Source organism: Candidatus Accumulibacter necessarius, assembly GCF_036625085.1.
Genome location: NZ_JAZKUM010000009.1, coordinates 115344 through 172168, shown reverse-complemented (window position 1 = coordinate 172168; position 56825 = coordinate 115344). Strand labels below are relative to the sequence as shown.

Annotated in this window: 52 protein-coding genes, 3 tRNA genes and 2 pseudogenes (1 of these 57 only partly in view); 29 read left to right on the top strand and 28 right to left on the bottom strand. The window is 61.9% G+C overall.

Annotation, left to right across the window (positions count from 1 at the left end):
- The 7 genes and pseudogenes from V5B44_RS21885 to V5B44_RS21855 all read left to right on the top strand — a co-directional run.
- A protein-coding gene (locus V5B44_RS21885; protein WP_332361164.1) for a CHC2 zinc finger domain-containing protein crosses the window boundary here: on the top strand, positions 1 to 163 show its 3' portion. It extends 191 nt beyond the left edge of the window; 163 of the gene's 354 nt are visible here — the last part of the coding sequence; its start codon lies off the left edge, out of view; it ends in the stop codon at positions 161 to 163.
- The gene (locus V5B44_RS21880; protein WP_332361163.1) at positions 160 to 2436 is read left to right on the top strand and encodes a YfjI family protein; all 2277 of its coding nucleotides are present in this window, start codon (positions 160 to 162) and stop codon (positions 2434 to 2436) included. The genes V5B44_RS21885 and V5B44_RS21880 overlap by 4 nt, the downstream gene beginning before the upstream one ends.
- Positions 2433 to 3173 (top strand): Panacea domain-containing protein, encoded by a 741-nt coding sequence (locus V5B44_RS21875; protein WP_332361162.1) that lies wholly within the window; start codon positions 2433 to 2435, stop codon positions 3171 to 3173. Before V5B44_RS21880 ends, V5B44_RS21875 begins: the two co-directional genes overlap by 4 nt.
- Positions 3170 to 3628 (top strand): hypothetical protein, encoded by a 459-nt coding sequence (locus V5B44_RS21870; RefSeq protein ID WP_332361161.1) that lies wholly within the window; start codon positions 3170 to 3172, stop codon positions 3626 to 3628. Before V5B44_RS21875 ends, V5B44_RS21870 begins: the two co-directional genes overlap by 4 nt.
- 78 nt (positions 3629 to 3706) lie before the next feature.
- Complete coding sequence (locus V5B44_RS21865) at positions 3707 to 4195, top strand: hypothetical protein (protein WP_332361160.1); 489 nt, start codon at positions 3707 to 3709, stop codon at positions 4193 to 4195.
- A gap of 5 nt (positions 4196 to 4200) precedes the next feature.
- Positions 4201 to 4962: a DUF1828 domain-containing protein gene (locus tag V5B44_RS21860; RefSeq protein ID WP_332361159.1), complete on the top strand. Its 762-nt coding sequence runs from the start codon at positions 4201 to 4203 to the stop codon at positions 4960 to 4962.
- A gap of 148 nt (positions 4963 to 5110) precedes the next feature.
- Positions 5111 to 6064: pseudogene (locus V5B44_RS21855) on the top strand (IS1595 family transposase).
- Here V5B44_RS21855 and V5B44_RS21850 read toward each other — a convergent pair.
- Genes V5B44_RS21850 through V5B44_RS21825 form a run of 6 tightly spaced genes read right to left on the bottom strand, consistent with a single transcriptional unit; the run spans position 6061 to position 12448 of the window.
- Positions 6061 to 6594, bottom strand: coding sequence for a hypothetical protein (locus V5B44_RS21850; RefSeq protein ID WP_332361158.1), 534 nt, complete (start codon positions 6592 to 6594; stop codon positions 6061 to 6063). The pseudogene V5B44_RS21855 and the gene V5B44_RS21850 sit on opposite strands and share 4 nt — an antisense overlap.
- Entirely contained in the window at positions 6591 to 7055 is a 465-nt protein-coding gene (locus V5B44_RS21845; RefSeq protein ID WP_332361157.1) for a helix-turn-helix domain-containing protein, read from the bottom strand. Before V5B44_RS21845 ends, V5B44_RS21850 begins: the two co-directional genes overlap by 4 nt.
- Entirely contained in the window at positions 6994 to 7431 is a 438-nt protein-coding gene (locus V5B44_RS21840) for a hypothetical protein (protein WP_332361156.1), read from the bottom strand. The genes V5B44_RS21845 and V5B44_RS21840 overlap by 62 nt, the downstream gene beginning before the upstream one ends.
- Positions 7428 to 8645 carry a restriction endonuclease subunit S gene (locus tag V5B44_RS21835; RefSeq protein WP_332361155.1) on the bottom strand — a complete coding sequence of 406 codons (1218 nt, stop codon included), beginning with the start codon at positions 8643 to 8645 and terminating at the stop codon, positions 7428 to 7430. Before V5B44_RS21835 ends, V5B44_RS21840 begins: the two co-directional genes overlap by 4 nt.
- Complete coding sequence (locus V5B44_RS21830) at positions 8642 to 10285, bottom strand: HsdM family class I SAM-dependent methyltransferase (protein WP_332361154.1); 1644 nt, start codon at positions 10283 to 10285, stop codon at positions 8642 to 8644. Before V5B44_RS21830 ends, V5B44_RS21835 begins: the two co-directional genes overlap by 4 nt.
- Before the next feature lie 9 nt (positions 10286 to 10294).
- Positions 10295 to 12448, bottom strand: a complete 2154-nt coding sequence (locus V5B44_RS21825) for a DEAD/DEAH box helicase family protein (RefSeq protein ID WP_332361153.1) — start codon at positions 12446 to 12448, stop codon at positions 10295 to 10297.
- Between the two features lie 1038 nt (positions 12449 to 13486).
- Between V5B44_RS21825 and V5B44_RS21820 the strand changes: the two genes are divergently transcribed.
- Together V5B44_RS21820 and V5B44_RS21815 are read left to right on the top strand one after the other, a co-directional pair.
- The gene (locus V5B44_RS21820; RefSeq protein WP_332361152.1) at positions 13487 to 14209 is read left to right on the top strand and encodes a hypothetical protein; all 723 of its coding nucleotides are present in this window, start codon (positions 13487 to 13489) and stop codon (positions 14207 to 14209) included.
- Positions 14210 to 14295: 86 nt separating this feature from the next.
- Positions 14296 to 14970, top strand: a complete 675-nt coding sequence (locus V5B44_RS21815) for a hypothetical protein (protein WP_332361151.1) — start codon at positions 14296 to 14298, stop codon at positions 14968 to 14970.
- 506 nt (positions 14971 to 15476) lie between these two features.
- On the opposite strand, the gene V5B44_RS21810 is transcribed toward V5B44_RS21815, so the two are convergent.
- Entirely contained in the window at positions 15477 to 17297 is a 1821-nt protein-coding gene (locus tag V5B44_RS21810) for an RDD family protein (protein ID WP_332361150.1), read from the bottom strand.
- Positions 17298 to 17389: 92 nt separating this feature from the next.
- Entirely contained in the window at positions 17390 to 18025 is a 636-nt protein-coding gene (locus tag V5B44_RS21805) for a thermonuclease family protein (protein ID WP_332361149.1), read from the bottom strand.
- A gap of 135 nt (positions 18026 to 18160) precedes the next feature.
- Here V5B44_RS21805 and V5B44_RS21800 point away from each other — a divergent pair, with 135 nt between their 5' ends.
- Both V5B44_RS21800 and V5B44_RS21795 read left to right on the top strand, forming a co-directional pair.
- A complete protein-coding gene (locus tag V5B44_RS21800) occupies positions 18161 to 18676 on the top strand; it encodes a hypothetical protein (RefSeq protein ID WP_332361148.1) in 516 nt (171 codons plus the stop codon).
- A complete protein-coding gene (locus tag V5B44_RS21795; protein WP_332361147.1) occupies positions 18673 to 18972 on the top strand; it encodes a hypothetical protein in 300 nt (99 codons plus the stop codon). The genes V5B44_RS21800 and V5B44_RS21795 overlap by 4 nt, the downstream gene beginning before the upstream one ends.
- A 281-nt stretch (positions 18973 to 19253) precedes the next feature.
- Here V5B44_RS21795 and V5B44_RS21790 read toward each other — a convergent pair.
- From V5B44_RS21790 to glnK, 4 genes are all read right to left on the bottom strand, one after another.
- A tRNA-Lys gene (locus tag V5B44_RS21790) sits at positions 19254 to 19329 on the bottom strand.
- Between the two features lie 40 nt (positions 19330 to 19369).
- Positions 19370 to 19445 (bottom strand) — tRNA-Lys (locus V5B44_RS21785).
- Between the two features lie 298 nt (positions 19446 to 19743).
- Positions 19744 to 21225, bottom strand: coding sequence for an ammonium transporter (locus tag V5B44_RS21780; protein ID WP_332361146.1), 1482 nt, complete (start codon positions 21223 to 21225; stop codon positions 19744 to 19746).
- A 10-nt stretch (positions 21226 to 21235) separates the two neighbouring features.
- Positions 21236 to 21574 carry a P-II family nitrogen regulator gene (gene glnK, locus V5B44_RS21775; RefSeq protein WP_332361145.1) on the bottom strand — a complete coding sequence of 113 codons (339 nt, stop codon included), beginning with the start codon at positions 21572 to 21574 and terminating at the stop codon, positions 21236 to 21238.
- Between the two features lie 283 nt (positions 21575 to 21857).
- Between glnK and V5B44_RS21770 the strand changes: the two genes are divergently transcribed.
- Both V5B44_RS21770 and V5B44_RS21765 read left to right on the top strand, forming a co-directional pair.
- The gene (locus V5B44_RS21770) at positions 21858 to 22112 is read left to right on the top strand and encodes an accessory factor UbiK family protein (protein ID WP_332361144.1); all 255 of its coding nucleotides are present in this window, start codon (positions 21858 to 21860) and stop codon (positions 22110 to 22112) included.
- A 75-nt stretch (positions 22113 to 22187) separates the two neighbouring features.
- Positions 22188 to 23687, top strand: coding sequence for a YifB family Mg chelatase-like AAA ATPase (locus V5B44_RS21765; RefSeq protein ID WP_332361143.1), 1500 nt, complete (start codon positions 22188 to 22190; stop codon positions 23685 to 23687).
- 83 nt (positions 23688 to 23770) lie between these two features.
- On the opposite strand, the gene V5B44_RS21760 is transcribed toward V5B44_RS21765, so the two are convergent.
- The gene (locus V5B44_RS21760; protein WP_332361142.1) at positions 23771 to 25060 is read right to left on the bottom strand and encodes an MFS transporter; all 1290 of its coding nucleotides are present in this window, start codon (positions 25058 to 25060) and stop codon (positions 23771 to 23773) included.
- A 177-nt stretch (positions 25061 to 25237) separates the two neighbouring features.
- Here V5B44_RS21760 and bamE point away from each other — a divergent pair, with 177 nt between their 5' ends.
- The 8 genes and pseudogenes from bamE to V5B44_RS21720 all read left to right on the top strand — a co-directional run.
- Positions 25238 to 25726 (top strand): outer membrane protein assembly factor BamE domain-containing protein, encoded by a 489-nt coding sequence (gene bamE / locus V5B44_RS21755; protein ID WP_332361141.1) that lies wholly within the window; start codon positions 25238 to 25240, stop codon positions 25724 to 25726.
- Between the two features lie 198 nt (positions 25727 to 25924).
- Positions 25925 to 26335: an adenosylmethionine decarboxylase gene (gene speD, locus V5B44_RS21750; protein ID WP_332361140.1), complete on the top strand. Its 411-nt coding sequence runs from the start codon at positions 25925 to 25927 to the stop codon at positions 26333 to 26335.
- 59 nt (positions 26336 to 26394) lie between these two features.
- Positions 26395 to 27759: a TrpB-like pyridoxal phosphate-dependent enzyme gene (locus tag V5B44_RS21745; RefSeq protein ID WP_332361139.1), complete on the top strand. Its 1365-nt coding sequence runs from the start codon at positions 26395 to 26397 to the stop codon at positions 27757 to 27759.
- Between the two features lie 8 nt (positions 27760 to 27767).
- Complete coding sequence (locus V5B44_RS21740; RefSeq protein ID WP_332361138.1) at positions 27768 to 28454, top strand: SPOR domain-containing protein; 687 nt, start codon at positions 27768 to 27770, stop codon at positions 28452 to 28454.
- Positions 28451 to 29074, top strand: coding sequence for a dephospho-CoA kinase (gene coaE / locus V5B44_RS21735; RefSeq protein WP_332361137.1), 624 nt, complete (start codon positions 28451 to 28453; stop codon positions 29072 to 29074). Before V5B44_RS21740 ends, coaE begins: the two co-directional genes overlap by 4 nt.
- Positions 29075 to 29134: 60 nt before the next feature.
- The gene (gene zapD, locus V5B44_RS21730; RefSeq protein ID WP_332361136.1) at positions 29135 to 29890 is read left to right on the top strand and encodes a cell division protein ZapD; all 756 of its coding nucleotides are present in this window, start codon (positions 29135 to 29137) and stop codon (positions 29888 to 29890) included.
- A 218-nt stretch (positions 29891 to 30108) separates the two neighbouring features.
- Positions 30109 to 31320: an MFS transporter gene (locus V5B44_RS21725; protein WP_332361135.1), complete on the top strand. Its 1212-nt coding sequence runs from the start codon at positions 30109 to 30111 to the stop codon at positions 31318 to 31320.
- Positions 31317 to 32033 (top strand): annotated as a pseudogene (locus tag V5B44_RS21720) (GNAT family N-acetyltransferase); the annotation flags it as partial. The gene V5B44_RS21725 and the pseudogene V5B44_RS21720, both read left to right, overlap by 4 nt.
- Before the next feature lie 18 nt (positions 32034 to 32051).
- Here the strand turns inward: V5B44_RS21720 and V5B44_RS21715 are convergent.
- Positions 32052 to 32128: transfer RNA gene (locus tag V5B44_RS21715), tRNA-Arg, on the bottom strand.
- 115 nt (positions 32129 to 32243) lie between these two features.
- Between V5B44_RS21715 and V5B44_RS21710 the strand changes: the two genes are divergently transcribed.
- A complete protein-coding gene (locus V5B44_RS21710; protein ID WP_332361134.1) occupies positions 32244 to 32690 on the top strand; it encodes a c-type cytochrome in 447 nt (148 codons plus the stop codon).
- A gap of 91 nt (positions 32691 to 32781) precedes the next feature.
- Here V5B44_RS21710 and V5B44_RS21705 read toward each other — a convergent pair whose 3' ends face one another.
- Positions 32782 to 33126 carry a hypothetical protein gene (locus V5B44_RS21705; RefSeq protein ID WP_332361133.1) on the bottom strand — a complete coding sequence of 115 codons (345 nt, stop codon included), beginning with the start codon at positions 33124 to 33126 and terminating at the stop codon, positions 32782 to 32784.
- 164 nt (positions 33127 to 33290) lie between these two features.
- Positions 33291 to 35285: a UvrD-helicase domain-containing protein gene (locus tag V5B44_RS21700; RefSeq protein WP_332361132.1), complete on the bottom strand. Its 1995-nt coding sequence runs from the start codon at positions 35283 to 35285 to the stop codon at positions 33291 to 33293.
- A gap of 334 nt (positions 35286 to 35619) precedes the next feature.
- On the opposite strand from V5B44_RS21700, the gene V5B44_RS21695 reads away from it, so the two are divergent.
- Genes V5B44_RS21695 through V5B44_RS21675 form a run of 5 tightly spaced genes read left to right on the top strand, consistent with a single transcriptional unit; the run spans position 35620 to position 44386 of the window.
- Entirely contained in the window at positions 35620 to 38232 is a 2613-nt protein-coding gene (locus V5B44_RS21695) for a cytochrome c (protein WP_332361131.1), read from the top strand.
- A 19-nt stretch (positions 38233 to 38251) separates the two neighbouring features.
- Positions 38252 to 39142 carry a hypothetical protein gene (locus tag V5B44_RS21690; RefSeq protein WP_332361130.1) on the top strand — a complete coding sequence of 297 codons (891 nt, stop codon included), beginning with the start codon at positions 38252 to 38254 and terminating at the stop codon, positions 39140 to 39142.
- 37 nt (positions 39143 to 39179) lie between these two features.
- Positions 39180 to 41357 carry a hypothetical protein gene (locus V5B44_RS21685; protein WP_332361129.1) on the top strand — a complete coding sequence of 726 codons (2178 nt, stop codon included), beginning with the start codon at positions 39180 to 39182 and terminating at the stop codon, positions 41355 to 41357.
- Positions 41358 to 41382: 25 nt separating this feature from the next.
- Entirely contained in the window at positions 41383 to 42900 is a 1518-nt protein-coding gene (locus V5B44_RS21680; RefSeq protein ID WP_332361128.1) for a cytochrome c, read from the top strand.
- Between the two features lie 10 nt (positions 42901 to 42910).
- Complete coding sequence (locus V5B44_RS21675) at positions 42911 to 44386, top strand: hypothetical protein (protein WP_332361127.1); 1476 nt, start codon at positions 42911 to 42913, stop codon at positions 44384 to 44386.
- Between the two features lie 45 nt (positions 44387 to 44431).
- On the opposite strand, the gene V5B44_RS21670 is transcribed toward V5B44_RS21675, so the two are convergent.
- Positions 44432 to 45331 (bottom strand): LysR family transcriptional regulator, encoded by a 900-nt coding sequence (locus tag V5B44_RS21670; protein ID WP_332361126.1) that lies wholly within the window; start codon positions 45329 to 45331, stop codon positions 44432 to 44434.
- A gap of 125 nt (positions 45332 to 45456) precedes the next feature.
- Here V5B44_RS21670 and V5B44_RS21665 point away from each other — a divergent pair, with 125 nt between their 5' ends.
- Both V5B44_RS21665 and V5B44_RS21660 read left to right on the top strand, forming a co-directional pair.
- Entirely contained in the window at positions 45457 to 46002 is a 546-nt protein-coding gene (locus V5B44_RS21665) for a carboxymuconolactone decarboxylase family protein (RefSeq protein WP_332361125.1), read from the top strand.
- 51 nt (positions 46003 to 46053) lie between these two features.
- Positions 46054 to 47343, top strand: coding sequence for a pyridoxamine 5'-phosphate oxidase family protein (locus V5B44_RS21660; RefSeq protein ID WP_332361124.1), 1290 nt, complete (start codon positions 46054 to 46056; stop codon positions 47341 to 47343).
- A gap of 209 nt (positions 47344 to 47552) precedes the next feature.
- On the opposite strand, the gene V5B44_RS21655 is transcribed toward V5B44_RS21660, so the two are convergent.
- The 11 genes from V5B44_RS21655 to V5B44_RS21605 all read right to left on the bottom strand — a co-directional run bounded on the left by V5B44_RS21655 (position 47553) and on the right by V5B44_RS21605 (position 56480).
- Positions 47553 to 47831 carry a MoaD/ThiS family protein gene (locus V5B44_RS21655; RefSeq protein WP_332361123.1) on the bottom strand — a complete coding sequence of 93 codons (279 nt, stop codon included), beginning with the start codon at positions 47829 to 47831 and terminating at the stop codon, positions 47553 to 47555.
- Between the two features lie 7 nt (positions 47832 to 47838).
- The gene (locus V5B44_RS21650; RefSeq protein ID WP_332361187.1) at positions 47839 to 49023 is read right to left on the bottom strand and encodes a WD40/YVTN/BNR-like repeat-containing protein; all 1185 of its coding nucleotides are present in this window, start codon (positions 49021 to 49023) and stop codon (positions 47839 to 47841) included.
- Positions 49024 to 49425: 402 nt separating this feature from the next.
- Positions 49426 to 50226: a class I SAM-dependent methyltransferase gene (locus tag V5B44_RS21645; protein WP_332361122.1), complete on the bottom strand. Its 801-nt coding sequence runs from the start codon at positions 50224 to 50226 to the stop codon at positions 49426 to 49428.
- Between the two features lie 65 nt (positions 50227 to 50291).
- Entirely contained in the window at positions 50292 to 50486 is a 195-nt protein-coding gene (locus tag V5B44_RS21640; protein WP_332361121.1) for a hypothetical protein, read from the bottom strand.
- Between the two features lie 43 nt (positions 50487 to 50529).
- On the bottom strand, positions 50530 to 52125 hold the full coding sequence (locus V5B44_RS21635; RefSeq protein ID WP_332361120.1) for a hypothetical protein: 1596 nt from the start codon (positions 52123 to 52125) through the stop codon (positions 50530 to 50532).
- A gap of 741 nt (positions 52126 to 52866) precedes the next feature.
- Positions 52867 to 53508, bottom strand: coding sequence for an FMN-binding negative transcriptional regulator (locus tag V5B44_RS21630; RefSeq protein WP_332361119.1), 642 nt, complete (start codon positions 53506 to 53508; stop codon positions 52867 to 52869).
- Between the two features lie 178 nt (positions 53509 to 53686).
- Positions 53687 to 54061 (bottom strand): DUF6855 family protein, encoded by a 375-nt coding sequence (locus V5B44_RS21625; RefSeq protein WP_332361118.1) that lies wholly within the window; start codon positions 54059 to 54061, stop codon positions 53687 to 53689.
- Positions 54062 to 54157: 96 nt separating this feature from the next.
- Positions 54158 to 54640, bottom strand: coding sequence for a pyridoxamine 5'-phosphate oxidase family protein (locus V5B44_RS21620; protein WP_434735507.1), 483 nt, complete (start codon positions 54638 to 54640; stop codon positions 54158 to 54160).
- A 113-nt stretch (positions 54641 to 54753) separates the two neighbouring features.
- Positions 54754 to 55152 carry a GFA family protein gene (locus V5B44_RS21615; protein WP_332361117.1) on the bottom strand — a complete coding sequence of 133 codons (399 nt, stop codon included), beginning with the start codon at positions 55150 to 55152 and terminating at the stop codon, positions 54754 to 54756.
- A gap of 175 nt (positions 55153 to 55327) precedes the next feature.
- Positions 55328 to 55957, bottom strand: coding sequence for a LysE family translocator (locus tag V5B44_RS21610; RefSeq protein ID WP_332361116.1), 630 nt, complete (start codon positions 55955 to 55957; stop codon positions 55328 to 55330).
- A gap of 82 nt (positions 55958 to 56039) precedes the next feature.
- Positions 56040 to 56480: an SMI1/KNR4 family protein gene (locus V5B44_RS21605; protein WP_332361185.1), complete on the bottom strand. Its 441-nt coding sequence runs from the start codon at positions 56478 to 56480 to the stop codon at positions 56040 to 56042.
- Positions 56481 to 56825: the final 345 nt, after the last annotated feature.

Sequence of the window (56825 nt, the reverse complement as noted above, 5' to 3'; positions counted from 1 at the left end):
GCACCCCAGCCTTTCGGTGAATCTCGACACCGGCGCATTCCGCTGCCGCGTGCCGGCGTGCGGGGCGCATGGGCGCGATGTGCTGGCCTTTCACATGGCGCGCTACGGCCTGCCCTTTGCCGCCGCCGCCAAGGCGCTGGGAGCGTGGAGAACAAAAACATGACCGAACAGATTTTCACGCCAGACCCGGAACCGGGCACTGACACACTGGACGCAGTGCCGCCGACAACTTGCAGAGAAATCGAGGCAATACCGCTTTGCGCCGCTACCACCGTCCCGCCAGCCCCGACTTTTCCGCCGCTCAAGGTCGCCATCCAGAAGTCCGGCATCAAGACCAGCGCCATCGAGCCTGCCGAACTGCCGTGGCCCGCGCTGGTCAGGCGCCTGCGCGACTATGCCGGGCAACCCCGCGCCGACCATCCGGACGGCCTGCCGGCCCTGATCTATGCCGACTTCGGCGACGCCACCACGCGCCACGACAAACACGTCCGCACCATGAGTGCCGCAGTTCTTGACCTCGACAGCGCTGTCGACCTTGACGCCACCCGCGCTGCGCTGACCGGGCTGGAATATGCGTTCTACACCACCAAGCGCAGCACGCCCGACGCGCCGCGCCTGCGCGTGCTGCTGCCACTCACCGCGCCGGTGCCCGCCGCCGACTGGCGCGGCTTCTACGGTCAACTACTCGACATGCTGCAAATCCCTGGCGCCGATGCCTGCGCCGAAAAGCTTTCGCAGCCCTTTTTCGTCCCGCCCGGTGGCGGACTCTTCGAGCACGGCCAAGGCATTTGGCTCGACCCCGCGCCCTTGCTGACTGCCGCCAAGCAAGCGGCCTTCAACGCCCTGCCTGAACCGGAAGCCATCGGCCAGCACCTGCCGCCCGTGCCGCCGCTCGACCCGAAGCTGATTCCCGCGCCATTGCGGGGATGGATTGCCGACGTTGCGCACCGAATGCAATGCCCGCTCGACTATTGCGCCGTCGGTGCGCTGGTGGCGCTGGCCGGCGTCGTTGGTGCGTCCATCGGCATCAAGCCCAAACGCCGCGACGACTGGCTGGTTGTGCCGAACCTGTGGGGCGGCGTCATCGGCCCGCCGTCGAAGAAGAAAACGCCCGCGCTGACCGACATGCTGAAAGCGCTGGGCCGGCTCGAAAGCAGCGCCGCCAGCGGCACCCAGCAAGCCAAGGCAAGCGCTGCCGACCCGGAAACCAAGATCAAGCAGAAGATTCTGAAACAGGAACTGGAAGCCGCCATCAAGGCCGAACGCAGCGCCGCCGCCCTGACCGAAGGCGCGGACGCCTACGCCGAAGCCAAAGGCAAGCGTTCCCGCGACAACTCGGGAAAAACCGCGCCCCGTGCCGCCGCCGTCATCAAGCTGGAACTTGCCGCACTGACCGAGAAACCGACCGGCATCCTGCAAGCCCGCTTCCGCACCAACGACGCCACCATCGAAGCCCTGCACGACCTGCTTTCAGCCAACCCGCGCGGCATTCTGGTCTTTCGCGATGAACTCGTCGGCCTGCTCAAAGGCTGGGAGAAGCAAGGCCACGAACAGGACCGCGCCTTTTACCTTGAGGCGTGGAACGGACACGGCAGCTTTCCGCTGGATCGCATCGGGCGCGGGCACGTCATCTGCGACAACATGTGCGTGTCGATCCTTGGCGGCACGCAGCCGGACAAGGTGCGCGGCTACCTCTATCAGGCCCGGCAAGAAAACGACGGCCTACTGCAACGCTTTCAGTTGCTGGTTTATCCCGACACCGCGCCCTATGCCGGCATGGTCGATGAATACCCGGACGCCGCCGCGCGTGATGCCGCCTTTGGCATCTTCGACACCCTGGCCCGCGCCGACTTTGCCGCACTGGCGGAAACCGACACCTACGGCATGATTCCTTTCCTGCGTTTTGGCGACGCCGGGCAAGTCCTGTTTATCGACTGGTACGACCACCTGCACCGCCACCAGATTGAAGCGCCGGACGAAGCGCCGTTGATCGTGGAATACCTCTCGAAACAGCCGAAGACCTTTGCCGCACTGGCCCTGTTGTTTCACCTGATCGACCGCGCCAACGCCATGCAACAAGGCCACGCGCCCGGCCCGGTCAGCGAGGCGGCAGCGCAACACGCCGCCGGCTGGTGCAAGTATCTGGAAGCCCAAGCCCGGCGCATCTTTGCCCTCGGCCAGACCCTGCAAAGTCAGGCGGCCGGCGAACTAGCCCGCCGCATCGACGCCGGCGCGCTCGACGGCGCGGACAGCTTCACAACGCGCGACATCTACCGCAAGCAATGGCACCTGCTGGACGACGCCGAAATCGTCGGCGATGCCCTCAACGAACTGGTGGAAGCCGGCTGGCTACTGCGCGATGCGCAGGCGGCCGGGTGGCAGCAACGCGGATGCGTGCGGTATCGGGTGAATGCAAAAACAAGGAGGAAGCTATGATTCAAGCCAGTGCAGCCATGCCAACGGCAAAACGCATCAGCCAGATTCCATCAGCCGAATCCGGCTATCGTGATAAGATTACCGGTCTAAAGAGCTTCGCTTTTCAGACGAAATGCGAAACTCAAGCGCGCAAAGTCACCAGCATTTTTGGGGCAGTCGCGACCTATAACGAGGAGGCCATGCTAGTCAGCCACGAGCGCGAAAAGATGATTAACGCCGTCATCTACTTCGCCAAAAACACCCGCTTCATGGGCAAAATCAAGCTCTGCAAGCTGCTCTATTTTCTTGATTTCGAGCATTTCAAGGATACGGGCCGCTCCGTCACGGGCATGGACTATTTTGCCTGGAGGATGGGGCCGGTTCCGGTCGACCTGTACGAAGAGGTCGACATGCCGGAACCCGACTTGGCTGAGCGTGTTGAGTTCATTGAAAAACCGACGCGCAACGGGACCATGCTCGTTGTCCGGCCATTAGCTGATTTTGACGACAGCCACTTCACCAAGCGCGAACTGCGCATCATGCAGGGTCTTGCCGAAGAGTTTCGCGATATGCGGGCCGACGACATGATCGAAGCCACGCATCTGGAAAACCAGCCCTGGCATAGGATTTACGTCGAAGAACAAAAACGACAGCAAAAAATCCCCTACGGCCTGGCTCTTCGCAAACAAGAAGCCGACGCTATGCAAGACGTAATCGCTGAGCGAGAGGCGTTCGTCGAACACTTTCGTCCGGCATGACCCCCGGCACCCTATTCGTAGACCGTCACTTCACTTTTCACGACGGCGACGAAGCAAAAAAAATTCTGGTTTCTCTTGGCACCGCTCACGGCCTCACCCTCGTTGTTAAAACAACTTCGCTGGGCAAGCGCTACAAGAACGACTTCGGCTGCCAGTCCGATCACCGCTTTCCCAACTTCCATCTAGTTCAAAACTGCTGTTGTTTAAGCAAGCCCACGTGGGTTTGCCTAGACGAATATTACGAGTTCAAAGATGCCCAGTTGTTGCAACGCCATTTCTCCGGCGACATAAACCGCATTGGCACTTTGTCCGACGAACTGACGGAAGCCTTGATGTCTTGCGCCTTGGCATCAGAGGACATTAGCGCCCGACAAACGGCAATCGTTGAAAGCGCGCTAGAGTCGTTTCGTGCCGCTCGCGCTCAGGACGAGCAAACGCCGGAAGCTGATAATTAGCCAATGGACTTTGCCGAGACCATCAAATCGCCAACGGGCAAGTGGGTGTCCATCCGTTGTTGGCGAGGCTTGTAAGACATGATCGACCGCGCCGACATTGACGCCTTTCTCGCTGCCCCCAAAGCCAGCGTGGCCGCAATGAACTGGCGCGAAAAGCTATCGAAGAAAGACCCGCAATGGTGGGAATTCGTGTCGGCGCTTGAAGTTGGTGGCGTCGTCATGGAAGACGCCGTCTTTTGCGTCCAATGGCGGAGCGCCAAATTTGGATCGCAGGACAAGTACAACTGCGCCCTGCTGTTCAAAGGTTTGCGCGTTTACGCAGTTGATTTCGACCCGGACGGGCAACATACCAACAAAGTCGGCATTGGCCGCCCTTGGTATAAAAAGCGCTTCGGTCCGGGAGCCCATGAGCATACGTGGTCAGACGATGGCGAAGGCTATTGCGAACCCATCGACCCCGCTTTCCCGAATTTTCAAGCCCTGTTTGAGTATTTCTGCCAGCATGCCAAACTGAACGTGTCGGGTGGCTTCGTTTCCCCGCCATCGGTACAAATGCCTTTACTGTGATGACCATGAACTGCGCCAACCTTCTTGAAAATCTCGGCTACGCCTGCGCCCCACGCGCCAACGGTGCGTTGCGGGTCTGGTCGCCGTTTACCTTTGATGATGGCGAACACCTTGCCGTCTTTCTTGAACCTTCGGGCAATGGTCAATGGCTGGTAACCGACCACGCCGACACGCTGATGCACGCCAGCGCCTACGGGGCAAACATCACCAAGTCGAAACTGGATCGCATTCGCAACCGGTTCCAAAAAGTCGGCATTACCGACGGCGGCGCATTGTCTGCCGTGGCGTCCGACGATTCCCTGCCCGATACCATCACGAACGTACTGAACACTGCCATCGCCATCAGCCACCTTGAATCAAGCTGGCGGCCGAAATCGCACGAACAACGCTTTATCGCCACCGTAGGGAAAGAACTTTCGGCCGTTGCCGGCAACGCGCTGCAACGTGACGTGGCCGTTTCCGGCGTGTCAGGTCATCAGGTGAAGTTTCCATTCGCCATCGACAGCCCAGACACGGGCCGGCAATATATCCAGCCCGTTGCCTACGGTGACGAGCGATTGGACTGGGCCAACGTCTACAAAGCGCACGGCAAGATGTTTGACCTCAAGAGCGCAGGGGCGGAAGACTCGCAGCGCGTTGTCGTCATTGAAGACCAACCCGGTGATGAAGAAATTGGCAAAGCGGTGACCTTGCTCAGTTACACCGCGATGGTGTTGCTGTATAGCCACCGTTCGCAGTGGCTACCACGCTTCCGTCGCGCCGCGTAATACCAAAAACCAGAGCGCCGCTAACACGCGCCCGGCGCAAACCACACGCCTATTTCTCCTCCTGATTAGCAACGATCGTCAGCTGGGCGCATCTGGTGAGCCCGGCTGGGCTTATCCTGAACTCTGTCACCACAGGGAGGTCAGGGCCATGGCAATGAATCGAATTCAGTTTCAACCCGGTTTGTCGATGCCAGAGTTTGCTAAGCGCTTCGGAACCGAGTCGCAGTGCGCAGCAGCGCTGGAGGCGGCGCGGTGGCCGAACGGGTTTTCCTGTCCGCGCTGCGGTGGAGCGGGACACTGTGTTCTGCGCGGGGGTTCCTGCAAGGTTTTCCAGTGCAACGCCTGTCGGCATCAAACGTCGCTGATCGCCGGGACGGTGTTTCAAGGCACCAAGCTGCCGCTGACCGTGTGGTTCCTGGCGATCTACCTCATCAGCCAGGCCAAGACGGGTCTGTCGGCGCTGGCGCTGAAGCGACATCTGGGCGTGAGCTACCCCACCGCCTGGCTCATCCACCACAAGCTGATGCGGGCAATGGAACAGCGAGAAGAGCGCTATGTGCTCGAAGGTCAGGTGCAGGTCGACGACGCCTACCTGGGAGGCGAGCGTACCGGCGGCAAGGTCGGGCGCGGTTCGGAGAACAAGGTGCCCTTCGTGGCAGCCGTCTCGTTCAGTGAGGAGGGCCACCCCTTGCGTGCCAAACTCACGCTCGTTCCCGGTTTCACCCTGACGGCAATTGCCCAGTGGGCCAAGAGCAACCTCGCTCCGGGATCGACGGTGCTGTCGGATGGTCTGGCTTGCTTCAACGCCGTCATCGACGCAGGCTGCGTTCATCAGCCGACCGTTGTCGCCGGGCGAAAGCCCAAGGACCTGCCAGAGTTCAAGTGGGTCAACACGGTGTTGGGCAATCTCAAGACCAGCCTTTCGGGCTGTTACCACGCGCTTGCCTTCCGAAAGTAGGGTGCTCAGTACCTCGCGGCTTTCGCCTACCGATTCAACCGCCGATTCGATCTCAGGACCTTGAACGCGCGGCTCCTGCTCGCCGCCGTAGCCTGCTCGCCGCTGCCCCAGCGCTCGATTCGGGCGGCTGACGTTCATTGCTAATCAGGTTTCTCCTTAACACGCCGTGCGGCGGGCTTTTTCCCCGCCAGTCTTGGCGCGGTCGGTTTAACGTCTGAATCAGGTGCTGAAACCGCTTGCAAGGCCGCACTTTCTGGCATCGTTTTGATGCGAAGTCGTGGTCCGATGATTTCGCCTTCCTCGGTAATCGCCGTCACACGCAAGACCGTCGGTGCCGTCACGGCAAAAGGCGAAAATGCAAGAGCGCTGTTGGCATTCAGGCGGGTCGATCCTTCCTGAAAGGATTGCGACGCCTTGGCCATAGCGTCGTCCGGCAATTCGAGCGAAACAAGCTCATGGTCGTCTTGCATGATTCGTATTTTTAACGACTTGATCGGCCGATCCAGCGGTGTCGAAACTGTCACAAAGGCGCAGAGCTTTGGCAGCAGGACAGGAATCTCAGCGACAAGCAACTCGCCCTGATAGCACCCCATCAGCGAAACCTTTTCGCCAAGCTCCTGACGAATGTCATCACAGAAAACCGCATGAACAAAACGGTCAGCATTCTTTTTCATGGCGTTTCCTTCGGCATCAAAGCATCAACAACGGCAGCGACCGGGGCGCCCAGCGCTTCTGCAAGCCTGCGCATGGTGGACAACTGAGGGTCAATGCTGCCGGTCTCCAATCTTCCAATATAGGACTGACTGGTTCCTGCGCGACGTGCAAGCTCGGCCTGTGACCATCCGCGTTCCAGTCGCATTTTTGCCAGCGAAGGGCTGCCCGAATAAAAATTATCGGCGACCCATTGCCGCCCTTTGGCGACTGCGTTCGCCCCTTTTGGCGTGGCTGCAAACTCGGCCAGCAAATCATCAATATCCACCGCGCCAGGGACAGCCACCGGCGCAGAAGAAAGGTCGATGTTCCGAACGAATAAGGGATCAGTGGCGGTTTCTGTCGCCAGCGATTCCGTCGCTTCAGTGGAGGGTAGTGATACCGAGCGAACGATAAGCGGCGAGGACGCGCTGGGTTGCTTCATGGTCGTCTTCATAGTTGAAATCGCGATGGACAATGGCAAGAATATGGTAGTGGCGGCTGCTGGGTTGGTAAGCGTAGACCACTCGATATTTGAGGGAGCCTTTGGGGCAAGTCCAGAATTTCAAGCGCCAAAGGTTAAAGCCGGTCTTCCAGAACTCAAGCCATTTGCTGACATTGTAGGACTCCGATCTGTCTTTTCCGAATTCATGGTCAAGCAGTGAATCGATAATCTTTGGGTCGCGTTTGGCCTGTTCCAGGAACGCAGCGATTTTTCCTGCCGGACCCGGATCAGCCACCATCAAATCGCGTAAATCCTGCGCCGCGTCGGGATGCAGCGACAGGGGGACGATAATGCCAAACTTGGTATTGCGAGTCAAGCAACATCCCCTTGCGAAATCGTCTCCGATGGAGCAAAGCAACGCGCCAGTAGCGCGTCGAAGGCGGCTTGCGCCCTGGCCGTGGCGGTAGTCTGCTGCGAACGAATGGAAGCAACCATGGCTGACCATTCGGCGAAGGCTTTTTGAATCGCGTGCGGCGCTATCGGCAACGGCAGTTCATAGAGCTTGGCCTGCGAAATATTGCGCATTGAGGCGCTGGTTCCGGACGAGAGCTTGCCCAACTCGCGCCGAACATGAGCGGACTGGAACAGTGCGAGCATGTAGGCCGGTTCCAGCGGTTCATTCCAGACGAAGCGCCAGAGCTTGTCGGGTAGCAGTGTCTGGCCGTCGGTGCTCTCGACAATCGCCGTCGCGCCGACCAATTCTTCCGTGTTGGCACGGGAAAACAGCATGTCGCCGGGTCGGACGATGTGCGAAGCCGGCGGGCTGTAATCGTCCGGGCTTGGTTTACTTTCGGATTCCCGATAGACGCCGGAGGTCACCGCGCTAACTTTCAGAATCCGATACAGCGAACCGTTCTCGGAGCCTGCCTGAATGTTTTTTCCGCCCTCAAATCGCGCGACAAAATCCGACACCTTCCGAACCGGCCAGCCCTTCGGGTTGCTCGCCGGGTCGCCGAACATGTTGAGGAACAGCGCGGGGATGACTTCGGCGGCTTTTTTCTCGGCTTCGCGGCGCAGGCGAACGATGCCCTCGGCTCGGGAAAGCAGATCGACGACGCGGCGTTGATCGGGGAGCGGTGGCACCGGAACGCCAATCGTCAGGTAACGCTTAGTTTCGAGATTCCGTATTCCGGTTGTCTGCTTTTGATAGTGGCTGGTTTTTCCCTTTGCGTGAAAGTGCCACAAGAAGTAGAACAAGAACTCGCTGAGAACATCGGATTTCGGTCGAAGACGAGCGATAAAGTTGCCGAACGAGTGCTGTATTGCATGCCCCCGAAATAGGCATACACGCCCGACCGGTTGCTTCGGGCCTCCTCCGGATTTTTCCAACAGGATGTCACCCTCTTGAATGAGCTTTGCCTCTCGCTTTCGCTCGTCGATAGCCCGAAATGTCAGGTTAGAGAAGTCAATGGTTCCATCATTGTTGAAGTTTGTTGAGCGGATAACGCTTACTCCATTCTCTGTATCCTCGTCACCCCAAAGCCCCGAATCGGACAAGTCGAGAAGTTGCTGCAATGGAATGCTAGTCACGCCGCCTGCTCCGCCAACGCGACCCGCAACGCCTCCACTTCCTCGGCAATCTCCACCTCAATCGCTGCCAGTTCATCCAGCAGTTCGCGCGGGTCGCGATGGACGGCGGCGGATTGATTCATCGGCCGGTAGCGTCCGGCCGAAAGATTAAAGTCGTTGGCGCGAATCGCCGCCGCATCGGCGAACCACCAGCCTTGCAAAAAAATCGACTCGTCGCCACTTTGTCGTTCCTGCCATTCGGCCCAGCGCTGCTCGCGTTGCCGGTAAATTTCAGCCAGTCCCGGCAGGTCGTCGGCTTCGATTACGGTTTCGTGGTTGGCGTCGAGTTTGTAGCCGTCGTTATCGGCGTGCAGGAACAACACGCGCTCGGTACTGCCACCCTTCCTGAACAGCAGCGCCGAGGTCTTGACCCCGGAATACGGCTGAAAGACGCCACCGGGCAGCGACAGCACCGCCTCGACGCGGTTGTTCTCGATCAGTTGCCGGCGCAGTTCCTTGTGCGCGCCGGTGGAGCCGAACAGCACGCCTTCGGGCACGATGACGCCACAGCGGCCATCGGGCAGCAGGCTGCCGAGCATGTATTTGATGAAGAGGATTTCGGTCGCGGTCGAAGTGCCGACCTTGACGTCTTCGCTGATACGGTCCTTGTCTAGCCGTCCGGAAAACGGCGGATTGGCGGCGATGACGTGGTGCCCGTCGGCCGGCAAGCCCAGTTCGCGCTTGGTTTCAGCATCGAGCGTGGTGGTCAGCGCGTTGCGCTGGCGGATGCGCACATTGGGCAGGCCGCGCAGAGTGAGGTTCATGGTGGCGAGGCGAACCATTTTCGGGTCGACGTCGTTGCCGAAAAAGGTTTGCTCTTGCAAGACGCGCCACTTGGCGGCCGAGAGCGCATTGCCGTTGCCGCGCGGAATGCGTTTGCCGTCGATGTCCACGGTCTCTATGCCATCGGGCGTGGAGTTGGCGAGTTTGATGTAGTCGAACACTGCCGCAAGAAACCCCGCCGTGCCCGCTGCCGGGTCGTAGGCGGTTTCGCCAATTTTCGGGTCGAGCATGGCGACGACGGCGCGGATGATGTGGCGCGGGGTGCGGAACTGGCCGAGTTCGCCAGCCGTCTTGATTTGCTTCAGCACATGCTCGAACAGATCGCCCTTGGTATCGGCATCGGCCTCGTCGAGGCGCAGGCCATCAACCTTGCCGATCACCTGGGTCAGCACCACCGGCTCGTCGATCACCAGTCGCGCGCCGTCCATGAAATTGACCGCGCCACGTGCGGCGACTTCGGTATGGAAGGCGAAAACCTCGTCGCGCAGGAAGCGCGCCAGATTTTCACCGGTGAGCGCCCTGGCCCACTGCGACCAGCGGAAACGGTCGCGCGAAATGCTGTCTTGGCCGCCGGATAGGCCCATGGCCGGGGCGTTGAGCGGATTGCGCAGTTTCCAGTCGCCGACGTAGATGCTTTCGACGGGCTGCTTCATCAACCGGGCACGGGCTTGCGCCTGGGTGTCGAGCCCGTCGGCGAGGTAGAAGAAAAACAGGAAGGCCAGTTGCTCGGCGTTGGTCACCGGGTCGGGATAGCCGCCGCCAAACAGGTAGTTGCGGATGACTTCGATGTCTTGGCGGAGTTGCGGGGTCAGGGGCATGGATTTTCTTTAATGGGTTGCCGACGGGCCAGACGCGGAATCTTCGCCGGTCGGGTTCCGATAAACGGATAGGGAAAGCTCTTGAATGAGGGTGCTCAGGGTGTCCTCGCCGCCAAAAAGTTCGACCGCGCGGCGCTTGCCGCCTTGAAGGCTGAACGGCGGGAATTCGAGGTGGTCGAGCGTGAAGTCGTCGAACTGCTCGGCGTTCTCGCGGATTTGTGCTTCAACATCATGCAACCAGCGTTCTTGTGCCGGCGTGAAGTCGCGGCTGACCAGCCAGCCCTCGAAGCGCGCGCCGAGTTCGTTGGCTTTTTCCTCGGACGCTTCGAGAAAGACAAAATTGCCGGCGTCGTCCATCGTCACCCAGGCGCGCGTCGTCGGGTCGATGTCGTCGTCCTGATTGACCGTGACCAGCGTGCGCGGTGAGTAGTAAGGCGATGGTTTGGACTCGATCACCTTGCCGCCTTCGGCATAACCGTCTTCGCCTTCGTGTACGGCAGCGACGCCGACAAAGTCGAACAGGGTAAAGATGGGTTTGCCCTGCGCCTTGCGCGTTCCCCGGCCGCGCATCTGGCGGTAGAGCGAAACGGACTTGGTATAGCGCGCAAAGACCAGATTGACGACTTCCGGGCAGTCGAAGCCGGTGTCGAGCATGTTCACCGAGACCAGTACCTGCGGGAATTTTTCTTTCTTGAAGCGACGAATCCGCGTCATGCCGTCGGTGGTGTCTTCGTCTTGCCCCATGCCGGAAACGACGTAATCGGCGTATTTGATTTCCGGCGAGGGCTTGAGGTGGGCGAATTCGTTGTCAATCATGGTCGCCAGTGTTTCGGCATGGCGTTTGGTGACGGCAAAGACGATGGTCTTTCCGAGCAGGGGCTTGCGGAGAACGCCCTTGCTGTCGGTGTAGCCCTCGTCCATGACCTTGCGGAATTCACGCACGATGGCTTGATTGCGCGCTGGTATGGTGAATTTACGCTCCAGGGCATTGGGATCAATCAGGATGTGCGCTTGCGGGGGCTTGAGATTCGCAGCGGCGGCGAAGGCGTCTTCAAGCTCCTTGCGCGTCTTGGCATCAAGGCCGTCCCACTGAATATCCTCGCGAAGTGTTTTGATCCCGTCGGCGGTCGCGGTCTTGACGGTCCTGGCTTTGTAAATCTGGTAGCCGACCAGATAACCCTCGTCGATGGCGCGCTTGAGCGTGTAAGAAAACGTCGGCTTGTCCACGCCGAAAAAGCGCAGGGTGTCGCGGACAAAAGCCGTTTCATCGTCAGGAGTTCCGTCGTCGTTGGGCGGCTTGACGCAGGGTGTTGCGGTCAGACCGATCTGGATGCCATCGAAGTGTTCGAGCACCTTGCGCCACTTGCCGTAGATGCTTCGGTGGCATTCATCGGTAATCACGAGGTCGAAATACCCGGACGAATACTCGTGATAGATATTGACCATCGATTGCAGCGTGGTGATGGTGATGCGCTGCTCGTCCTGAAACCGCCGCCCCGCGCGGAGAACGTAGCAAGGCAACTCTTTGAGGTGTTCGGTAAAGGCATCTTCGGATTGCAGTGCCAGCGGAATGCGATCCACCAGAAAAAGTACGCGGCTGACAACGTTGGCCGAAAACAGCCGCTTGATGAGCGCGGCAGCGGTTCGCGTCTTGCCAGTGCCGGTCGCCATTTCCACCAGCAGCTTGCGCCGGCCGAAGCCGATTTCGCGGCACAGAGTTTCGATGCAATCCTGCTGGTAATCGCGACCGGCTATGCTTTTGTCGATGTCGACACTCAGCGGATCTACGCGCATCTGCCGCATGGCGGCACGGCGTTCGAGGTCGGATTGCGAGAAGAAGGTGCGGACCGGACGCGGGTGCGCCTCGCGTTGCCAGTCCCAGAAGAGGATTTCCTTGCCGTTGGCCAGAAAGACGAACGGCACGTTGGCCATTTCGGCGTTGTGTCGCCCTTGCTCGGCGCCGTCGGCGGCGTTGATTGATTCGCGCTTGGCTTCGACAATCGCCAAGCCCCTTCCCTCGCGACCGCAGAGCAGATAGTCGGCACGGTCGCCATCGGCCAGTGTGTATTCATAACGCACACTGATGCCATCGCTGATATTCCAGTTTTGGTCTTTGAGCTGGGCTTCGATCAGGGTGCGGGCGAAGGCTTCGGTTTGCGACATGCTTTTCTCTTCTGGATTTTTCGCAATCATACTTGCCGAGCACAACTAAACCAAAGGCATTAATATGTTTCGGCAATAACGACCAGAAACGCTTGCCGTTTTCTTTGAGGGTGTGCCGCGCAATGTGTCCAGTGTGTCAGTTCCCGCGCCAGCGTTTGCCGCGTTTCACTGCATCACTCTGGACCGCTCCGTCACGGCGCTTGCAACAACCCCGCAAGCCCCGCGCCCTCGCTACCGTGTCGCGGACGCCACCACGCCGTCACGCAAAAAGCCGCGCCACGGCTTTGTCGCGTTCGGCAAACGCCGTCCGGTGACGACGGCCACTTGCAAAAAATTTCGGCCAACGCCACTTTCCGCCGCGTCAGCCGGTAAAGCTGGCTCATGGCTCCAGCGGCTACGTCGGCAACCCCGCGCGGTCTGTCCGGCTGTCACGCCGCTTGCCCTCGCTGCGGCCTACATAACGCCGCACTATGCGCCATTGCCTGCTTCAGTCGCCACGCTCCTTTCGCCTGCAACGGTCCGGGCTTCGCCCCGCATAGCAGGCGTTATGCAAACCTGGCTCCTGCAACCGGCGCGCCAGCCTGCGTCGGTGCCCTGAAAATCGCCCCCGATTGGCCGTCGACCGCAGCATTCCAGAGTTACGAACTACGGCCGCGCCATATGCCATCGCGCGCCCCGACGCCCGGCACATTCCTCCGCAGGCCCGGCGGGGCTGCCTGCAACGGCTCGTACTGCGTTGCTCGTTTCCGTTTCGGCAGCCTCGCCCCCCATCCGCCCCAAGAGGCTCCCCAAAAGCAAGTCGACCACCGTGTCGCCAGTGCCAACTTTTCTACGCTGGCCCGCTTTCGATCAAGATAGACATCCGCAATCGTTGAAAGATCATTCGATAGTGTGTGACAATATTTGTGTCGCAGCCAATAGCCGCACCCAGTCAATCGAGCCATGAGCATGAATCTCCAAATTGTAGAAGCAGCACCGACGGTGATTCCCTTTCAGATGGATTTGCCCGACGCTGCACCGGTCGCCGGCTATCAGGCAGTGCGCTTCAACGCCATGAAACACGGCATTTTGTCCAAGCTGGTGGTACTGGCGCACGAGGACGGCGGCGACTTTGACGACATGCTGGCGGCGCTGATCGATGAGCACAAGCCGGCGGGCATGACTGAGCAGCATTTGATTGAAGAACTTGCCGCGATCATATGGCGCAAGCGGCGGGTATTGCTGGCCGAAGCGGCGAAGATCAACGAGGGCTTGAAAGCGACGGTGAGTAATGCGAAGTCGGTCACCACGTCAGCCGCACCTTTTCAGCGAGGCCTGTCCGCAGAGAATGCGATCCTGCAAGACCTGATGATGGAAACCCCGGAACAGATCGCCGAGACGCAACGCGATGCAGAACTTGACCTGGCGGCAACCCGCAAGGCATCGGCGATCCTGCACAAAGGCGGGCCGAATGCCTACGACAAAGCACTGCGGGCGCTGCGACAAGATTCGCGCGACTGGTGGCAATCACAGATCGAGGAAGAGGAAAACTCGGCAACCGCTGAAGGGCTGGCGCAGTTCATCCGTGAATCGCTCCAACCGCTGTGCTGGCGAACGGCGCGGGAGGCCCAATACACCCCGGCAATCAAGGCGCAAATCTTGGGCGAAGGGCTGCGGCCGCACCTTTTGGAGCAACTTAACCGCTACGAAACGCACCTGGATCGCAAGTTCGAGCGAACACTGGCCATGATTCTGAAGCTGAAAGACCTGCGCGGCGCATGAAGTGCAACACCATCAGACCGGCGCAATGCTAGGCAGGACAAGGGTTTCAGCAGATTCAGGCAACAATGACCCAGCAGAATTGCCTGATGATTTCGGTAAAATCCGGGAGCAAGAAAATGGGCGGTATCGGCAGCGGGCGACGCTGGCACTACGGCGCGAAGCGCACCACTGAAGACTCGATGCCACTCGACATACGCAGGCTGCAACGGGCCGGCGTCCTGATCCAGGGGCAGTGTTTCGGGTGGGAGTGGACCGTCGGTGGCCGTGCGGTGGCCAGCATTCAGAGTCGGGTGGAAGTTGATCGCGTCATTCTTCTCTACCGACACCGCAGTGGTGATGATGAAAGTTGGCAGGATGTCGAGCAGCCGGTTCGCTTCGATCACACGCCCTGCACCTACGGGGGGGCGAGGCGCTGGTGGGTCTGTCCGTCCTGCGGTCGGCGCGTCGCCGTTGTCTACGGTCCCGGCAGACTGTTTGCCTGTCGCCACTGCTACCGTCTGGTCTATGCGAGTCAGCGAGAAGCGGAGGACGATCGTGCGCGGCGGCAGGCGGAGAAGATCAGGCAGCGGCTGGGTTGGCCGGCGGGCATTGCCAATCCCGACGGAGAGAAGCCACAAGGGATGCACTGGCGCACGTTCGAGCGTCTGACTGCGGCACACGACGTGTGCGCCGAGGCATCACTGGCGGGCGTGGTGAAATGGCTGGAGTCGATGAAGAAGCGGCAGTGTGGTGTGCGCGATGATGCAGACGGCTGGCGCTGAATTTGTTTCGCAAAACGGTCAAAATCGGCGTTCGTTGGTACGTTGATAGCGCGGTGAAAAGTGCACCGCACAATGCCAAGCGCAATTCAAAGCACGAACCGTGCCTCTAATCTAAGCGTTTGGCGTTAACGTGGTAGTAATCATTTCTGGCGCGAAAAGTGCTAGTGTTGCAGTGCGCAATGCCTTCGGCAACACGCAACGGCGACGATCAGGCGGGTTTCGGTGCACAGTAAGGGAAGTATCGCCGCGCGGGTGATCGCTCCGCCAGCGTCGATTCTGCAAGCCCTTGACGGCCTGCCACTTGCCCCGCCAGTACGCTGCCAGGTCTTCGGTTCTACCCATCGCCTTCGCCTGTCGGAAGCTCGAGAGGGCGGGCGGCTGTAGGTTGAAAGGTGGGCACGTTGGACCCGTAGGCTCGGCTCGCGACCAAACTCGCTAATCGAGCGAGGCGAACGGATGGTTGATGGTGGTGCCCCCCACGGATGAGGCACGGCCCGCCTGCTCGTCTACCGCCCAAGAATCTTGCCTAATTCCCAAGAAGCGGAAAGGCGCTGACCCTCGCTGATCTGAGATGACGTCATCCTTTGTTCGATCATCGATCTATTGCTCACGGCGTTTTCGTTCCCCGCCGCCGCGGCTAAATTGAACCACGTGTAGGCAAGAACATAGTCCCTCGGCACTCCCAAGCCATCAAAGTACATCGCTCCAAGGTTGTTCTGAGCCTCAGCGTTACCCTGCGCTGCCGCCCTCTGATACCACTCGATGGCTTTGGTGTAATCTTTGGGTACACCTTGTCCTTCACGATACATCGACCCAAGATCGAACTGTGAGATAGCAATGCCCTGCGCTGCCGCCCTCTGATACCACTCGATGGCTTTGGTGTAATCTTTGGGTACACCTTGTCCTTCACGATAAATCACTCCAAGGTTGTTCTGAGCCGCAGCGTTACCCTGCGCCGCCGCCCTCTGATACCACTCGATGGCCATTGCGTAATCTTGGGGCACACCTTGTCCTTGTCCATAGATGAAGGCAAGTTCGGCCTGTGCTTCCGCATCTCCTTGGTTGGCGCGCTTCTGTAAACTGTCGCGCTCTGCAACCGGGTCTCTTGGGGCAGTAGCTTGCGGGCTCTTCGGGGCTGCGACGAGGTCAGCAAAAACCCCGCCAGTCTTCAACTCCTGTTTTACAGTCTGCTTATTGAGAGAACTGAGGACCAGACTGCTCGACAGCAGGAACACGCTTAACGATGCTCCAAGGAAAAACCTAAACGAGCCGATCGTTGCCTGCGTAACCGTTGACGCAACTTTGCGGTCCCAAGAGGTGCGGCCCGTTGTCGTTAAGGCCTTATATCCTCGCCACCAGAAGAGCGTTGTTAATGCGGGAAAGAAAAAATAGCACGCGTTGCCGCTGGCCCATGCCCAAAAGGCTCGACGGAAGGCGCTTTTCAGTTCCAGGAGTCCACCATCTTCGGCGCTGATGCGAAGTCCAAACACAGCCTTGCCTATAGTGGTGCCGAGTAGTGAGACGGACACTGCCTCATACCCAAGCAGCGCGACCCCGAAAACGGCTGCGCCAAGTAACGCCAATGGGATGGCTCCCATTTTCCAGTCGGGCAACGTGAGCGCCATCGCAGTTGCTGCGGTGAGAGCTACTACAGCGACGACCGCAAGATCAATCGCTCTGGCCAAGAATCTGGCCCACGGAGCCACTTCGCAAATTGCTCCTGCCGGCGCCGATTCCTCCTGTTGCTGGGCTGGCGGCGCAGCAGCAGGCGAACCCGAATCATTTCTACGACTGCGGCTCTTCAGCGAGTCCACACGATCCCGAATGTACCGGGCCTTGGTCGCTCGCTCATCGCCGTTTTCACAAGCAAAGGCTTTGGTCCAAAGACCTTCATCCCGACGGTTAGCGGACAGCTCCTTGGCAACAATCAGATAGAGACTGGTGTCGTCATCACTTGGCACGCACCCGTTCGAGGGAGTGTCACTGCAAATTTGGCCATCATCTATTGTGGTTGGAGCTGATGCTATTTTATTCCCGGCGCTCTTCCCCGCCGGCCTGACATTTTTGCCTTTTGCCCAATCCCACAGGATCAGAAGCCCAACGAAGATCACCGCGCCACGAAGGAAGCCGCTAGGAAAGCCCCAGCCATAGAGTCGATCTAGATCCCTCCAAATAGCATAGAGAACCAGCGCCAAGCCACAGCCAACTGCAAAAATTGCCCATCTGATTGGTTTGCTAAGTGGTTTTGTGCCCGAAAGTTCGCCTTTCTCGGCCGCAGCTTGCGCGACGGTATGTTTGTCTGCTAATCCATAGGTATTCTTGGTCATTGAACCCCCCGTCCCAAGGCGTCAAATCGCCATCTTCCGCACCCGCTGCCACGCCGCCTCGCCCATCGTCACCGGCCACCGCTTCAGCCCCATCAGCGATCGCCCCTCCGCCACTCCCACGGCGGCACCGGGTGACCATCTGCCCATAATCCTACCCTCTTCGCCCTCGCCTCGTGTTCGGCGAACTCATACCGACCTGCATCATCCGGCGACTGCTCCCAGGCGTACTTCTCGTACCACCAGGCAAGCCCGAGCGTCAGCTGCGCGAGTCCTGCGTCGAGTGTCTTTGGGCACTGACTGGCCCGGCAGCCCGGGTCCGCGACCATCACCTTGCCGACGATGCACTGGTACCGATCCTGCTTGTGCCAGTGTACGTCAACTGCCTTCCAGAAGACCATCGCCGCGAGAGACTCTTTGGAGCGCCGCCCGAACGGCTGAGCCTTCGCGGGCGCGTCGATGCCGGCGACGCGGATCTTGTGCTGCTGGTGGTGCGCGTCCAGGATGGTGATGGTATCGCCGTCGGCGACGGAGGCGACGGTGCCGGTTAGGGCAGTGGCGCGGGTGGTGAGAGAGACGAGAAGCAGCGGGGCGGCGACGAGTAGATGGGCGACGCTGCTGGCGGTCCTGGTCATTCTCGTTTCCCTTTCGCTGCGGCATTTTTGGTGATCATCCTGCCGGCCGGCGACGCCGGAGCCACCCAGGCTGCGGCCGATACCGGCCGGCGTCAAGTCCGGGAAATTCCCGCGGTCTTTACATGAGCAGCCAGAAGTCTATACTCTTGGCAAAGACATGCCGCCGACAGAGCGGCTTTTCGTTCGGCACCAACGAGTACGCGGCGACCGAACAAACGAGAGGAGTGCGTCATGTATCATCTGGACGAAAGAGCGGCAGCGGCCGGCAATCGCATCGCGAACATTGCCCAACTGAGCGAAGCCGCAAGTCTCAGGCTTCTGTCGGCTGTCGACAACACCGTAGATACCTTGGCCGGGGTGTCCAGAGTCACGTCCGGATTGTCGGTCATGCTCGCAAAAACGGCTTCTGAAATCGATGCTCGCACGGTTGTCGAGGGAGAGTACATCGACGAAAACGACGAGGCGATCGATGTCCTGGCGAGCGCCGCGGCTCGCATGAAGACGCTCCTGACACAGATCGTGCGGCGCCGAGCGGCGATCGACAGGGACAACCGGCTGAAGGGCCACCACTGCGAGTCGCTTCACGAGTCATACGAGCAGGCCACGGCGGAGATAGCCGATCTGATCGAGGTTCTGGAGAACACGCGGGCCGCGATCATCACCCACGACCTGAAGGCCGAACCGCGAAGCAACCTACAGACGTTTGAGACCGTCGAGGACCTGATCGACAGCCTGCACGGCGCATGACAGTACCCGGCGCGGGGGGTGTCATCATCACGTCTTGGAGAAAGACCAAGCGTTTTCACAAGGACTACGACCGGCTGCCATTGGACCTTCGCGATCGAGTTGATCTGAAGCTTCAGGATCTGACGAGACCCCTGCGCCCGGCCGGGCTGATTTTTGAGAAGCTGAAGGGCTACACCTCCCCCGACATCTACAGTTTCCACGTCACCGGGAACTACAAGGTCACGTTGGAGATCGCCGACGGGTGCGCCCTGCTCCGGCGGGTTGCCGACCATGACGAGATCAACCGGGCGCCGTGACCGCCTTCATTGCTACCGTGGTGGCCGGGTTCGCTCTGGCGCCTGACGGCGAGCGTTACAGCGTAACTACCGCATGACCCTACCGATCCGGCCAAGTGCCGGGTTTTCTTTGGTGCGGAGATGGTTCAGGGCAAGGTTCAAGGTTTCAGGCATGGTATCCGGCATCGGCGCATGGTGGCCGGCGGTAGGCGAAATTGCGGAGGAAAAAGCGGCAAATGTAACCCCGGCGTAACCCCGCAAAAAAGCCCAACCTTGAGAGTTTGGCTAAGTGCTTGATTTGTTGGTGGGGCGTCAGAGACTCGAACTCTGGACCTACGGATTAAGAGTCCGCTGCTCTACCAACTGAGCTAACGCCCCACGAAGCAACCAACGACAGAAGCAGAAGACACTCTTTGACTGGTGGGTCGGGTGGGATTCGAACCCACGACCAATGGATTAAAAGTCCACTGCTCTACCGACTGAGCTACCAACCCTGCAAAGCGGCGAAGTATAGGGAAGGGCATCAGGACTGTCAAGGCAAGCGCGCGCCTTTGCATCCCGTTGGCTTACCCTCGCTGGCCACCCATCCTCACCCTGAGTGGTGACCGGCACGCCCTTCAAACCAAAAACAAAAGTCATATTGCAGAACACCACTTGGTGAGACATCTCCCGGTTTTTTTGTGGCCGATGTTGGCCTGCTTTCTGCATTGACCATGCCATTTCCCGGAGAAAAAAGAGGGCGCCACGAGGGCGCCCTAAAGGGGAGAGACTGTGCCGCAGAGACCGCGATGCTCAGTAGTGGTAGGCTGATTCGCCGTGTGACGTGATGTCGAGACCTTCGCGTTCTTCTTCTTCCGGGACTCGCAGACCAATGATCACGTCGACCAGTTTGAACGCCACCAGGGAAACGACGCCAGACCAGACGATCACGGTGCCGACGCCCCACAACTGGCTGATCACCTGTGCGCTCATGTCGTAGCTGCCGACTGCGTTGGCTACGTAGTCATAGACACCGGTGCCGCCCAGCGCAGGATCCGCGAAGACGCCGGTGAGGATTGCGCCGAGAATCCCGCCGACGCCATGGACGCCAAAGACGTCGAGCGAATCGTCAGCTCCAAGCATGCGCTTCAGGCCATTGACGCCCCACAGGCAGATCACGCCCGCCAGCAGGCCGATGACGATGGCACCGACGACGCCAACGAAACCTGCCGCCGGAGTGATCGCCACCAGGCCTGCCACCGCACCTGAAGCAGCACCGAGCATCGAAGGCTTGCCCTTCAGCATCCATTCCGCCAGCATCCAGGACATCGCGGCACAAGCGGTTGCCACCCAGGTATTGACCATCGCCAGCGCGGCGCCGCCGCTTGCTTCGAGGGCCGAGCCGGCGTTGAAACCGAACCAGCCAAACCACAGCAGGGAGGCACCGATCATCGTGAAAGTCAGGCTGTGCGGAGCCATCGATTCCCGACCGTAGCCAATCCGCTTGCCGATGACGATCGCTCCGATCAGGCCGGCTACGGCCGCATTGATGTGTACCACGGTGCCGCCGGCGAAGTCGAGGGCGCCTTTCTGGAAGAGGAAGCCAGCCGTTTTGCCTGCCGCCTCGCCTGCTGCCGCGTCTACGTAGGCATCCGGCCCGGCCCAGTACCACACCATGTGTGCCATCGGCAGGTAGGAGAGCGTAAACCAGATCACCATGAACACCAGGATGGCGGCGAATTTCGCCCGTTCGGCGAAGGCGCCGACGATCAGGCCGCACGTGATTGCTGCGAACGCGCCCTGAAAGATGACGTAGGCCAGCTCGGATACGACCACCCCTTTGGAGAAGGTTGCCGCGACCGATTCGGGCGTGATTCCCTTGAGGAAGATCTTGTCGAGCACGCCAAAGAAGCCGCCGCCTTCGGTAAAGGCCAGGGAGTAGCCGTAGACGACCCAGAGTACGCTGATCAGCGAGAAGGTAATGAAGACCTGCATCAGCACCGAGAGCATGTTCTTGGTGCGAACCAGGCCGCCGTAGAACAGCGCCAGTCCGGGGATCGACATCAGGATGACCAGTGCTGCGCTGGTCATGATCCAGGCGTTGTCGCCCTTGTTGGCGACCGCTGCTGGTGCGGCCGCAGCGGGTTCGGCGGTGGCCGTGGTGGCAGGGGCAGCGGCCGGTTCGACAGCCGCCGATGTGGTCGCAGCCGGAGCTGCAGGTTTATCTTCCGCCCAGGCTGGAGCGCCGATGCTGACGGCGCCGAGCAGGGCGAGGATAGCGAATATGCGCTTCATGATTTCCTCCTCAAAGTGCTTCTTCACCGGTTTCGCCGGTGCGAATCCGAATGACTTGTTCAATGGCCGAGATGAAGATCTTGCCGTCGCCGATCTTGCCGGTACTGGCGGATTTCTCGATGGCTTCGATCACCTGCTCGAGGAGGGCGTCGCTGATCGCTGCTTCGACCTTGACCTTGGGTAGGAAGTCGACGACGTACTCGGCGCCGCGATACAGTTCGGTGTGACCCTTTTGTCGCCCGAAGCCCTTGACTTCGGTCACTGTGATGCCCTGCACGCCGATTGCCGACAGCGCTTCTCGTACTTCGTCAAGCTTGAAGGGCTTGATGATGGCGGTTACCAGTTTCATGTTGCTCTCCATGTCAGGTGGCATCTGATTGATGCCTCCCTGGTTGAAAGAATGAAGGAAAAAACGAAGTGCTGGCCAGTTAAAAGCACGTTACGTGCCAGGATCAAGTATTCCAAAAAAAACACGGCCTTGGCCTCTGACGGCACGACCTGACCGAGGGTGTTGCACTCCGATTGCGCAGCTATCGCGAGAAATGCACCGCAGTGGTGCGTTTCATGTTCAGGACCGCGCCTGTGCTAAACTCGTTCCGCCCTGCAACCCTCTGCGCCATTCGGTGATTACCATGCTTGACCCCAAAATGTTTGAAGAGCTCGGTGCTCGTCTGAGCAGCATCATTGCCGCCAGTCCAGCAGCCGACATCGAGAAGAACGCCCGCGCACTGCTGGCCAGTGTCTTTGCCAAGCTCGATCTGGTCAGTCGTGAGGAGTTCGACATCCAGACGCAGGTCCTGCAGCGCACCAGGGAAAAGCTGAAGGCGCTTGAAGCGCGGCTTGACCACCTGGAGAATCCGCCGGAACCGCCGGACCCGGCGGCCTGAGCCTCAGGCGCAGGCGTTCAAGCGCCAGCCAGCGTCCGGATTGCTGTCGGCGGCCCTGGTGCGCAATCTCTCGCGATGACTCTCGCAATTGTCCATAGCCGGGGCCTCGACGGGCTCGCTGCTCCCGAGGTTGCGGTCGAGGTGCATCTGGCGGGCGGCTTGCCGAACGTCACGCTGGTCGGCTTGCCCGACACCGAAGTCAAGGAAGCGCGTGATCGGGTGCGGGCGGCGCTGCAGAACTCCGGTTTCGAGTTTCCCCGCAAGCGCATCACGGTCAACCTGGCGCCAGCCGATCTGCCGAAGGAATCGGGCCGCTTCGACCTGCCGATTGCACTCGGCATTCTCGCCGCCTCGGGTCAGATCCCGGGCACGGCCCTGGCCGGCCATGAATTTGCCGGCGAACTGTCGCTTTCTGGCGAGTTGCGGCCGATCCGTGGCGCGTTGGCGATGGTTCTTGCCGCAGGCGGCAAGGGGCGCAGTTTTGTCCTGCCAGCCAGCAGCGCCCGCGAGGCGGCGTTGGCCAGCAAAGTGCAGGTGCTTGAGGCCGGTACCTTGCTCGAGGTTTGCGCGCATCTGACCGGACAGTGCAGGCTGCCCGAATGCCAGGCGGCGGACGGATTAACGGATGAGATCGGCGACTACCCCGACCTCGCCGATGTCCGTGGCCAGGTGCAGGCCAAGCGCGCGCTGGAGATTGCCGCTGCGGGGGCGCATTCGATCCTGTTTGCGGGTCCTCCGGGTACCGGCAAATCGATGCTTGCCAGTCGGCTTCCCGGCCTGTTGCCGCCAATGACGCTCGCTGCCGCGCTTGAATCGGCGGCGGTGCTGTCGCTGGCCGGGCAGTTTAGCCCCGAGGCTTTTCGCCGCCATCCCTATCGTGCCCCGCACCATACAGCCTCCTCGGCAGCACTGGTCGGCGGTGGCAGCGTACCGCGCCCCGGCGAGATCTCGCTGGCGCATCAGGGCGTTCTTTTCCTCGACGAGATTCCCGAGTTCGATCGCCGGGTGCTGGAAGCGCTGCGCGAGCCACTTGACTCGGGCTGCATTCACATCTCACGCGCTGCCCGGCAGGCGGAATTCCCAGCGCAATTCCAGCTGGTCGCAGCGATGAATCCATGTCCCTGTGGATATCACGGCGATGCCCGCGGACGTTGCCGGTGCACGCCAGACCAAGTATTGCGCTATCGCAGCCGGCTTTCCGGCCCGCTGCTCGACCGCATCGACCTGCAGATCGAGGTGCCGGCGGTGCCCGCCGAGGTGCTGCAGCAGGCGCCCGACGGCGAAGCCTCGGCCAGCGTCCGTGCGCGAGTGACCCTGGCTCGCGAGAGACAGACCGTGCGACAGGGAAAGGCCAATTCTCGCCTGACGACCAAAGAGATCGACCAGCACTGCCAGCCCCAGGCAGCGGCAGCGGCACTTCTGAAACACGCCATCAGCCGCTTTGACCTTTCGGCGCGTGCCTTCCATCGTCTGCTCAAGGTTGCGCGCACGGTTGCCGACATCACTGGCTGCGACGCTATCGAGGCGCAGCATGTCGCTGAAGCCGTCCAGTACCGCCGCTTCACCAGGGACTGACGGTGCTCGATCGAAGGGGTCGCCTGCTGCTGCGCCCTCCTGCTATTTATCGTGACCCAGCAGTAGCTAAGCCTGCCGGAGCTTCATCCCGTCTGCCTGCCGTAAGTCTCTCTGGCAAACGGGATCAGGCAAAGGGAGACGACGAGGCAGGCGGCCATCAGGCTGAATCCAGCCTGATAAGCGGTGGCATCGTAAATGCGGGCGCCTCCGGCCGTGGCACCTAGCCAGTTGCGGTCAAGAACCCAACCGACGCTGGGTTGCAGCAACATGCCGCCGAGCAGCGGTCCCATGTTGCAGATTCCCGAGGCGGTGCCCATCAGGCGCGCCGGCACCGATTCCTTGGCGAAGGCAAAGCCGATGATCAGGTTTCCCGAGAAGAACCCGGTGAAAAGCAGGGTGACGATCATCAGCCAGACGGGTATTGGCAGGAAAATGATGACCGCCCAGCCGGCCAGCGCCGCCGCTGTGGTTGCCACATAGAGTGGCCGGCGGCGGCCCATGCGTTCGGACAGGGCGCCGAGGACGGGGCCGCCAACCGCCCAGGCGATCAACAGTAGAGAGGTGATCGCCGCCGCCGCCCTGGTGTCGAGGCCATGCACCTGCCGCAGATAGGGTACGCCCCACAGCCCGGCAAAGGTGAGGACCGCGCCGGCAATGCCAATCGGCGTGATCAGCAGAATCCAGATATTTCGGTAGGAGAGCACCTCGCCCATCCCACGCAGGATCGGTGTGTGGGTCTTGCCGGTGGCTGCTGCCGGGGCATGGCTGAGGTAGGCGACGTCTTGCGGATCATCGCGGACGCGCAGCCAGATGGTCACGGAGAGCAGGGCGGTGAGGGCCGCCGAAGCGCCCATCACCGGACGCCAGCCCCAGGCCTCGATCAGCATGCCGAGGGGTACGCCGGCGATGACCCCGCCGACGACGCCGAACAGCAGGGCCAGGCCCGAGGCCAGGGCAAACTGGCGCGGTGCAAACCAGTGCGTTGCCAGCTTCAGCATCGAGACAAAGGCTACGGCCACCGAAGCGCCGATCAGCAGACGTCCGGCGTTGGCCCACCAGAGATCGGCCGCGACGGCAAACAGGGCCGTGCCGATGGCCGCCACCGCTGCTCCTGCCGTCAGCAGCCGGCGAGGCCCCCAGCGATCGGCGAGGATCCCGGTCGGGATCTGCATTGCCACATAGGAGTAGAAATAGAAGGCCGAGAGGTTGCCCAGTTCGGTCGCGCCAATGGCAAACTCGCTCATCAGCCGGTCGGTCATCACCGCCGGCGCGACCCGCTGGTAGAAGCCGATCAGGTAGAGCAAGGCACCGAGTCCCCATATGCTCCAGGCGACGGCGGCCGGTGGATACCTGTGGTGGCCCGGGTTCAACATGCTTCGCCCGTGTGTTCGCCATCTGCGCTGGCCGGTCGGGCGGGGTGGCGGCCAGCCGGCCAGGGTGCGGGAAAGCTGGAAGATACGGTAGGGCTCAAAGGACTCCTTGTTCTACCTTCGTCTATACTGTGGGCTTGGTCGCAACGATTCCAGCGACAGTGAGTGGGGTAGAAAGACATGTTCGCTAGACCTCTCGCCGGTATCTTTCTACCCGCTCTGATCGCGGTTGGTTTTTCCGCCTGCGATGTCGACCGGCTGAGCAAGCTCAGGCCGGGCAGCAGCACCACCGACGACGTGCGACAGATCATGGGCAATCCAAGTCTCGAGTGGCGGGATGCCGACGGTACGCGCATCTGGGAGTATCCCCGTACGCCGGAGGGAATGGTGAACTATATGCTCGTCATTGGCCCCGACCATGTTCTGCGCGAGGTACGGCAGGTCCTGACTGAAGAAAACTTCAACAGGGTCAGGCCCGGCATGACCAGGGACCAGGTGCGCTACCTGCTCGGCCAGCCGGCTCACCAGAGCCGCTTCCCGTTGAAGCAGGAGACGGTCTGGGACTGGAAGACGAAGGTCGAGCCGGGCATGGAGTGGTACTTCAACGTACATTTCAATGATGGCGGAGTGGTGACGGGGACGAGCACCAACTTTGTTCCGAAGGGCTGAGCGAAGCCGTGGTGTCGGGCGCAATCGATCACTGGCGCCGCATCCAGTCGATGGCACCAGCAGGGCAGGCCGATCCGCACCGGTTGCCGCGCTTGGCTGCAGGGGGCCGTGGATGGTCGCTGGTCGCCGCTCGTACCTGTGGGAGAGATCGGGATCCGGCCGCGGATCTTCCGGTTTGTCGAAAGCTGGGGATCTGCCGTGCATGGATTGCATCTGACTGCTGAGCTCTACGAGTGCAGTTGCGACCCGCGGCTGCTGGCCGACGTCGGCGCCCTGCGGGAGCTCTGCCTGGCGATTTGTGCCGAACCCGGCTTGACGCCGGTCGGCCTGGTCTTTCACCAGTTCGGCAGCGAGCTGGCGCCGGCTGGTGCGACTGGCGCCGTGATTCTCGCCGAGTCACATCTCGCCGTGCATACCTGGCCCGAAATGAAGGCGGTGACGCTTGACCTCTATGTCTGCAATTTCAGCCAGGACAACAGCACGGCAGCACGCAAAGCCTGCCAGCGATTGATCGGCGCCTTTGTTCCCGGGCGATTGGTCCGACGCGAACTGGAACGAGGTGTTCCGGACATTGCCGGGGTCTTACTCCCCTCCGTTGGAAGTGATTAGCGACCGGGTCACGGGGTATACTTCGCGCCTCATATCGAAAATAAGTGCAGGGAGGCTGTGTGGAATCGCTTCGCATCACGCTCGAACAGTCCGAGATCCCGACCCATTGGTACAACGTGGTCGCCGACATGCCCAATCCGCCACTGCCGCCGCTGGGCCCGGACGGCAAACCGGTGTCGCCGGAGCAGATGGGGATGATCTTTCCGATGGCGATCCTCGAGCAGGAGATGTCGGCCGAGCGCTGGATTCCGATCCCCGAGCGGGTGCGCGAGGTCTATCGGCTCTGGCGTCCGACACCGCTGATTCGTGCCCGGCGGCTGGAAGAAGTGCTCGGCACCCCGGCCAGGATCTACTACAAGTACGAAGGCGTTTCTCCCGCCGGTTCGCACAAGCCCAATACCGCCGTGCCGCAGGCTTTCTACAACCAGCGGGCGGGTATCAAGCGCATCACGACCGAGACCGGGGCCGGGCAGTGGGGTTGTTCAATGGCCTTCGCTGGCCAGATGTTTGGCCTCGAGGTGCGGGTCTATATGGTCAAGATCAGCTACCAGCAGAAACCCTTCCGTCGCTCGATGATGCAGACCTGGGGCGCCGAAGTGTTCGCCAGCCCGTCGACCATGACTCAGACTGGCCGTGACCTGCTGAGCAAGGATCCCGAGAGTCAGGGTTCGCTCGGTATCGCCATCTCCGAAGCCGTCGAGGAGGCCGCTTCGCGGGCCGACACCAGTTATGCCCTGGGCTCGGTGCTCAATCACGTGGCGCTGCATCAGACGATCATTGGCCAGGAAGCGAAAAAGCAGTTCGAGAAGGCCGGCGATTGGCCGGATGTCATTTTTGCGCCCTGCGGTGGTGGCTCGTCGTTTGCCGGGGTGGCATTTCCCTTCCTTGCCGACAATGCAGCCGGTGGCCGAAACGGCAAGCCGACGCGACTGGTTGCCGTCGAGCCGACTTCCTGCCCGACGCTGACCAAGGGTTGCTACGCCTACGACTTCGGCGACGCCTCGGGCTTTACGCCGCTGATGAAGATGTACACGCTTGGTCATGATTTCATGCCACCGGGTATTCACGCCGGGGGGCTGCGCTATCACGGGGATTCCCCGCTGGTTTCACAGCTCTACCATGAAGGCCTGGTCGAGGCCGTTGCCGTTGCGCAGTTGGCGACCTTTGAAGCCGGTGTCATGTTTGCTCGCGCCGAAGGCATCATTGCTGCGCCGGAGTCCAATCACGCAATTCGGGCGGCAATCGACGAAGCGCTACGCTGCAAGCAGAGTGGCGAAGCGCGGACGATCTTCTTCAATCTCACGGGGCACGGGCACTTCGACATGGCTGCCTACGACCGCTATTTTGCTGGTGAACTGGAGGATTTCGAGTATCCGGCCGAAGCCATTCGGGCCTCTCTGGAACATCTGCCCAAGGTCGGATGATTGCCTCGATGCGGATTGCCGTTTTCCTTCTCGTCCTGGCCAACCTGCTTTTCTTTGTCTGGACCCGGGGCTACTTGGGCACACCAGCCAATCCGGACGCGCGCCGAGCCGAGCAGCAACTGCTGGCCGACCAGGTGCTGGTCGTTTCGCGCGGCGAGCCGCCAGGTGCAGGCAACACCAGACAGGACGCGGAAAAAGCCGGCGACAGGAAGAGTGCTGACAGCTGTCAATCATGGACTGATCTGGCCAGCGCCGATGCAGACAAGGTCGAGCGCCTGTTGAGCGAGAAATTCCCTGCCTTCAAGGTGACACGACGCTCCGTGTCGGAGAATACTGGCTATTGGGTCTTCGTGCCGCCGCTCGCCAACAAGGAGGAGGTGAGCAAGAAGACGGCGGAACTGAAGGAACTCGGGGTCGAGGATTACTTCGTCGTCCAGGCCAGTGGACCCAACCAGCTGGCCATATCGCTTGGCACGTACCGCACCGCGGAAGCCGCCAGCGCGGGACTCGAAGCCCTGCGCGCCAAGGGTGTCAAGTCTGCCCGAATGGGCGAGCGCACGGGAAGACCGGCCTTGGCCATGCTCGAAATCCATGGCCCCGAAGGGCAGGCTGAAGCGTTGCGTCAGGCGGTTGTCGCGCTGCTGCCTAAGGCCAGTCCCGGGACCTGCCGGGCAAAGGCCGAGTCGACGCCATGAGCTTCATTGTGGGTCTGACCGGCGGCATCGGCAGCGGCAAGACCACGGTTGCCGATCTCTTTGCCCGACGGGGTGCGGCGCTGGTGGATACGGATGCCATCGCCCATGAACTGACCGGTCCACAGGGCGCCGCCATGGCCGCGATTTCTGCCGCTTTTGGCGCTGCTGTGCTGCGTCCGGACGGTGGTCTGGACAGGGCTGCGATGCGCGCCGTGGTTTTCTCCGACAGCTCCGCCAAGGCGAGGCTCGAAGCCATTCTCCATCCGTTGATCCGACAGCAGAGCGCGGCTCGCTGCAAGGCTGCCACGAGTGCCCCCTACGTCCTGCTGGTGGTGCCCTTGCTGGTCGAGACGGGCAGTTATCGTCAGCGTGCGGATCGGGTGCTGGTCGTCGACTGCGACGAGTCAGTGCAGATTTCCCGCGTCATGGCGCGTAGCGGTCTTGCCGCCGACGCCGTCAAGGCGATCATGGCAACGCAAGCTTCGCGGGCCGAGCGGCGGGCGGTGGCGGACGATGTGGTGCTCAACGAGGGCGGGCTGGAAGCCTTGCTGCCGCAGGTCGAAGGTTTGCACCTGCGCTATCTTGATCTGGCCAGGGCCAAACCTCATGCTGGCCGTTGAGGTTTTGCTGCAAATGATTCAGAATCATGGAAAATCCCCGTTTCCGACCCTGGCGGCCGTGTGATCACATACGAATATCCCTTCAATGAACGCATCCGCACGCTGTTGCGTCTGGAGGACTTGTTCCACAAGGCGAGCTGCTTCATGCAGCGGGATGGGTCGCAGGAGCACCATGTGGTTCTTATGACCCTGTTCGAGATCCTTGATGTCGCCGGGCGTGCCGACCTGAAGATGGATCTGATTCAGGAACTCGAGCGGCAGCGCCAGAGCCTGCTGGTTTTCCGGAACAATCCGGCGATTTCGGAAGAGGCGCTTTCCGGCGCCCTCTACGAGATCGAGCACGCTTCTGCGGCGCTACTTGGCATGGCCGGCAAGATCGGCCAGCACCTTCGCGACAACGACTGGCTGATGAGCATCAAGAGCCGCGCCAGCATTCCCGGTGGCGTTTGTGAATTTGATCTTCCTTCCTACCACTATTGGCGGCATCAGGCTCCCGATGTCCGGCGCGATGCCTTGCTTGGCTGGCTGCAACCCCTGCTGCCGCTGCGTGATGCGCTGCGCATCGTGTTGCGCCTGTTGCGTGGCAGTGGCCGAGCCGAGCATCACGTCGCCACCGGCGGTGCCTTCCAGTTGATGCTCGGTGGCAGCAGTTCGCAGATGGTCCGCATTTCGCTCAAGCTGCACGATCCCTACATCCCGGAAATCAGCGCCAACAAGTACGCGCTGAACATCCGCTTCACCCGTCCCGACAGCGATCATCGGCCGCGTCATTGCGACAACGACGTCGAGTTTGACATGCTGTTCTGCAACCTGTAGCCAGGTATCCAGACGGATTGCACTGCTGCCGGGTGCGGCCTGCGCCACAAGTCCTTTTGGCGTCACGAATGCCGGCTTTTCCATTGCTGAGCTTCGCCGCCGCAGGTTCGTTGCCTGAAACAGCAGCGGATCAGGTCACTACGACGCTACTTGGCGCATGAACTCGGACTACAATCCGAACTTTCACGCAGGCTGCTCGGGCAGCCGAGGCCAGAATCATGTTCCGCACCCTCAATCAGCCTGCCGTCTGGGCGATCACGCTTTCAGCCGCGGGCATCCTGATGGTGACCATGGGTGCCCGGCAATCGCTTGGCCTCTTCCTGTCACCGCTGAACACGAGCACCGGGCTGGGCGTCGCGTCGATCAGCCTGGCGATGGCCATCGGGCAATTCACCTGGGGTGCCGTACAGCCTTTTGCCGGCGCCGCCGCTGATCGCTACGGGCCAGCTCGCGTGCTGTTCGCCGGGCTGTTGCTGCTGGCTCTGGGGAGTGCGCTGACACCGTTCATGAGCAGTACCTGGGGCCTGATCCTTTCGCTTGGCCTGCTCTCGGCGATCGGTTCCGGCGCTGGCAGCTTTTCGGTGCTGATCGGCGCTTCGAGCCAGCGCCTGCCGCTCGAAGCGCGCGCTGCCGCTTCCGGTGTCATCAATGCCGGTGGTTCGTTCGGGCAGTTCGTTTTCGCGCCGATCCTGCAGACACTGATTCAGCTTTTCGGCTGGATGGGCGCCATGTGGTCACTGGCGGTGATGACGCTGGCAGCCTTGCCGCTGGTGCGGGTCTTGTCGCAACCGGTCGAATACTCGCCAAAACCCACCAGCCGCGACGCAGGGATCTGGCAGAGTGTGCAGGAAGCGATGGCTGATCGCAGCTATCAGTTCCTGAATCTGGGCTTCTTCACCTGCGGCTTCCACATTGCCTTTCTGGTCACCCATCTGCCGGGCGAGGTGGATCTCTGCGGCCTGCCGACCTCGGTCGCGAGTTGGGCGCTGGCAATCATCGGCCTGTCGAACATCGCCGGCAGCCTTTATGCTGGTTCCTGTGTCGCCCGCTATCGCAGCAAGTATGTATTGTTCTGGATGTACGCCTCGCGCGCCGTGATGGTCGCCATCTACCTGCTGGCGCCGAAGACCGATCTCACGTTCTACATCTTTGCCGCCGGGCTGGGGTTCACCTGGCTGGCCACCGTACCGCCGACTGCCGCCATTGTCGGCAAGCTTTTTGGCGTTCGCTATCTTGGCACGCTGTTTGGCGTGTCCCTGCTCTCACACCAGATCGGGGGCTTCCTGGGGGCTTATCTTGGCGGCCTTGCACTGACGCAGTTCGGTGACTACGCCTGGATGTGGTACGCCGATATCGTCCTGGCAACAGCGGCAGCGCTGTTGAATCTGCCTATCAGGGAAGCGCCGCTGCCCGAGCCGGCGCGCGGATAGTGAGCGGTCTCTCTTTCCCGAACCAGTTTGGCCAGCCGGTCGGCGAATTGCTTGCTGACTGGCAACTCCCGCTAGCCCCGTCGGGCGTGGTGCTGGAGGGGCGTCTTGTCCGCCTCGAACGACTACATGCAGGGCGGCATGCGGCCAGTCTGCATGCGGCAAATGCCCTCGACGTTGAGGGGAGAAACTGGACCTACCTGCCGTATGGTCCCTTCGAGAGTCTCGACGCTTACCGATCATGGATTGAGACAACCTGCAGTGGTCGCGACCCGCACTTCTATGCCGTCATCGAGCAAGCATCGAGCCTGGCGCTCGGCGTCGCAAGCTACTTGCGGATTGCTCCCGAAAGCGGCTCAATCGAGGTCGGTCACCTCAATTTCTCACCACCCCTGCAGCGCACACCAGCCGCCACGGAGGCCATGGTTCTGCTGATGAAACATGCTTTCGAACTGGGCTATCGACGCTGTGAGTGGAAATGCGATGCGCTCAATGCACCTTCACGCGCCGCAGCTCAACGCCTTGGTCTGTCGTTCGAGGGCATCTTTCGTCAGGCGACGGTAGTGAAGGGGCGCAATCGCGATACAGCGTGGTATTCAGTGATCGACAAGGAATGGTCGGCCCTGGCTGTGGCTTTTGCATGCTGGCTGGATCCGGCCAATTTCGACGCCGCTGGACATCAGCGCGTCTCCCTATCGGCCATCACCCGGACTGTCGGCAGTGAGGCGGGGACTTGGCACGCCCGAGACGATTCGAACGTCCGACCCCTGCCTTCGGAGGGCAGTACTCTATCCAACTGAGCTACGGGCGCGTGCAGGGTGCGAAGCTTAACCGGTTTGCTCGGGGTAGTCCACTCCGGTGCTTTTGAGCGCTGCGAAACGGCGGTACAATCCGTTACTTAACCCGTTCACCATCAAGGATTTGGTATGGCTCAACAGCAAAACTCTTCGCGGATGACCCTGATGATCACCATCGTCGTCGCAATCGTCCTGATCGTTGTCATCTGGCCGCTTTCGATGCTCGGCAAAGGCAGCGTCAAGACCGGCAGTACCGATGAGGCGGAAGCTCGCATTCAGCCGGTCGCCAGGCTGGAACTGGCCAAGGCGCCAGCGGCGAAGTCGGATGGCAAGCCGCGTGACGGCGCGACAGTCTATAACTCGGTGTGCATGGCCTGCCACGCGACTGGCGCCGCCGGCGCGCCGAAAGCGGGTGACAAGGCGGCGTGGGCGCCACGTATAGCCACCGGCACTGCGGCGCTGGTCAGCAGCGTCACCAATGGCAAGGGGGCGATGCCGCCCAAGGGCGGCGGTGCCGACCTGACCGATACCGAGATCAAGGCCGCGGTGGAGCACCTGGTCGGTCTGGCCAAGTAGGTCGGGTTTGACCGGCAGCAAAAAGCGGCCACAAGGCCGCTTTTTGCTGCCCCTCGGGAGGTTGTCCCGAAGGCTTCGCGTCTGGCACAGCTTACTTGGTCGGAGCCGGGGCTGCGGCAGGGGTGCTGCCGGCACCGGGCGTGCTGCTAGCGGTGGCTTCGGTCTTCTTGGCCTCGCTGCCCTTGCTCTCAGGCTTGCTGGAAACCTTCACGGCTTTCGGCTTCGCCTCCACCTTGGTTGTTTCCGCCTTGACTTCCGGCTTGGCTGGCGTGACGGCGGCTGGTGCGGCTGCCGTCGTCGGGGTTACCGCGGCCGGCACCGTGGCGGCGGGCTTGCTGGCTTCCATTGGCTTGGCCGGGCTGGTAGCCGGTGCCTGCGCGAAAGCGGCGGAACCAAAGGTAGCAGCGATGGCGATGGCGATAATCTTCTTGAACATGGTGATTTCCTTTCATTGATGGGTGGTTTGTTTCGCTCGGCCGTTTTGTTGGATTCTGTCGTTTCCTTGCAGCCTTGCTACCATCAACGCGGCGACTGACCGGTGGGATGTCAACAGTTGTGTAATGTGCAGTAACCGGGCGTGACCCGAACGCTGCCCGGGCCTTACTTCACCTTGCCCAGCATCGCCTTGAGCGCAGAAAAGCGATCGGCATTGAGCGCCTTGTCCGGCGGGCTCTCTGCCTTGCCACCCGAGAAGCGCAGGTCCTCGCTACCCATCTCGGCAATGAAGCGCGACGCTTGGCAGGGGATCACTTCGCGACCCTGCTGACGCTTCTCCGCGTAGCTCAGGTGCAGCGAGCGCTGCGCACGGGTGATGCCGACGTACATCAGGCGACGCTCCTCTTCGATGCGGCCGTCAGTCTGCGCTTCCCGGTGTGGCAGAACGCCTTCCTCGACGCCGATCAGGAAAACGTGTTTGAACTCCAGTCCCTTGGCGGCGTGCAGCGTCGACAGTTGCACGGCGTCGACCTCGCTATCCTCCCGGTCGAGCATGTTGATCAGGGCAATGGTCTGGGTGAGGTCGATCAAGGTCTTCTGCTCCTCCTCTCCCTTGCGGCTCAACCAGTCGCAGAACTCCTGAACATTGCTCCACTTGACCCGAGCGGTCCGCGCTTCGTCCTGAGCGTACAACCAAGGCTCGTAAGCGATGGCGGTGAGCAGATCGGCTATCACCTGTGCTGCCGGTTCTCTGCCGGCGCGCGCTTGCAGGCGTTTGACGAACTCGCAGAACTCGAGCACGGGGGTGAGTTGGCGTGTCTGGACGCGCGCTGCGAAGCCCTGCTCGAAGGCGGCAGCGAAGAGCGAAATCCGGCGTTCGCCGGCATAGCTGCCCAGCGCCTGCAACGTGCCGGTACCGACGCCTCGCCGGGGCGTACTGACAGCACGGATGAAAGCCGGGTCATCGTCGTTGTTTGCCAGCAGGCGGAGGTACGAAGTGATGTCCTTGATCTCAGCCTTTTCGAAGAAGGACTGCCCGCCGGACAAGAGATAGGGGATGCGCTGGTTGCGCAGAAACTGCTCGATCGCGCGCGCCTGGAAATTGCCGCGATAGAGGATCGCATAATCCCGGAATCTTCCCTGATGCTCGAAGCGGTGGGCCTGCAGCTTCATGACCACCGCCTCGGCCTCCTTCTCCTTGTCCGGGCAGGTATGGACGGTGATTGGATCACCGTGGCCAAGTTCTGACCAGAGCTTCTTGTCGAACAGCTTTTCGTTGTGCGAGATCAGGGCGTTGGCCGCCTTGAGGATGCGGATCGTCGAGCGGTAGTTCTGTTCGAGCTTGATCACCTTGAGGTTCGGGTAGTCGCGCGGCAGCCCGCGCAGATTGGCGATATCGGCGCCGCGCCAGCCATAGATCGCCTGATCGTCATCGCCGACGGCGGTGAATGCGGCGCGCGGTCCCGCCAGCAGCCTGAGCAACTGGTACTGGCTGACATTGGTATCCTGGTATTCGTCGATCAGCAGATAGCGCAGGCGGTTCTGCCATTTGTCGCGGATTGCCGGCTGCTTCTCGAAGAGCGCCACGGGGATCGCGATCAGATCGTCAAAGTCGACCGCCTGGTACGCCCTTAGAGTCGCCGCATAACTGTCGAACGCGTTGGCAGCGAGAGCCTCGCTATCGGTCTGGGCATTTTTCCGCGCCTCGTCCGGCGAGACGAGGGCGCTCTTCCAGTTCGAGATCAGCCACTGCAGCTTGCGTATGGTGGCCTTGTCGACACTGCCGGCCAGCTCCGAAACGATACCGAAGCAGTCGGTCGAGTCCAGGATCGAAAAGCCGGGTTTGTAGCCGATGCTGCCGGCCTCCTCGCGCAGGATACGCACCCCGAGAGCGTGAAAGGTCGAGATCGTCAGGCCTTGCGAAGGTTTGCCGGCAAGTAGCCTGCTCACCCTCGCCTGCATTTCGCGCGCTGCCTTGTTGGTGAAGGTGATCGCTGCGATATTGCCCGGGCTGAAGCCGCAGGACTCGATCAGGTAGACGATCTTCTCGGTGATCACGCGCGTCTTGCCCGAGCCGGCACCGGCGAGGACCAGCAGGGGTCCGTCGAGGTAGCGGATTGCTTCACGTTGCGGGGGGTTCAGCACGGATATCGCGGACATCGCCGGGGGTCGGGGCTGGGTCGGGGCGCGATTCTAGCATGCCGCAGGCGGAAGCCTGCCCCGGCGATCGTCGTGTTCGTCTGTCGCCCGCCGAGTGCGTTCGCGATCGATGCCAAGAAGCAGGCGACCTCCGCCCCGCCGGCAGCCGCCAGTGCCACATTTGCCCGGTGAATGATCTGCGAGTCCCGCATTCAGCAACTCTATGGAACCGCCCCGGTTCAAGCCTGTTCTCATTGCCAGTAGGCTCACGTGGCCACCGGGAAGCGTCGTGCGGGCAAACAAGAACTGACAAGACCGCGGACCCTGGATGTGTCTGGACATCAGGAGAGAAGACATGAAACGTGCTCTGCTTGCCGCGGTGGCGGTATTGGTCATGGTCGGCGCCGGTGTTGGCGTCTTTCACGAGCGAACGGCAGGTGACGCCTATGCCCAGAGCGCCCCGGCTGTTGCCGTCGCCCCGCCCGTGCAGGCGCTTCCCGAAGTGTCCAGCGTCGATCAGGACGCCCCCTACCACGAGGCCTGCGCCCGCGAGGGACTGAACGAGTCCGAGTGCGTCGGTCGGCTGATCTGGTTCAAGGCCACTGCCGGCAACGACCGCTTTCATACCTATACCTTCCAGCAGCGCATCGGTGTGCTGGTCGACTGGTTCCGCGTGCTGCGCGCCGACCAGCGCGATGATCGCTTCTGGGCCTGGGGAATCATCAACGATCCGGCCTGCTGCAAGCCCGGCGAGCCCGACTGCCCGGCCCGCTCGGTCGACGAGACCTACGGCTTCGACTGGTGCCCCGGTGACGACGTGCTGCTCAAGTATGTCGGCAAACCGGGCTACGTCGATCCCGCTTGCAGCCTGAAGGATGCGGCGCTGGACGCCGACGATCCGCATAGCCAGGGTGGCAAGGCCGACCAGCGACACTCCGCCTGCGACCTGAAATTTGGCACTTCGACCGGTGCGCTGGGCATCCGCAAGTTTCCCAATCCGCGCTTTGACGCCGCCAAGTGGACGCAGCTCAACGGCGGCACGGCGACGTGGTCCGGCTACAGCCGGACGCTCGCCGCGACCAGCGGCATCGAATCGGATCAGCGGGTGAGCAAGCTGGCCGACGCTTCGGTCGAGCCGCCCTTCCTGATCGGCACCTCCTGTGGCTCGTGCCATATTGCCTTTGACCCGCTCAACCCGCCGGCTGACCCGGCACATCCGAAGTGGGAGAACATCAAGGGCCTGATCGGCAACCAGTACACCCGCATGTCCGAGTTGCTGGGGTCGGGGATGCCGATCAGCAGCCTGGAATACCAGATGTTTGCCCACGCCCGGCCGGGTGTCACCGACACCTCGGCAATCTCGCACGACCAGATCAACAACCCGGGTACGATCAACGCCCTGATCAATGTGGCCCAGCGGCCTGTATTCAAGGGCGAAATGGTCACCAAGTGGCGCAAGGCCAACTCCTGTGGCGCCGAGAAGGACGAGGACAAGTGCTGGTGCGAACCGGGCCGCAACGGCAAGTGCTGGCAGAAGAGCACGCGTGAGGACGACACGACGGTCGTCAACCTCGGCGGCCAGAAAGTCGTGCTGCCCGGCGTGCACCGCATCCTCAAGGGTGGCGAGGATTCGATCGGTGCGCACGAAGCGATTCAGCGAGTCTATTTCAACATCGGCTCGTGCGCCGAGCAGTGCTGGGTCAATCACTTCTCCGACATGCGCCAGGTCGACCCGGAGCAGCGCGGCTTTGGCCAGACGCCGTTCAACATCGGGCAGTGCCGGCGCGATTGCCCGAACTTCCGGGCGATCGAGGATCGTCTGCAGAATCTGCTTGATTTCTTCGCTTCCGCCGAGTCGGACCAGACCGACCTGGCTGCCGCCCGGGCCAGGGCCCGTCAGGCGGCGAGTCCGGCTGCGAGCTACAGCCGCGCCGATTTCGTCGTCGAGCTGGAACAGGAGTTCGGCAAAGGCGCTGTCACGCGCGGGCAAACGGTGTTCGCGGAGAACTGCGCGCGCTGCCATTCCAGCATCCCGGAGAGCGACGGCGGGCCGTTCAGGAACCGTGACTTCGCGGCTGCCAACCCGCAGCACCCGCGCCAGGTGCGGGTCGATTTCCTCGGCAACGATCAGCCAACGCCGGTTACCGAGGTCGGCACATTCCGCTGCCGGGCGCTGCACTCGAACCACAAGGCTGGCCACCTGTACATGGAGTACGCTTCCGACACGCTGCGCAAGCAGCCACTGGTCGCCGACATTCCCGAGCGTAACGAACTCAAGGACGGCGGTCGCGGCTATTACCGCAACATTTCGCTGGTCAATGTCTGGGCGACGGCGCCGTTCATGCACAACAATGCCATCGGTCCCGAGGTCTGCGGTAAGCCTGCCAACAAGGCCAACGACTTCCACCGCGCCCGCTATGTCGACGCCAGCGGCAAGCCGCTCGATCAACAGCCCGACTGCCTGCGCTACGACCCCAGCGTCGAGGGACGCTTCGAGCTCTACAAACGTTCGATGTTCGAGCTGCTGCACCCCAGGGAAAGGGGCTTCAAGCGCACACTGACCAACGCCGACCTGCTGATCGACGTCGGCGTGCGGCCGCTCGACGGCACGACCGAAAAGCCACTGTTCGGCTTCGGCCAGGTGAAGGTCCCGGCGGGTACCAGCGCCGGTTTCCTCAACGGGTTGACGCACAAGCAACTGGTCGGCGACCTGTTTCTCGCCAGGCGCGATCCGGCGAAACTCGAAGCGGCCGGCAAGAAGGATCAGGTGCCGGTACTGCAGGCGATGGCCGACGAGATCCTCAAGCAGCCATCGCGTTTCGTCGACATCCTGCGCGAGCGGCGCGACTTCATCAGCGCCAACTACCAGACCTGCACACAGGAGATCGAGAACGAGGGCCATCGTTTTGGCGAGGATCTTTCCGAAGCGGACAAGAAGGCGCTGACTGCCTTCCTGGCCACGCTCTAAGGCCACCCGGAGAATAGACATGAGACTGCCGAAGATTTCTCTACTGCGTACCGGTGCCCTCGTCCCTGCCGCCATCGCCCTCACCCTGGCCGCGTGCAGCGAGCCGGAGCCACCGAAAATCGGCTTCGCCCCCTACGACAAGAGCCACCAGTCGAAGATGGACCTGGCCCAGGTGGATTACAAATATCCGATTGCAACGGCCGAACTGGCGAAAATCACCCCAGATTACCTGGCGAAGCTCGACCAGGAGCAGCTCGACCAGCTCTACGCCCGCCTGACTGCCGGGCCGATCCCCGACGGCGCCTTCGATGGCCGCATCCTGTTGCCGCGCGGCGAGAGCGGCAAATTCCGGCTGTCCGAAATCGTCGGCGGTTTCGCCGGTACTGCGCTGCACCTCAAGGGGCTGGTGATCGAGGAAGTCGGCGAAACGCTTTGGCGGGGCAAGGTCTTCTTCCGTGACGAGCGGGTGTTGCGCAATCGCATCGAGGATCTATCGCTGCTGAAGAAGGCAGGTTTGGTCGAAGGCGACCCAAAAAAGATGAACTATGGCGGCAAGGAGACCTGGCTGCTGTTCCCTGCCAAGCTGTACTGCGGCCAGAGTCTGCTCGATGCCCGACGGGAATCGATCATCATCGATTACTTCTTCAGCGATGAAATCGCCGGCTACCAGGAAAAGCCGGATTACCTCGCCGGTCGTCGAGGCCTGCGCGTGCGCGACGAAATCCGCATGATCCGGCCGGGCTTCTACCTTGGCCGTGCCTATCTGGACCGCGGTTTTGCCCTCAATTTCACCCTCCACGACCGGGCTACCGACGACAAGGCGAGGGAGGACTTCGTCAAGACCGGCAAGGTGCAGGAAGAATGCTGGCCAGGGACACAAACGCGGACGCTCGCGGCCGCGGCTTCCTGATCGGTGCGTGCTGGCCGGCTGGCAGTGAAAGTCCCCGATGAGCCGGCCCCAGGCTCTGCTGCTCCTGCCGGCGCTGCTGCTGGGTTTCACCTGCGGCCAGGCAAGCCACGCCCAGGCGGCTGGGGCCCCGGCGCCGACCTGGGTGGTTGACCCGGCGCTACCCGGTGAGAACCTGCCCGGCGTCGGGCGCTCGCTGTTCGACCGGCTGTTCGCCGTGCAGCGCGGCGAGCAGGCGGAAATCGAACTGCCGTTCCCCTTCGAGGCCCTGCTCGCCAGGCTCGACGCACAACTGCAGCGCGAGCCGGCCAGCCCGCTGCCACCGGCCAAGCGCGTGCTGATTCCGCTCGGTCGCTCCCTGCAGCGGACCGCTGCCGCGCCCGACTACTTCGCGTACCCGCGGGTGGTCGTCGCCGTCGATGCATCGCCGGCGGCGTTCGGCGCGCCGCTGCTCAAGGACCGCCTCTACCTCGGCTATCAGGAGAAGTCGGCGGTGCTCGAAGTCATCAGTTACAACGAGGCCGCCGGTCGCTTCGAGTTCCAGCTGGTCAAGGACTATCGGGCGGGCGGCAAGCCGAAGGTGGTTTACGCCCCCCGCACGCTGTGCTTCGCCTGCCACCAGAACGGCGCGCCGATCTTCTCGCGCGCGCTGTGGGACGAAAGCAACGCCAATCCGCAGGTTGCTGCCTTGTTGCTCGCCAGCGGCCGCCGGTTTTACGGCATCCCTGTCGAGCGTGGGGTCGACGTCCCTTACGCCATCGACAACGCCAGCGAGCGGGCAAACGGCTTCGCGCTGACCCAGCTGCTCTGGCAAGAAGGCTGCGGTGGCAACGACGTCACCGGCCATCGCTGCCGCGCCGGCCTGTTCGCCGCCACCCTGCGCCACGCGCTCGCCGGTGGCCAGAGCTGGACAGCCGATGCGGACTTCGAGCAGGCGGTGGCCGCGCCGCTGCGCGCCGAAGCTCGCCGTCGCTGGCCCGGCGGGCTGGCGATCGGCAATCCCGACATCGCCAACCGCAATCCCCTGCAGGGCATGCGCCACTGGCCGGCTGACAGCGCCGCCCGAGTGGCCTTTTCGCATGTCGCGGCGCCTTTCGACCCGTTGCTGCCGCGACCATCACGCGAAGTCTGGCGGGCCGATGCGCCCGACGCGCTGCGCAAGCTGGTAGCCGGACTCAGCGAGTTTGTCGCCGCCACCGACCGGGCCCGGCTCGACGCGGCTCTGGCGCGGCCGGCGACGGTGCCGGTCGTGCGCGTCACGGCACCCTGTCGCTTCGCGGCGAGCAAGGCAGCGTCGCGTGCCTCGCTGCGCTGCGTCGCGCCCGGCGGCACGCTGCTCGAAGGAACGCTCGCCTGGCAGGCCGGGCGACTCGTTGATGGCGATTTGACGCGGCTGACGCTGGCCGACGGTACGGCGTTGAACGCCGTCAGACTGCGTCCCGCCGGCCGGGCGACGCCCGCCGTGACGAAACTGCAGCCGATCGTGGACGGCCGTGCAGCGCGCACCGCTGCTGGCAACGCCATCGCCGTCATTGAGGTCCGGCGCCCTGCCGGCAACGATCACGGCGAGGTCATGATCGAAGTCCGCCAGGATTTTGCCATCGTCCAGCAGGCCGTCGACCGCCTGGTCAGCGGACCGCAGGTGGCGGCGCTTTTCGCACCGGCCCCCTTCCCGCGCGAGCCGCTCTTCGCGGCGCTGTTCGGCGAGCTGGGCATGGCCGGCGCGCGCGGCGGCACAGGCTGCTGCCAGGCTGCGCGCGCTCTGCCGCCACCGCAGCTCGAAGTACCCGCCGTCGCCCCCGCTGAGCCAGCCGCCGCCGCAATGCCGCCGACGGCTGCCAACGACACGGCGCAGCGCAGCTTCCAGCCTTACTGCGCCGCCTGTCATCAGACGGCCGAGACTTTCCCGCCGAATTTTCTCCAGGGCAGCCCGGCCGAAGTGGTCACCCGACTGCGCCACTGCGCGCCGCGGCTCTACGTGCGTCTGGCGATGGCCGACCTGCTCCCCGAACAGCGCGAAAAGACGCCGATGCCGCCGGAAAGTGTGTTGCCGGCTTTCGCCAGCAGTTCGCAAGCCTGGCGCAGCAGCCCGCTGCGGGCGGCGCTGCTGGCGCAGGTGGAGGGCTGGTTGCGCGCCGAAACTGGCCAGTCACCGCAGCTCAGATCGATGCTGAGCGCGGGTTATGAAGCCTTGCGACCCTGTTTGCCGCCGCAATAAATCAGCCAAGGAGGAGGGAAATCCCATGAACGACGTGCAAACCCCGATGGAAAGCCGCTGGAAGCGGCGTTTCCTGATCCTGCTGCTGGTCATCGTGGCCATCCCGGTCATCCTTGTGGGGTGGCTGGCGATACGTTTTGGCGGCGACGTGCCGGTCGACTACGACAGTCCGGTCGAGCACTTCAAGTACGGCTCGACCGGCGGCGAACACGAAATGGGATTCCCGTACTGGATCTGGCGCGTCCTGCCGGCAGTCTGCCCACAGTACCTGCCCGGCAAGGGCTACCAGTCGCTGGGCATGGTCTACGAAAGGAATGCCGACGGCAGCGACCGCGATCTGCCGATCGGCACCTCACAGCGGCGCTACCAGGGCATCGACCGCGTCTTCGTCAACTGCGCCGTCTGCCACACCAGTACGGTGCGCACCGCTGCCGGGCAGCCGCCGACGATCGTCCTCGGCATGCCGGCTGCCACTTTCAACATGAAGGGCTTCGAGGAGTTCTTCTTCCGCTGCGCCGCCGATCCAAAATTCGCCAAGGAATACATCCTGCCCGAAATCGAGCGCCAGGGCGGCGAACTTGATCTGCTCGACCGCTATCTGGTCTACCCGTTGGCAATCGCCATCATGCGCGACCGCGTACTCGCGCTGGCCGGGCGCTTCCAGTGGGTCTTCGATCAGCACGAGTGGGGTCCTGGGCGGGTCGACACCTTCAATTCGGCAAAGGTCATCTTCAACTTCCCGATGGCGCACCTCGATCCCAGAGAATTCGATGCCCCGGCCGATTTTCCCTCGCTCTGGCGCCAGCGTCAGCGCAAGGAGCCGCGCGAGATGCAGCTGCACTGGGATGGCAACAACACCACCGTCGAAGAGCGCAACAAGAGCGCCGCCTTCGGCACCGGCACGACGCCGCCAACGATCGACCTCGCGCGTATCGCTCGCGTCGAGGCGTGGATCATGGATGTCACGCCGCCGGCCTTCGGCCAGTTCTTCCCGATCGACGAGAAACTGGCGGCAAGCGGTGCCCCGATCTACCAGGAATACTGTGCTGCCTGCCACGGCGCATCCGGCAGCGATTTCAGCGGTGAGTACGTCGGCCAGGTCACGCCGCTGGCGGAAATCGGCACCGACCGCCGTCGGCTCGATTCCTACACCCATACCCTGGCGGTGAACCAGGCCACGCTGTACGCCGGCTACCCCTGGCGCTTCACGCATTTCCAGAAGACCCACGGTTACGCCAACCTGCCGCTCGACGGCCTCTGGCTGCGGGCGCCCTACCTGCACAACGGCTCGGTGCCCAGCCTGCGTGCCCTGCTCGAGCCGGCGGCGAGCCGGCCCGCCACCTTCTATCGCGGCAACGACGTCTACGACCCGGTCCAGGTCGGCTTCGTTTCTGATCAGGCCGAAGCCGGTGGTCGCCACTTCTTCCGCTTCGACACCGCATTACCCGGCAATGCCAACGTCGGGCACGAAGGCAAGCCCTACGGCACCGAACTCAGCGCCGCTGAAAAGACTGCCCTGCTCGAATTCCTGAAGACCTTCTGAGGACCGGATCATGAGCTACGCTTCCCGCAAGACCTGGTTCAGTGTCATCGCCATCGTCGTCATCGTGGTCGGCATCGTCGGCGCGATCATCGGCTACCAGCGCGGTTTCCGTGAATATCCGCAGCCCGACTGGGTGACCGCCACGCCGGAAATGCGCTTCAAGTACGGCTCAATCGGCGCCGAGCACGACGCCGGCGTGCCCTACTGGATTTTCTACGTCCTGCCGCGAATCTTTCCCGAAAAGCTGACCCAGGACGGCAAGGTCATTCCCGGCGGCTACGCTGCCCTGGGCGTGCCGTGGGAGCAAGGCCAGGAGTTGCCGGTGGGCTTCACCAAGAAAACCATCGGCTTCCCGCGCGTGGCCAACAACTGCGCGGTCTGCCACACCACCAGCTACCGCGTGTCGTCCGAAGCCAACCCGGTGCTCGTCGTCGGTGGCCCTGCGCACACCACCAACGTCGAGGGCTTCTTCCGCTATCTGATCGACTGCGCCAAGGATCCACGCTTCAACGCCGACATCCTGATGGCTGAAATCAACCGTGTCACCGAGCTCGACCTGATCGACAAGCTGCTCTACCGATTCCTGATCATCCCGATCACCAAGAAGCGCCTGCTCGAGCGCGAAGCACAGTTCGCCTGGATCTACCGCCCGGATTTCCCGGACTGGGGCCGCGGCCGCGACGACGCCATGAACCTCACCAAGTACTTCATGATCCGCGCCCCGATGGACGACACCTTCGGTCCCACCGACATGCCGTCGCTGTGGAATCTCAAGAAATACGTCTGGGAGCGGGGCCATCGCATGAACTACGCCGGCGACAGCCACGACGCCTACTCGGTGATCATGGACTCGGCTCTCGGCCTGCTCGGCGCCGCCCCGGCCAGCAAGGAGGACTTCGTCGGCCAGGTCAAATGGCTGCACGGCTACCTCTCGGAGCTGCCGTCGCCGAAGTATCCCTTCCCCATTGACCCCGCCAGGGCAGACAGCGGCAAGCTGCTGTTCGACGCCAACTGCGCCGCCTGCCATGCCAGCGAGCTGACCGGCCGGCCGCTGCCGCTGGCAGACGTCGGCACCGACCGCGGCCGCCTCGATTCCTGGAACAAGGGCGCCGCGATCAAGGCCAATCAGGTCGTCAAGGAGATGGGCCTGGAACGGCGCGGCCTGGTCGAGGAGGACCTGCAGGGCTATATCGTTCCCTTCCTCGATGGCATCTGGCTCAAGGCACCCTACCTGCACAACGGTTCGGTGCCGACGCTGCGCGACCTGCTCGAACCCGCAACTGCTCGCCCGACGGTGTTCTGGCGTGGCTACGACCTGTACGACCCGATCAAGGTCGGCTTTGTCAGCGACACCCCGGAGGCGCAGCGCATCGGCACCCGGCTCGACACCGGCAGCAAGGGCGGCGGCAACCAGGGACACGAGTTCGGCAGCCAGTTATCGGCGGCCGAGAAGGAGGCCCTGGTGGAGTATCTGAAGACGCTGTGATCGGCTGGCGAGGGGCTGGATCAGCGCGGCGCGCGGTACGCGACTTCACCGCAATGCCGTATGTGCCCTGAGCTTTTCGACGGTCAGATCGACAAAGCTCCGGACTTTGGCTGATCCGTGGCGACCTTCGCGATGAATCACGTGGACCGGCAGCGAAGCCTCTTCAAACTCCGTCAGCACCGTCTGTAGCGTGCCTGCTGCCAGTTCGTTGGCCACCTGATACGACAGCAGCCGTGTCAGGCCAAACCCGCTCTTGGCGGCTTCGAGCGCGCCGTCATTGGTATTCACCAGAATGCGTGGACTGAGCCGGACGCCGATCCTTTCTTTCCCCTTGGCGAACGCCCATTCCGAACCGGCAGACACCGATGTGGCGGCAATGATCGAATGCCGCGCAAGGTCCGCAGGAGATGTGGGGCTGCCGTACTCCTTCAGGTAGGCCGGTGATGCGCAGACGATACGACGCACCTGGCCGACGCGAATTGCTCGCAGCGAAGAATCGGGCAACGGGCCAATGCGGATACCGACATCAAGACCTTCCTCCACCAGGTTGACCACGCGATCGATGAACAGCGCTGACACCGTGGTTTCCTTGTATGTCATCTGGTAGGCCGTGATCACGGGCATTACGTAGATCCTCCCGAACAGCACCGGCGCTGTGACCGCAAGATGTCCGCGCGGCGTGGCATTGACGCCGGCCGCCGCTTCGTCGGCCTCGTCGGCCTCGAGCAGGATGCGCCGCGCGTCCTCCAGGTAGCGGGCGCCGGCATCGGTGGTCCGCACCAGACGCGTGGTGCGTGTGAGCAGCCGCACGCCCAGTCGTTCCTCAAGGACGGCAATGGCCCGGGTCACGGCCGGTGGGGACATGCGCAGCCGCCGCGCCGCGACCGCAAAGCCCTCCTCTTCCGCCACGGCAACAAACACCATCATGAGATGGAATCGATCCACAGATTATTCCTGTCAATGAAACAGTGAATTGCATTCTATAGCTATTCTTCTTTTGCGGGGAATTCCGTAAATTGGCAACCGTCGACACCACGTCGTCACACCCAACCCCAAACAGGAGAAACATCATGGCACGCATCAACATCGTTACCGCCGAATCGGCCAATCCGGAACAGCAGGCCCTTTACGACGCCATCCATGCCCAGCTTGGCATGGTGCCCAACTTCCTCAAGGTCTTTGCCAACTCGCCGGCCGCCCTCAAGGCCTTCCTGGGCCTGCATGGCATCGCAAGCGACGGTTCGCTCGACCCGCAGACGCGCGAACGCATCGCCCTTGCCCTGGCCCAGCAGAACAGTTGCGAGTACTGCCTGTCGGCGCACACGGCGATCGGCCGCAAGGCGGGCCTTGACGGCGCCGAGATCGAAGCCAACCGCTCCGGCACCAGCGGGGATGAAAAGGCGGCAGTCGCCGTCAGGTTTGCCCGCTCCCTGGTTGCCCACATGGGCGAAGTCACCACCGCCGAACTGCTGGAAATGCGCACGGCCGGATACAGCGAATCCGACATTGTCGAAGTCATTACCCACGTCGGTATGAACATCCTGACCAACCTGCTGGGCAAGGCCGGGCGCGTCGACATCGACTTTCCGAAAGTCGAATTGAAGCTTGCCGCCTGATTCCTTAGACCGATCCCGGGGGGATGCCCCCCGGCAGAAAGGAGATTCCTCATGGCCCGTGCCTTTGCCAAGATAGCCTTCACCCCGAACGTTCAAGCGGCGCAAGTGCGGATGGGCAGTCGCGACGCCTACCGCACGGCTGAATTGGGTGATGCCGAAGTGGTCGAACTTGGCCCCTACGAAGTCGAATTCATCGGGGCTCGTGACAGCTTTTACCAGGGCACCGTAGGCCAGAACGGCTGGCCTTACGTCCAGCACCGCGGTGGTCCCACTGGCTTCCTGAAGGTCCTCGGTCCGCAGACGATCGGCTATGCCGATTTTACCGGCAACCGTCAGTACATCTCGGTCGGCAACCTCGACGGAGATGACCGGGTCAGCCTGTTCCTGATGGACTATCCCGGCCAGCGGCGGCTCAAGATCTGGGGCCGGGCACGACTGGTTGACGAAGACAAGGAGCCGGCCCTCGTTGCCAGCGTTGAGTCGCCCGACTATCGGGCGCGTGTCGAACGCGCTGTGATCATTACGGTGGAGGCATTCGACTGGAATTGCCCGAAATACATCACGCCGCGCTTCACCGAGCGGGAAGTCCGTGACCGTGCCAACGACTGGAAGCCGGAAGCCGGACACGTCGAGAGCGCCGCCACAACCGTCGCAGAAATCGGCAGCGGCGCGCTCAAGCTTGTCGTCACCGGCATGTGCCAGATGACACCGCGCGTGCGAGCCTATCAACTGCGGGCACTCGACTGGAGCGACCTGCCGCCCGTCACCGCGGGCGCGCATCTCGCCGTGCCGGTGCGGCTGGCTGACGGCTCGCAAGTCACCCGACAGTATTCGCTGGCCTCGCATCCGCAGCGGCGAGACATGTACGAGATTGCCGTCCTGCGCGAGGAAGCCGGACGCGGCGGGTCTGCTGCCATCCACGCCACATGGCATATCGGGACCCGGCTCGCACTGGAGCCGCCGGTCAATCACTTCCCGCTCCATGATGATGATCGTCACGCCGTGCTGGTCGCCGGCGGCATAGGGATCACGCCTATCAGGGCCATGGCCCAGGCCCTCAAGGCGCGGGGCAGTTCATTCGAATTCCACTACAGCGGCAGGACTGCCGCCGACATGGCCTACCGGGACCAGCTGGCGATCGAGTTTCCCGGGCGGTTGCACCTGTATTTCACGCGTACGCCGGGCGGAACCCGCCTTGATCTTCACGCGACATTGGCGTCGGCCCCGCCACGCGCGCTGTTTTACGTCTGTGGTCCTGGTCGCTTGATCGAGGCTGCCCGAGCGGCGGCAAGCCAACTCGGAATCCCGGCCAGTCGCGTACAGTACGAGAGTTTCGAATAGAAATGACGGCAAATCAGAGGCGCCAGCATCTGGACTTGCGATTCAGCCTGTCGGTTTTCGTCGAGCTGGCGGTCAGGCTCTTGGGGTGCTTGCTCCATGATGCCGCTCTTTTTTGGGGCTATCGAAACAAACCGAGCTTGGCTCCTGTTGGCCTGGTTTTCGCCTACGCAGTGGCCGCGAGGGAAACAGGGTAGGTCCCAAATCACTTCCTAGCCTCCGCTCAAGGCCTGGAAAATGTAAACCGTCCCGCTTTCGGGGACACGATCCGAGAGCGTCTTTCGGTCAATCACGATCGTGTCATCGATGCAGAGCGTCACATGCCGACGCAACGCCCCATGTTCGTCGAGCACGTAATCGGCAAAGCCCGGGGCCATCTCGTTGACGGCGCGCAAAACGTCTGCGATCGACCCGGCGGGCACCGTAATCGTCCGGTTCGCCAGTTGCGGGAAGAACCGGTAGAGATGTTGCGTCATCTGAACAACAGGCACGGGGCGTTCAGCCGAATCGTACTGAATACACCGGTGGCAGATTGTTGCCGAGGCATTGCCAGGATTCGCCACGGTCTTCCGACACATAGACATTCCCCGTCGAGCTACCAAAGCATAAACGATCGCCCGCCACATCGAGGCCATGCCGCAAGACAATGTCGTAGGCATTCGCCTGCGGCAGACCTTGTCGAAGAGCTTGCCATGACTGCCCGCCATCGGTCGTCCGGGCAACGAACAGGCCGCCATCGATCGCCATACGTTCCGAATCCGCGCGTGCCGGCACGACCCACGCCGTACGCCCGTCATTCGCATCCGCTGCGATGGGAAAACCGAAATGCACACCCGCAGCGGGCATGCTGACTTTCTTCCAGCTGCGGGCCGCGTCGTCACTGTAGAAAACACCGCAGTGGTTTTGCTGCCAGAGATGATCCGGCTGCCCGGGGCATCCGGTCACGAAGTGCGGGTCGTGGCCCCAGTCGGCTGCCGCGTTCGGAAGATAGTCCATCAACATGCCGCGATTACGAGCCGCCCAGGTTCGTCCGCCATCGGTGGTCTCGATGACACCGGCGGTCGATACCGCGACATGGACATGATCCGCATCGCGCGGATCGACCAGGATGGAATGAATGCCGGGTTCGAACACGCCGTAATCGATGCTCGCGGGCGTGCCATGCCAGCGGTTTTCAGTCGTCGCATCGCCGGCGAATAAATCGCCTCCGCGACTCTCGTGGTTCCAAAGCGGTTGGTTGAGTTCCCAGCTATCGCCGCCATCGTCACTGACGAACAACCCACCAGGGATCGTACCGGCATACAGCCTGCCCGGCTGGCTGGCAGGGCCAAAGGCAATGGCCCAGATCTTGTAGATGCTCGCATCGGCATACTCGGGCCGGGCGGACGGTGCGGCCGGATCGAAATCCGGGGTAGGCAGGTACTTGACGATGTAGCGTGCGCCCGCGGGATACTTGATCGCCGTCACATCCTCCCAGGCTGCGCCGCCGTCACGCGAACGTGCCAGCTTGGGCCCCCAGTGGCCATGATCCAGACTAGCCCACAGCGTGCCATCACGCGGATCGCGCGCCGCGTAACAAACGGGAATCCCCGCATGCGCAATGGGGCGCGGACGCCAGCTGGAATGGATCCGGTCGAAGATGATGGTGCCCTTGCGCGTACCCAACAGAATCATGTCAGACATTGAATTCCCCCATTCACGTACGTCGGCTCGGTCACTCACTACGCACATTAGGGCCAGCATCAAAGGCTGCCCGCCAGCAAGGCCAGAGCCTTGGGGGGACGTCGCCTGGAAGCGTGGATTGAACATCACCGAGCTCGCCTGCGATTGTTCCTGGCGTTGTGCGCCAGCTCACAGAGGCCAAGTTATTCCATAAGCGGCAAAATGTAGACGCCAGAGGGCCCGCGCAGTTCCTCCTTCAACCCGTACCAGAGTCGCCAAAAGGATTTGCCGGTGATCGGCGGCCGAGAAGGAGGCTCTGGTGGAGTATCTCAAGACGTTGTGATGGGCAGGCGAGAGGCTGGATCAGCGTAGCAGCCCTTGCTGCGGGTGGAGTTTCGGGCGTACCGGACGCCGCGCGCTGACTCATTTCGCCCGGAAGACCCCTCTGATCAGGCGGATCTGGCCCTCCTGAAGGCTGCGCCTCGCGTTGCCTGCCTTTTGCGCGAGATTGTCGACGTACACCCCCAAAGTCAGCGGGTTCGGCGCAGTGTCTGCGGCAGCCATGTTCAAGTGGGCTTGGCTGGTATCCTCGAACAGTTCAGCGATAAACCCGAGCTCGCCGAGCAGCCAGCGCATCTCTTCGGCCGAGACCAGGAAGCTGTCGGCCGGGTCGGTGGCCCACGGAAGCGGAAAATAGGACGTCGCCGCTTCGCCAGCGGCCATCTCCTGGAAGGCGTACCGGCCGCCAGGCTTGAGGACGCGGCGGATCTCCCCGTAGAGCTTCTGCTTGTCCGCGATGTTCATGCCGACATTCTGCATCCAGACGACATCAAACGAGTCGTCTGGAAAAGGCAGGCCGAGAGCGTTGCCTTGGTGCACTTTGATTCGCTCGTCAAGGCCCGTCAGCCGATTCAGCAGTACCGCAGCGGCGCAGAAATCGGGCGACATTTCGAGACAATCGACGCGACAGCCGAGCACGGAAGCGAGTAGCCGGGCGGGACCGGCCAGTCCGGCGCCAATATCGAGCACGCGATCTTCGGCCCGAATCTGCGCCAGCGCCAGCAGCTCGCGGGAAGCGCGGACTCCGCCGGTGTGGAAATGGTCAAGCGCCCCCAGTTCCCTGGGCAGCAGCCGTTGCTCGGGATTCAATCCGGCTGCGCGGACGGCCGCCAGGATTCGCGCCTCGATATCACCGGCAGAATAATGTGCTTCCAGACCAGCCACAAACCGCCCTCCTGAAGTTCCGACGCATTCGGCACGCGCCGATTGCCTGCCACCGGGGCAAGGTTTCAATTGACCGGCGCTGCGGCTTCATCGTGCAGCATCCGCACCGCGCTGGCCAGCACCGGCGAGAGAGCACCACCTTGAGGCAGGGCGGGAGTCGTCGGGTGCAACTTACCCGCGGTGCGCACGCCCGCCTTCAGGAAGCGATTGATCAGGCGCCACCGGTTGGCATCCGGGCAATGCGCTCTCGGCCGCGCCATGCGTCGGTCCTGGTGCACCTGGTTGAACAATGCCTTTCTGCTTTCAACGCCGGTCGAAGGCCATCCAGCGATACTGGCGCGCCTGCCGAATGCCGCCGAGCACCTCCTGGAAGTCACCTGCGAAAGCCAAGCCATCAGTGCGGCGGCCGGTCCATTCCTGCACGTAGTTGGGATCCGGAGAGCGGCGCGTCAGGTACAACCGTTGGGCACTTTGCTCCCAGCGTCCGGTCACTGCTTCACCGTACATCTCACCCGCGATGGCGCCATTGCCATCGATGTGGTGCAGGCGCAATTCCGTGAGCCAGCCGTTGCCGTCGACCAGCAAGCGTGGTGCGGCACGCCAAGCATAGGCGGTCGGCTCGGTCACGCCGTTGCGAACCTCCTGGAAGTGCCCTGAAAGTGTGCCCGTCAAAGTGCGTGTCGAAGGGTCCATCTCGAGGGTACCGGTATAGATCTGCTCGTAGCCAGGGCCAAGAAAACGTGTCAAGCGAATGGCGCGCGTACTTGGATTCCACTCACCTTCCATGCGTTGACCATAAAGGGTCCCGTTGAACCGGCTTCCGAATGCCCGCTCAATCCGCAGCAGGCCCAACCAGTTATTTGCCACGATGATATTGCTCGTGCCTTCGGCCAGCGGGTTGGGAACCGGAAAGTCGATCCAGGGCGGGACCTGATCGGCAGGCGGAGGTTGCCGCTGGTGATACTGGTGGGAAAAGAACGTGTAGATCCTTCCATCGCCGCCTGGAGGCACACTATAGGAGAAGATCGGCGGGGTCACGCCCGTGTCGAAGCTCAGCGTGATGTCATCGCGCCCAGGGTGGTTCGGGTCGTAGATTCGCAAACGTACGCGGCGCCCGTTTCTCTCGAAGCCGTACACCAGGACCTGGTGATTGTTGCCCACTTGCAAAGGATCGTCGGTGTTCACCTGCACGAGGCCGATCGGCGACGGCGCACCATTCCTGATATTGGTTTCGATGCTGTGCAGCGCGGTGAAATACGCTGTTCGTGCCCGCTCGCCAGCGCCGCACCCCGGGCTCATCAAACGGAGGTACTCCGTCCATCCGAGGCCGTCGAAACTGTCGTACAGACGGCTGACCAAGTAGTCGTAGAGCACTCCCGAGACCGGCCCCGCCTTGTGCGACGGGATCGGCATGCCCGCGTGGAAATAGTCACGCACCGCGTACACCATTCCGCCGCACAGCCCGTTCGCCGCATCGCCGATTGCCATGTCCACATTGCCAACGCGAACGCTTACGTGCGCCGTGTTGACGGGAAAACTATTGGTGAACCTGAAGCCGTGGGTGCTCGGCAGAAAGCCTGGCACGTCGGCGCGCTCCTGGGTCGTCAAGCGCAACTCGGCTCCACCCAGGTACTCGAGCAGGTCGCTGGAGCGATAAAGTTCGCCAACGATTCCCGGTGGGCCCGCGGGCACGAGAATGCGACTTGGTGGAATCAATGAAAGGGGTGGCCGATCACGAATCTCCAGCTGAAACTGCGAAGCGCTGTAACCGATTCCGGCCTGGCCACCAGGCGCGAGCATTCCTTCATAAGCGGGGGCAATACCCGACGCGCGAGTCCGATCTACTGGCGTAAAGATACGCCAGTAGATCGACATCGAACTGCGATTGATTAAGGGCACGTGCTTTCTCCTTGAACGGATCTGATGCTTCAACCCAGAAAAGAACGCAAACCGTCCAGGAGTTCCGTCCCCTGGGGGCGTGTCGACGTCACTTCATGATGAAGCCATGATAACCACTAGCTGAAGGCAAGGGCAAGGGCAAGGCCGCGAGGTCTTGTATGAAGGGGGAATGCGGGGGGTGCAGGCGCAGGCGTCTGCCCGCTTGAAGGATGCGAGCCCTGCGAGCGGCTAGCCATTTCGAAGCCAGACGGGGGAGAGCGGCTGCTGGGCATGCCGATTCTTCTGGACCGGGTCACCAAGCAAGTCATCGCCCAGGTGCTTGCGCCGATCTTCGAGCCGACCTTCTCGGCATCGAGCGTGGGATTCCGACCCAGCCGCATACCAGGGGATTCGGCCGCTACAGACCGGCGTCAAGGCAGGCTATCGCATTGCGCTGGACCTGGACCGCAGGTTCCTGGATCCGGTTCCCACAAAAGGATGCCGCCATCGGCCATGAGGCTCCGATACAGCCTGCCTCTGTTGCAAGCGTACCACTTCCATTCCCCATAAGCGGGGCCGGCGACTACAAGCGCCAGCGTCAGGCCCAGCAGGCCCACACCTTCCACTGTGTGGCCCGGTGCAGGTAACAGGGCGCCTTAAGCGCCTGCAGCGAGAGTGGTAGGCCGGGGGACTTGGGGGTGGATACGAAGGTTCAGAACTCGGGCAGGCCTTGCGTCCAAAGTCGACGCTCAGCGGGCGCCATCAGCTTCCATTGCCTGACGCAGCCAGCATCGCCGCGGATGTGGGGTGTTCGCCGCGCTGGCGCAACTCCTCAGCGGCGTTGATGCGATCTCGCTCCTCGCGGTTCTGGCTAAGCTTCCACTTCCCGACCAGCTGGGTGATCTCGATCTCGATGCCCACAATGGCTGACAGCATCTGATCGATATACTCCCGTGACGAATCGGTCATCTTCCAGGGCTTATCGGAGCCGGTGCGCGCCTCATTCACCCGCGTGAGGCGGGCCACGACACCGCGCACGAACCTTTCGTCATCGCGAATCCTGATCCTTCCGTGAACGTGCACCGCCTGGTAGTTCCAGGTTGGCACTTGCCGGTGAAACTCGTGCTTGCTCGGATACCAGTTGGGCGAGATATAGGCATTGGCAGCACGAAAGATCACGAGCGCTTCGTCGCCATCCGTCGCCTCCTGCCACAAGGGATTGGCCCGCGCGACATGAGCGAGCAGATGTCCGCGCTCGCCGTCATCCGGTCTCAACGCGAAAGGCAGATGATTGGCATCGAGGCCGCGTGGCCCATTGACTACGAGCACCCCGAGCGGGTACTCGCGGATCACGCGGTGAAGCTCTTCCGCCCGCGTTTCTTCAAAATGCTGCGGTAGGTACATACCGTTCCGTTCAGAAGCTCATGAAGGCCAGAGTGTAATCAACCTTGAACGCGGAGAGAATGCTGCCCTGCGCGAGATCGATGGCAAGCCGGCTGGGGCGAGTACGGGTTGCGGGTCGTGATAGATACCTCGCCAGCGCGACGGACGGCCTCTTCGTGAGGTTCGCCCGGCAGCGGTTTCAGTGAGCGGCGCAGGGATGACTGTCGCCCGTTGCCAGAAAATAGACTTCGAAGCGGCCGCGCAAGCCCTTCTTCAGGCCATACCAGCCACCGACCGGGTTCGCTTCAGAACGCCCCCAGGCCTCGACGGTTCCTTCTTTGGCTGGCTTCTGCTCATCGGCTCCGCCAAGTTCCACCCAGTCGCCTGCCTTCGTGAGCATGGCGTGCAGGTCGTCCATGCACCGCGCATCGTAGTGCAGCACTGTATTGCCCACCGTACAGACGAGGATCTTGCTGCCGTCCTTGTCGTCGGTATGCATCGTGTACTCGGAAGTACCCGGAGCCGTCTTCAGCTTCCACGGATCGTTTTTGGAGCGACCTGGCAGCTTGGCCATGGCATTCCCTTTCAGGTGGTAGAGGTACGGTAATTGCCGTGACGCCGAACGATTAGGCGAATTCCAGGAATTGCTGCGTCCCTCTGGCGCGGGATGTTAGACATTGCCGCCCACTTCCCTAACTCCATAGGTGCGAAGTGCTGCCTGAACCTGTGATGCTTCCGTTGTCTCCGAAGGGTAAAGCCGGTAACTGGGTGCAATGATCGGTTCAACTGCTGTCGCTCGCACCACGAAAACACTGTGAATTGGGAAGCGGTCGCCTGCCATCATGCGCAGCGGTTCTACCCAGCGGAAATACTCGGCTGCTTCTGGCGTTACGTCACTCGCTACGCCGAAAACCTTGAATCCCTTTTGGGCGAACACATCGATAAAGCTCAGGCATACCTTTGCGTTGATATGGATATTCTTCGCCGATCCCGGAGACGCGATGTTGGCTACGACGATGTGTTTGTCATCCGCAACTGCAAAAACCTCCTTCGGAGAAACATTGGGTTGGCCGCTTTCGTCAGCGGTTGCCAGCCAGCAGAGGACGCTTCGCTCTGCCATCGCCTTATGGCTGGAATTGAGAATGACTTCCACGAGGGCTCCTGCGATGTCTAACGTAAAGGGGACCGGCGCTGCGGGGCTCTATCGCGTAGCGTCCAGAGAGCGAAGCGACGGGGTCGACCGACGGGCTGGGCGTCACCTTCGGCCTACACTGGAAATCTCTCGAACTCAGGAAGTTCATGAATATGCTTCATCCAGTTGAGTCGTTCGGCCGTCTGTATTTGCACTGTTGGTGGTAGTGCTTCAGGATCATCAAGCGTTGAGGACTGTACGTCGACAATTCCAGGGAGTACTCCTGGATTCCGGTAGAACAACCCGCTCCCGCAGTCTGCGCAGAAACTCCTCAGAGCAGTACCTGACGAGTTAATCGTCTTCGGCTGCCCTTTCATCAAGGTCAAGGCAGTTTCGGGAAACATCGCCCAAGCCACCATGGGCGCGCCTGCGCTTCGTCGGCAGTCGCTGCAGTGGCACAAGGCAACGACCTTTGGTTCACCCGAGAGCTGATAGCGAATGGCGCCACATAAGCACTGTCCAGAGTAAGTCATAACTGAAACTCCTTGGTGTTCCAGGAATAACCACCAAGCGCCAACGAGATTCGATAAATCATGAACTCATTTCAGCCTCAAGTGGCGAGATTTTTGTGGAGCCCAACGCTCCGCATAACCGGATGGCAATGGAGCGGAGCGGAATTGCCAGTCCGAGTTGATGCGGTTGTTGGCGTCACTGCGGCTGGCGCTTGGCGAGCAGTGCCCACGCGCCAGCCGCGCATATGAGAGAGCCACCGAGAAGATTGAATCTACGCTGGGCTCGGGGGGACTCAAGCATGCGACGAGCGGCGCTCGCGAACGTGGCATAGAGCGTGGCGTTGATGGCCGCGAGAACGACGAACGTCGTGCCAAGTACCCAAAGCTGCGGTGCCGCGGGCGCGGTTGGATTGAGGAACTGCGGCAGGAACGCGATGAAGAAGACGATGCCCTTGGGGTTGAGCGCGGTAACCGCATACGTGTTCAGAAACAGGCGCAGCAAGGACTCTGGAGCAGGAGGGGCCACGGCTGCTTGACCCGAGGTTCCTGCGCGAAGCATCTTGAACCCGAGATACAGGAGGTAGAGCCCACCAGCCCACTTGACGACGTTGAACCAGAGTGCTGAAGCGGCAAGGAGCGCGCCAAGACCGACCAAGGAGAGGAAGAGAGCAGTTGAGTCGCCAAGGGCGACACCTGCGATGAGCGGCAATGTGGCCCTCTTGCCATGCGAGGCTGAGTAGCTGATCACGGTGAGGATCGTAGGTCCGGGGATCGCAAGCAGAACCATCGCGGCGGCGATAAACGCTAGCCAGAGATCGAGGTGCAAGGGTGTCTCCTGTGACGCCTAAAGTGCTAGCTCTGAGGCGCGAAGCCGGCTTGCCGGCGTAGCGTCCCTCTGGAGCGGGATGTTAGACCTCGCCCGCATAGACGCCGCCATCTACAAGCCCCTCAATGAACGACTGAAAGTTCTCGGCCAGTAGCGTGACGCACGGCGTTTCGCATTCGGTCTCCACGTGAACAACGCGGGGCTCGCCTTGATTTCCCGAAACGCTGTAGTCGAGCATTACAACATCATGACCCGCAGACGGACACTCTCCGACGACCACGCCTATGTTTGGATAGCCCCACTGTTCGATCATCGCGGCACTGCCCAACGTGGGAGAGTCAATTCCCCATTCGCCCCCGATGCCTCGAATGCCGACGACGGCAATGTGGTCCTTGGCCCATGACGTTGCAGAGGAAGTTGGAAAGCAGTCTCGCCGAGGCTCACCGCCGTTCTGAGACTTCAAGAGCCGGAGGTAAGCCTCCGGCAACCTGTAGCCAAGGCCACGTTCTGCCGCGCGAATCATCCCCTCCGTGAGAAGGGGCCCTGTGAAGTATCTCGATTCGGCCCAGAAAGCGTCCATGTCCTAGCTCGCGGGGTCTAACGTTTGAATTCACCGGCGATGCGCGGCTTTATCGCGCAGCGTCCGGTGGAATGATGGGTGTGCGCCCAGCATGGGCGCGATGTGATGGGGTGGAAGTCCCCTGTGGGAGTACCGACGTGACTTCATGATGAAGCCATGATAACCACTAGCCGAAGGCAAGGGCAAGGCCGCGAGGACTTGTCTGAAGGGTGAAAGCGGGGTTTGCAGGCGCACGCGCCTGCCCGCTTGAACGACGCGAGCGCTGTGAGCGGCTGTCAGCCGGAGCGC

What these genes read in the sequence shown, in the direction of transcription:
- V5B44_RS21880 (WP_332361163.1), top strand. Translation starts at nt 160, where the DNA reads ATGACCGAACAGATTTTCACGCCAGACCCGGAACCGGGCACTGACACA.
- V5B44_RS21875 (WP_332361162.1), top strand. Translation starts at nt 2,433, where the DNA reads ATGATTCAAGCCAGTGCAGCCATGCCAACGGCAAAACGCATCAGCCAG.
- V5B44_RS21870 (WP_332361161.1), top strand. Translation starts at nt 3,170, where the DNA reads ATGACCCCCGGCACCCTATTCGTAGACCGTCACTTCACTTTTCACGAC.
- V5B44_RS21865 (WP_332361160.1), top strand. Translation starts at nt 3,707, where the DNA reads ATGATCGACCGCGCCGACATTGACGCCTTTCTCGCTGCCCCCAAAGCC.
- V5B44_RS21860 (WP_332361159.1), top strand. Translation starts at nt 4,201, where the DNA reads ATGAACTGCGCCAACCTTCTTGAAAATCTCGGCTACGCCTGCGCCCCA.
- V5B44_RS21850 (WP_332361158.1), bottom strand. Translation starts at nt 6,594, where the DNA reads ATGAAAAAGAATGCTGACCGTTTTGTTCATGCGGTTTTCTGTGATGAC.
- V5B44_RS21845 (WP_332361157.1), bottom strand. Translation starts at nt 7,055, where the DNA reads ATGAAGCAACCCAGCGCGTCCTCGCCGCTTATCGTTCGCTCGGTATCA.
- V5B44_RS21830 (WP_332361154.1), bottom strand. Translation starts at nt 10,285, where the DNA reads ATGCCCCTGACCCCGCAACTCCGCCAAGACATCGAAGTCATCCGCAAC.
- V5B44_RS21825 (WP_332361153.1), bottom strand. Translation starts at nt 12,448, where the DNA reads ATGTCGCAAACCGAAGCCTTCGCCCGCACCCTGATCGAAGCCCAGCTC.
- V5B44_RS21815 (WP_332361151.1), top strand. Translation starts at nt 14,296, where the DNA reads ATGATTTCGGTAAAATCCGGGAGCAAGAAAATGGGCGGTATCGGCAGC.
- V5B44_RS21810 (WP_332361150.1), bottom strand. Translation starts at nt 17,297, where the DNA reads ATGACCAAGAATACCTATGGATTAGCAGACAAACATACCGTCGCGCAA.
- V5B44_RS21800 (WP_332361148.1), top strand. Translation starts at nt 18,161, where the DNA reads ATGTATCATCTGGACGAAAGAGCGGCAGCGGCCGGCAATCGCATCGCG.
- V5B44_RS21795 (WP_332361147.1), top strand. Translation starts at nt 18,673, where the DNA reads ATGACAGTACCCGGCGCGGGGGGTGTCATCATCACGTCTTGGAGAAAG.
- V5B44_RS21780 (WP_332361146.1), bottom strand. Translation starts at nt 21,225, where the DNA reads ATGAAGCGCATATTCGCTATCCTCGCCCTGCTCGGCGCCGTCAGCATC.
- glnK (WP_332361145.1), bottom strand. Translation starts at nt 21,574, where the DNA reads ATGAAACTGGTAACCGCCATCATCAAGCCCTTCAAGCTTGACGAAGTA.
- V5B44_RS21770 (WP_332361144.1), top strand. Translation starts at nt 21,858, where the DNA reads ATGCTTGACCCCAAAATGTTTGAAGAGCTCGGTGCTCGTCTGAGCAGC.
- V5B44_RS21765 (WP_332361143.1), top strand. Translation starts at nt 22,188, where the DNA reads ATGACTCTCGCAATTGTCCATAGCCGGGGCCTCGACGGGCTCGCTGCT.
- V5B44_RS21760 (WP_332361142.1), bottom strand. Translation starts at nt 25,060, where the DNA reads ATGTTGAACCCGGGCCACCACAGGTATCCACCGGCCGCCGTCGCCTGG.
- bamE (WP_332361141.1), top strand. Translation starts at nt 25,238, where the DNA reads ATGTTCGCTAGACCTCTCGCCGGTATCTTTCTACCCGCTCTGATCGCG.
- V5B44_RS21740 (WP_332361138.1), top strand. Translation starts at nt 27,768, where the DNA reads ATGCGGATTGCCGTTTTCCTTCTCGTCCTGGCCAACCTGCTTTTCTTT.
- coaE (WP_332361137.1), top strand. Translation starts at nt 28,451, where the DNA reads ATGAGCTTCATTGTGGGTCTGACCGGCGGCATCGGCAGCGGCAAGACC.
- V5B44_RS21725 (WP_332361135.1), top strand. Translation starts at nt 30,109, where the DNA reads ATGTTCCGCACCCTCAATCAGCCTGCCGTCTGGGCGATCACGCTTTCA.
- V5B44_RS21710 (WP_332361134.1), top strand. Translation starts at nt 32,244, where the DNA reads ATGGCTCAACAGCAAAACTCTTCGCGGATGACCCTGATGATCACCATC.
- V5B44_RS21705 (WP_332361133.1), bottom strand. Translation starts at nt 33,126, where the DNA reads ATGTTCAAGAAGATTATCGCCATCGCCATCGCTGCTACCTTTGGTTCC.
- V5B44_RS21700 (WP_332361132.1), bottom strand. Translation starts at nt 35,285, where the DNA reads ATGTCCGCGATATCCGTGCTGAACCCCCCGCAACGTGAAGCAATCCGC.
- V5B44_RS21695 (WP_332361131.1), top strand. Translation starts at nt 35,620, where the DNA reads ATGAAACGTGCTCTGCTTGCCGCGGTGGCGGTATTGGTCATGGTCGGC.
- V5B44_RS21690 (WP_332361130.1), top strand. Translation starts at nt 38,252, where the DNA reads ATGAGACTGCCGAAGATTTCTCTACTGCGTACCGGTGCCCTCGTCCCT.
- V5B44_RS21685 (WP_332361129.1), top strand. Translation starts at nt 39,180, where the DNA reads ATGAGCCGGCCCCAGGCTCTGCTGCTCCTGCCGGCGCTGCTGCTGGGT.
- V5B44_RS21680 (WP_332361128.1), top strand. Translation starts at nt 41,383, where the DNA reads ATGAACGACGTGCAAACCCCGATGGAAAGCCGCTGGAAGCGGCGTTTC.
- V5B44_RS21675 (WP_332361127.1), top strand. Translation starts at nt 42,911, where the DNA reads ATGAGCTACGCTTCCCGCAAGACCTGGTTCAGTGTCATCGCCATCGTC.
- V5B44_RS21665 (WP_332361125.1), top strand. Translation starts at nt 45,457, where the DNA reads ATGGCACGCATCAACATCGTTACCGCCGAATCGGCCAATCCGGAACAG.
- V5B44_RS21660 (WP_332361124.1), top strand. Translation starts at nt 46,054, where the DNA reads ATGGCCCGTGCCTTTGCCAAGATAGCCTTCACCCCGAACGTTCAAGCG.
- V5B44_RS21650 (WP_332361187.1), bottom strand. Translation starts at nt 49,023, where the DNA reads ATGTCTGACATGATTCTGTTGGGTACGCGCAAGGGCACCATCATCTTC.
- V5B44_RS21640 (WP_332361121.1), bottom strand. Translation starts at nt 50,486, where the DNA reads ATGGCGCGGCCGAGAGCGCATTGCCCGGATGCCAACCGGTGGCGCCTG.
- V5B44_RS21630 (WP_332361119.1), bottom strand. Translation starts at nt 53,508, where the DNA reads ATGTACCTACCGCAGCATTTTGAAGAAACGCGGGCGGAAGAGCTTCAC.
- V5B44_RS21625 (WP_332361118.1), bottom strand. Translation starts at nt 54,061, where the DNA reads ATGGCCAAGCTGCCAGGTCGCTCCAAAAACGATCCGTGGAAGCTGAAG.
- V5B44_RS21615 (WP_332361117.1), bottom strand. Translation starts at nt 55,152, where the DNA reads ATGACTTACTCTGGACAGTGCTTATGTGGCGCCATTCGCTATCAGCTC.
- V5B44_RS21605 (WP_332361185.1), bottom strand. Translation starts at nt 56,480, where the DNA reads ATGATTCGCGCGGCAGAACGTGGCCTTGGCTACAGGTTGCCGGAGGCT.